Here is a 42,682-nt window from a genome sequence, read left to right on the forward strand (position 1 = left end):
GTACCAGACGCTCCGCTGCAACTTCCCGAACGGCGACATGGTGGGCCACACCGGTTCCTTCCGCGCTGCTACGATGGCTATCGAAGCTGTGGACATCGGCCTCGCACGACTCCTCCCGGTGATTGACGCTCTCGGTGGTGTCGCTATCATCACGGCTGACCACGGTAACGCCGACGAAATGTATGAAATCGACAAGAAGACCGGCATGCCGAAGGTCAACAAGGACGGTTCCTTCAAGGCCAAGACGAGCCACACCCTCAACAAGGTGCCCTGCATCCTTTACGATAACGTAACGGGCGGCAAGCTCGGCCTCAAGGAAGGCGACTGGGGTCTGTCGAACATCGCTGCAACGACCGCGAACCTCCTCGGCCTCGAGAAACATGAGGCTTGGGACGACTCGATGTTGATCATCAAGTAATAGATTCTCGCCTTCGCGAGAAGGACGAAGTGTTAGTGTCATCCTGAGTGTGGTTTGCTTCGACAGTGCTCAGCACAGGCTTAAGCTCACGCTTCGCAAGCTCGCTAACCGAGTAAGGTCCCTGAGCCTGCCGAAGGGCGGAATCTAAGGATCTAGATTAGAATTATAGAAAGGAACCCTTCGGGGTTCCTTTTTTTCGTCGCGCCATTCTGTAAAAATTCATTTACATTGCATTTTTATCATCCACTTTCACTTTTTTTTGTTTACATTTCTTTTCATAACAAAAAACATCTTTTTGTAAGGAGAAAATTATGAAGAAAATGCAATGGATGCTCGCAACGTCCCTGGTATGTGGGGGAGCACTCTTTACCGCCTGTTCCGATGACAGTTCGTCGAGCAGCACACCGGATGAACCGAAGGCAAGCGCAGAACAGACCGCCTTTGTCGAAAACACTCGTGCCAACCTCAAGGATCTTGCAGAGAACCTCAACTTCAGTTCTTGGCAGCTCGCCAACCACATGAATATGGAATTCAACGAAAGGGTTCTCAACAATGATGAAATTGATAACGCCATTACGAGAACGATAAGCGCAGATATCTACAATAGTATCACCGCGGTGGAAAAGAAGAGTGAACTCGGCAAGCTGGGCTACGAAAACGTGGCTACAGTTGACCTTTCCAGGCTCAAGGCCTCCTTTACCCTGACCAAGGACGGAACGTTCGATGTCAAGGAAGCAAAGAACTTCGAAATCGTACTTCCGATTCGAAATCCGGAAACCAAGAAGGTTTCCGAAGAATCTCTTAAGCTGACCTTGAAGATGGGCGGAGATTCGTACAAGTTCATCAACAAGAAATTATCCTCCGACGAACTTGCAGTCGTGATGAAGGTTCCGGAGGAAATTTCCTTCGCTATCTCGGCCAAGCCCGATGGCAAGTGGGCAGACCTCTTTACGGGTTCATTCAAGAACGACATCAGATCTAACAGCAAGTCCGAATACGTGGACATAAGGAACACGTCCTTCAATATTACCGGTGAAGTAAACTCGACCCTCAAGGCGATCGAATTGGCAAACGGCGACAAGACCAAGGCCGATGCCACAACCATCAAGTTCGCCATCGGCAAGGATGTCTCCAAGAAAAAGAACGGAGCAATGTTCGACTTCAAGCATAACAAGAAGAACATGCTGTCCTTCTATGTCGAAAACCACATGGGTGACAGAGACGACGTAGACCTTTCTGAACTCACCAACAGCAGCAGCATCGTGGATGTTATCACAGCGCTCGCAGCCGGCACAGGCATCGACAGTCTGACCCTGACCTTGCTTGACGACATCACCATTTCGCTGAAGGTTTCCGACAACCAGAAGCTGATGAAGGCTCAGCAGGCCTTGGCAGACGCCCGTCGTAACTATGCCGACGAAAAGACCATCGAAAGCTACACCAAGCAGGTGAACAAGCTGGTGACAGCCTCCCTCACCGCAAAGGATGTGGACCAGACGATTCCGGTGACCTTCGAAACGGTGCAGTTCGGTGTTGACTTCTGGACGATGCCCGCCCTGCAGTTCAACAAGGACGAAGGCTACGTTCCGCTGGTTGAAGTCCTTGACCAGAAGTCCATCGAATACGGTATCAACATCATCGACCACGCTGCCGAACCGATGCAGGATGCCATTGTGGTTGTCCGTCAGCTGATGCAGTACTTCCAGAAACTCGCCGGCCTGTATGACGACTATCAGGGCGATAACGACGCTGAATAATAAGCTATAAACTCTTAAGACCGCCCCAAAATGGGGCGGCTTTTGTTATTTTTTTGCTACAAGGAGAAAATATGAAAAGGCTAATTACGACATTGGCGGTCGCAACCACCGTATTTACAGGTTGCTCGGACGACAGCAGCAGTAGCAGCGCCCCTACCGTTTCGGACCTCGACGAGAAAATTGTCGGTAAGTGGATCAATACGGAAATCGGCGGTAAAAAGGCTCTCACAAACAAGAAGGCCGTTGTCACATTCGAATCGAACAAGAAAGGGACCGCAAGTATAGCCCTTGGGGACTCGGTATGGCAAGGGCAAACCGAATTTTCGTACAGCACCAAGGACAACGAAATTTCCTATACGTTCTGGGACAATTCCATAACGAAGACAGACTTCAAATGGATTGTCGAATCCGTCGATGAAAACAACCTAAAGACAACCTTCCAAAGAAGTACTGTAATAGACGACGTTGTACAGGAAAGTTCCAATGAAATTTCCTACGTCCGCGTGACCGAAGACTACTCCCAGTCGATCATTGGCCTCTGGGAAGGTTCAAGTACCAGCAAGGAAGGTTCCACATTTGATGACGGCCAGAAACACCGCTGGGAATACCTGGACAACGGCACCTTCCGTTACTACGTTCAAGACGAAGACGGCAACTGGATTCCCAACCCCAATCAGACCAAGTCCGAATACTTTGTGGACGGACCGCTCCTCTGCACCCGCTGGGTGATTGACGGCAAAGAAAACCGCGAATGGTGGGAAGTGGAATCCATCAAGGACAACGTCATGAAATGGACCGCGCTCCGCGCGAAAGGCGACGGTTCCACCTACACGGCAAGCTTCAAAATGAAAAAGGTCAAGCCTCTCACCAAGGCAGACATCGAAAAGAAGATGATCGGCAAGTGGATTCTTGCGGAAACCGACGGCAAGCAGGCCCTTACGAACAGGAAAGTGGTCACAGACATCGTATCGACCAAGAAACTGCGTCAAAGCTTATCCTACACGGACAGAAACGAATGGCTGGACGGCGAGGAATTCAACCTTACCCTCAAGGACAATCTTCTGTCCTGGACCGTAAAGAATGACTTCTCCGAAAGAGTCTTCACGCACGAAGTGGTTGCGATTACCGATAATGACATGTACACCTACCTTTCTTCGAACATGATCGAAGACGGGAAAAAGCAGCCGAGCGTATTCTCTCCGAAGGCGGTTCATTTTACCCGAGTTACCGAGGACTACTCCGAAGACATTTTGGGCATCTGGGAAGGCAAGATTACCAGCGAAAAGTCTGACTACGATGACCGCGAGGAACACCGCTGGGAATTCAAGAAAGACGGCACCTTCCTTTTCTACTTTAAGGAGAAAGGCAAGTGGAAAGTGAGCGATGACGCCTACGCCGACTACTTTGTTGAAGGCCCCCTGCTTTGCACCCGCTGGAAAAACAACGGCAAGAATCAGCAGGAATACCGCGAATGGTGGGAAATCGAAACCCTCAAGAAGGGAGGCATGAAATGGACCGGCCTCCGCGCAGATGAAGACGGATCCACCTACACCGCCACCTTCGAAATGAAGAAGGTCGAAGAGTAAATCCCCGCTTTTCAACCTTGTTCAACGTTTACTTTCAAGTTTCAGCCAAAAAGCAACATTTTCAAGGAGAAAATCATGAAAAAAATGCAATGGATGCTCGCGACGTCCCTGGTATGTGGGGGCGCCCTCTTTAACGCCTGTTCCGATGACAGTTCGTCGAGCAGCACACTGGAAGAACCGAAGCCCAGCGTAGAACGCACCGCCTTCGTGGAAAACACTCGCGCAAACCTCAAGGAACTTGCAGAGAACCTCAACTTCAATTCATGGGAACTCGCCAACCATATAAATATGGATTTTAACGAAAATGTTCTCAACAATCCTGAAGTCGAAAACGCCATTACGCTTACCCTCAGCCGGGACATTTTTGAAAGCATCACCGACGTGGACAAGAAGAGCGAACTCGGCAAGATGGGCTACAAAAAAATGGCTACGGTCGACCTGAACAAGCTCAATTACAGCTTCACCCTGCAAAAGGATGGGACGTTCGATGTCAAGGAAGCCAAGAACTTCGAAATGATCCTTCCGCTGAAGAATCCGGAAACCCAAAAGATTCTCGAGAAATCTCTTAAGCTGACCATGAAGATGGGCAAGGATTCGTTCAAGCACATTCTCAAGAAGTTGTCCACCGACGAACTTGCAGTCGTGATGAAGGTTCCGGAGGAAATTTCCTTCGCACTCTCTATCAAGCCCGAAGGCAAGTGGATTGACCTCTACACTGGTTCGTTCAAGAACGAAGTCAAGATGAGCGGCAAGTCCGAATACCTCGACAGGATGACTTCCGCCTTCAACGCCACTGGCGAAATCAAGTCCTCTCTCGAAGCCGCCGAACTTGCTAGTGGCAAAAAGGTGGAAGCCGATGCAGCATCGATCGCATTTGCTATCGGACAGGATCCGGCAAAGCACATGGCAGGCGCAAAGATCGCTTTTGTGCATAACAAGAAGAACATGCTGGCCTACCGTATCGTGCAGACCCGTACAAATAAAAACCCCATCGACTTCTCGAACATGGCCAACAGTGACGGCATCGTGGACGTATTCTCGGTTATGACGGGATTGATCTCCGACTTGAGCATCGACAGCTCTTCGCTGACCTTGCTTGACGATGTCACCATTGCGATGAAGGTGTCCGATACAGGCAAGTTGCTCAAGGCTCAGCAGGAACTGGCCGCCGCCCGTCGCAGCTACGCCGACGAAAAGACCATCGAAAACTACACCAAGCAGGTGAACAAACTGGTGACCGCATCTATCACCGCAAAAGAAGTGGACCAGGAAATTCCAGTCACTTTCGAAACGGTGCAGTTCGGTGTTGACTTCTGGACGATGCCCGCCCTGCAGTTCAACAAGGACGAAGGCAATGTTCCGCTGACTCAGGTTCTTGACCAACAGTCCATCGCCTACTGCCTCAACATCATCGACCATGCTGCAGAGCCCATGCAGGACGCTCTCGTAGTTGCCCGTCAGCTTATACAGTACTTCCAGAAGATTGCTGGCCTGTATGACGACTATCAGCTCGATAAAGCCAACGACTAATCAATAGGCGTTATACTCTAAAGGCCGCCCCATGAAATGGGGCGGCCTTTTCATTACTTTCCCAGCGTGCCGCGGGAGTATTCGTTGATGCAGGTGACGGCCTTGCGCTTGCAGGGGGTGCTTTCGTCGTAGAACACGACGCGGTCGTTGCGGAACACCTCGCCGAAGATTTCCTTGCCGGCGGCGTTGCTCGCCTTGTTGTACTTAACGTCGTAGAAGATGTCGGAATCGCGAGTGACGACGCGGATTTCGGCGTCGATCTTGTAGGCGCCATGCGAGCCCTTGAGCTTGAAGCCGTAGGGCATTTCGGTTATCGTAGTAAACTTGAGGTCGGGAGCCTCGAAATCGAGCTGCATCCAGGAGCGGGCGCCACCCTTGTCGCGGAGACTGAACCAGCCTTCTTGCGTACCTTCGGTACTTTCGTTCGCCGATTCCATCGCCATGTTGAGAGACGCGACGTAGCCGTCGCGGGCAAGCGAAAGGTCTTCCTTGAATTCATGGTAGGTGTCCATGTCGCCATCGTAGGCGAAAAGGGGGGCTGTAAGGAACAAAGCCCCGAAAAAGGCAAAGTATTTCATAAAATGCAATTTAGTAAAGACTTTTTTCTATATTTATGTCACGCCCGAGCCCGGGTGGTGGAATGGTAGACACTGGGGACTTAAAATCCCTTGAGGGCAACCTCGTGCGGGTTCAAGTCCCGCCCCGGGCATTAACGGCAACCAATGGAGCAGCCCATGATCGAATTCTACCCGAACAGCATCTACTACCCGCGCGAAGCCGTCGAAGAAAAACTCGCGAAGGGTGAACTCGCCAGGACCGAAAAGCACCTGATGGGCTGGACGGAACGCCACCGTGGCGAAATCTGGGACTGCGCCCGTGAAGACGCGGAAGAACCGACCGACGAAATTCTCCTGGACAACCTGCGCGCCCTTTTGCTCTGCAAGGGTTCTCTGCAGCCCGCCGCCGAAATGGGCGACATGATCCGGGAAATCAAGAAAGAAGAATGGTACCGTAACGAATCGCACCACGAAGACCCCAAAGAAGTGGCCGAGGAATGGCGCGCCAAGTACCTGATCAAGTGGCGCGAAGCCCGCATGTTCGAAGCGTTCATCCTGATCGAAAAGCGTACCGAACAGTTGCTCTCTATCCTCAAGAGCAAATAGTTAGTAGTTAGCCTTCCACACAATAGGCACCCAAACGACAAAACGTCCGCCAACGCTCCGTGGATAACGCCAATAGGTCTGGATTTGCGAAAGCACCAGGCCTTTCAAATTTTCGTCGTCGGTATTGCTGAATAGAATTTCCGGCGTAAACATTCCCAGGGAATCCAGCGTGAGCTTTAGCCCAATGACAACATCCTTTTTTTCGGAAGGGGCCGCATTTTTCAATTTCTTGAAATGCTCTGCGGACGCCCAATGAAGCCCTGCCGCGCGGCCCTGTAGAAATTTTTCGAACTGAAACAGGTCGCGGTCCGCGGAATTTTCCAGCACATAGAAATCGTCTACCGAAGGCATCACCATACGTCCCGTAAACGCATTCCACTGTTTCTCGTTTACGACGGGTACAATCGACACCGGCGCCTGGTACGGCTTAATATGGTATATTGCGAACAAAAGCCCCGCAAAGACAAGTATCAAAAAGAAGATGGGCAGATCGCTTTTCATAGGCCCCCTCAATCATCCGTTTCGATAGCCTTGATACAAAGCTGCATGGATTTACGGTCGTTGAAGTAATTCCAGGTCGGTTCAAAGATGATCGAGACAGGCTTGTTCTTGTTGAGCAGAGTCTTGCACTTGCGAAGTCCAAAGGCTATCGCCGGGAATACGCGGCTGCCGGCCTGAGAAACATCCATCTGCAGATGCCCGCCACGAATTTCACGCAGGCGATGAATCTTGATGTTGTCCGCACGGAACGTCGGATAGGGGAAACTGCCACTGAAGGGTTCCAGCCGTTCCAGGAAATCGAGCACCGAGATCAACGCGTTATTCGGCCGTATCGAATCGCCAACACGCATGTACTGCGACGATTCCACCACCAGTTCGTTCAGCGAGATTCGGATGTCGAACGGACAGGACTCCGCCTGCGGTTCCTCGACTTCGCCCTTATAATCCTGACATTCCGCCGAAGCTTCAAGGCGCCTGCGGAGTTCATCGATCTTGTCGGCAGGAAGCGAGAACCCCGCCGCATTGGCGTGGCCACCCCAGCGGTCAAAAAGATCCCTGGAATCAAAAAGCGCCTTGTGCCAGTTGAAACCGGGTACCGCTCGGGCACTCGCATGCGCCATGCCGTCGCTTATCGAAAGCACCGCCGTCGGACGGTGATATTCCTGGGCAAGCTTTGCCGCAACGATACCGATGACCCCTACGTGCCAATCGTTACCCGCCACCACAAGGACTGTCGGAAGCTTGTCGCCATAGGTCGCCTTGACCTGTTCGAGCGCCATGTCGGTTATTTCGGCTTCCTTCTGCTTGCGCTTGCTGTTCCATTCGCGAAGTTCCGCCATGAGGGCGTTCGCCGCCGCCATGTTCGGACTCAACAAAAGCTTGAGAGCTGGATCGGGGCGTTCCATGCGGCCAGGTGCATTCAGGAGCGGAGCAAACTTGTACATGACATCGATGCCACCCACGCTTCCGTGCGACTTCATGAGGTCGCCATACATTTCCTGCAAGCCGGGCCAGCAACTGCCTTCTATCGACTTGAGTCCAGCCTTGGTGAACGCCCTGTTTTCAGGCGTCATCTGGACCAGGTCGGCAAGAGTTCCAAGGGCAACAAGGTCCAGGAATTTACGTGGTTCGGGCATCGACAACCGCGAATAAAGGGCGCATACAAATTTGTACGAAACACCGACGCCGCAAAGCTCCGGATTCGGATACAGGTCACCTTCCTGGTGAGGATCCAGAAGGACGTCACATTCGGGAAGGCCCTCGCCCGACGGCTGGTGGTGATCGATTACAAGAATCGACATTCCGAGTTTTTTCGCCTGCGCAATTTCAACATTTGCAGTAATGCCGGTATCGACCGTAATCACGTAGCGTGCCCCCGCCTGGTACATTTCCTCGACGGCAGACGAAGAGAGCCCGTACCCGTCGCCAAAGCGGTTCGGAAGGCGCCAATCCGACTCGATTCCCAGTTCGGCAAGTGCACGCGTCATGAGCGTCACGGCCGTCATCCCGTCCAGGTCGTAGTCACCGAAAACAAAAATCTTTTCGCCCTTTTCACGGACGTCCAGCAACCATGCGACCGCCTCTTCCATTCCCTTCATCAGGAACGGGTCGTTCACATCATCGGAATTGCCGCACAACATGCGGTGCGCCTCGGTCAAGGTTCGAATTCCCCTCGACACGAGAAAACGGGCAACGACATGGGGAATGCGCAAGCTTTGCGCCATCGAAGACGCAAGGCGTTCATCGCCATTCTCGAGCATTCCACTTTCCAAGGTCATTACTTGTACCCTTCAAAAATCTTGAGCGAGAGCGTCTGCAGGCACATCATCGGAGTAATTCGACGCGACTCGATTCGGGACATGGTTTCCTGCACCGTCACTAGCGAAAGTTCCAGTGCCGTCGCATCGATACGGGGGAACTGCGCCATATCAACCTTGTGGGCAGTCTCTGGCATGCGAAGCGTTGCCCCCGCCTGTTCGCGAAGCAAGTCAGCAAGCAAGAAGGAGAGCACTTCCAAAAAGCGATTCGCCATGTACGGATCTTCCAGCGTGGTTTCCTTGAGCTGCAAGAAAAGTCCCGTATAATCGCCCTTCAGGGACTTCTGCAAAAAGTCGACCGAAAGGTCTAGCCACCCCTTTCCGTTTTCGGCATAGTAAAGCGCCTTTCCCGGCGAGCCTTCCGCAAGTCCTACAATATCGTCGGTCAAAGCAGATTCGTCAAAGTCCTCGCCCGCAAACTTCAATACCTCGCCACGGACCTCGTTGTCGGAAAGCGGCAACAGGTGAAGCGCAAGGCAACGGGAACGGATCGTCTGCAGAATCTTTTCGCGCGAAGACGTCGTCAAAATGAAATAGGTATCCGCAGGAACATCTTCCAGAGTCTTGAGGAAAGCATTTGCGGCAGACTCGTTCATACGGTCGGCATCGGAAACAATCACCGTACGTACTCGATCGCCCTTCATGGCAAAGGCAGACGTCATCGCACGAATCAGGTCCACCGAAATAAACGCCCCCGCCGAGAATATATCTACGCGGTAAGGGTTCTTCTGGATTTCCTCGATATAGGCCTTCTTGAAATCCTCGATGGTTTTCGCCTTGCTTCCCGGAGCAACGTCGTCGGAACTGCGGGCATGCGCCTCGTCGGATTCCATCGGCACGACCCACTTCTCGGTAGAACCGCTATCCTCTGCCATACGGCAGCCGAAACAATGTCCGCACGGACGCATATTCGGATCGGTACACTGCAGCGCCTTCGCAATTTCCATGGCGAGCGCCTTCTTGCCGATTCCGGCAGGGCCATCAATCAGCACCGCCTGCGGAAAGCGATTTTCACGGAGGGCCGACATCACGCGGATGCGGGAGCGTTCCTGAGACACGGGGCCATGTAAAGTATATTCGATCATTTCTGCTTTAACCACAGCAAGGGATCCACGGTCTGCGTACCCTCGCTTACTTGGAAATACAATTTAATTCCATTTAGCGACGCCACATCGCCGACTTCGCCAATTTCTTCGCAATTTCGCACCTCTTTGCCCTCCTGCACGCGGATAGACTTGAGATGCCCGTACACGGAGTAGGTTCCCCCCGCATGTTCAATAATGACAGAAGGGCCACGGCCATCGATTTCGGCGACCATCACCACCGTTCCAGCAGCGGCGGCACGAACCGCATCGCCCCGTTTTCCCCGGATTTCCACACCCAGGTTTCGCGTCATGATATGCAGCACCGGATGTTCCTGCAAACCGTAATTACTGATGACATCACCCTTCATCGGCATGCACTTCGGACCCTTGAGCGCTTCCGCCACCGTCACCTTCGGCTTTTCCACCGTCTTTGCCGGGGCCTTTTCCTTCTTCTTATCCTTCTTCGCCTTCTCGGCCTTTTCGCGGGCCTTGCGGGCGGCCTCTTCCTTTTTCGCCTGTTCGATTTCTTTCTTGCGGCGTTCTTCCAGTTTCTTGATAAGCGCAAGCATCGTCTTCTGGTTCTGCTCGAATTCCTTCAAGGCCCGGCGCTGCATGCTCTGGTCCTGCTTCAGGCTCAGGAGCATCTTTTCCTGGCCGCTCATCTGCGAAACAAGCCCCTTCTCTTCGGCGGCTTTCTTGGAACGCAGCTGCTTGAGGTCGGACAGGTGTGCAGACTCCATCTGCTTCTTTTCGTCACGTTCCTGAATCAGCAGCGAAAGCGTCTCGATTTCTTCGCGATCCTGGTTCAGAATGTGGTGAACCCAGTAGACCTGACGGTCGGGGTTTCCTTCCTGGGTAAGCAAGCTATAAAGTACGCGCGCTTCCCCTTTGCGGCCGTTCACGTACAAGCTACGAATCCGCTTTTTCATGGCTTCCTTGCGCACCACGATTTTACGGTCCAGCGAATCGATATCGGCAGAGAGGTTCACGATCGCCCGTTCAAGCATCAGTTCGCTCTTGGAAAGCTCGGTGATGTAGGTACGCGTCTGGTTCAGGTTCTGGTCAAGAATCGAAATCGTGTTGAGAACGCCCTTTTCCTCGGTTTCCAAAAGGGCCAGCTCCTGCCTCTTTTTCGCCAAGTCCGACTCGAGTTTCTTGAGGGCGTTTTTCTGTTCGTCAATCTGGGCGTCCGTCTTTTTAGTGACAGAATTCTGCTTGGACTTGGAAACGACAGACGTCTTCGAGGCCTTGGTCGAAGTAGCCTTTGGCTTTGCGGATGCGGCGGAAAAAGTAAGACCGACTAGCAGACAGAACAACAGAACGGAAAGGCGCATGCATCAATCCTGTTCGCCACGCTTGATCGAAAGGAAACCGCGAACCGTGCGAAAACTGAAATACCCCGCAAGGAGCGTCACCAGCAATACGACCGAGAAAAGCACCAACCCAAGTCCGCCCAGGTTCGCCTCGACAATCGGGAAAACTCCAGCCACAGAGCGCACCACCGCCGCAAGTAGGATTACGGCAAGACCGGAACCCACCAGGCCCTGAATGACGCCCTGCATCACGAACGGGAACTCGATAAAGAAATGGCTTCCGCCGGCATACTTCATGTTCTCTACCAGAAGCCTGCGCGACAAGAGAGAAAGCCGCACCGAATTGCAGATAATGAGCGAAAGCGTAAAGAGCAAGAGCACGCTTATGCAAATGGGCCAGAACACCATCCGAAATTTCCAGGCGGCAATCTTTTCGACCCATTCGACCGGAGCCTGCACCTCTTCGAAATAATCCTCGCGCGAAAGCGCGTTCTTGAGTTCAATCAGTGCCGCAGGGTCCCTACTGTCGTCGGCGAGCGTCACCCTGAAAAACGGAGGAATCGGGTTTCCTTCCACAAGGTCAAGCATCTCGCCCGAAAAATGCCTGCGGAAATCGGCCAGGGCGGAATCGGCGCTCACAAACGTAACCGACCCGATATGCTTGGTATGCTCCAGGTGCGTACGAATCACCTTCAGTGAATCTTCGGGAAGGGACTCGGGCAAGAATGCCTCGACCGCATAGAGATTCTTTTCCATGGAAAGGATGCGCATCACAGTGCCAAACGCCACAAAAGACGCCGAGAGCAACAGAGAACAAAGGAAAATTGTCACCAGCGACGGCAATATTACCGTGCGGTGCTGTTTCATTCCGCGGAAAGATTCCGATATTAAATAACCCAGTTGTCCGAACACGAGGTGAATTATAACTAAATTTTAGGGGGTTCTTTACAGGGCAACTATGGGAAACATCGTATTAAAGATAACGGCACTAATTTTTGGTATCGCCCTCTGGTTCTTGGTGATTTCGCAGAAGGATTTCCAGCTTTCCGTGGAGGTCCCGCTCAACTTTGTAAAGATGCCCGAGACCATGGCAATCGCCTCGAAGCCACCCCATACGCTCCACATCACGGTCGAAGGCAGGTCCTGGGATCTGATCCGCTTGCAGCAAACCATACGCGATCCGAAACAGAATTCCATCGCAATGGTCGTCGACATGCAACAGGCCGAACTGGGAGCCACGCGCATCCACTTGGACGGCAAGAACTTTGTCGCGGCGGGTTTCCCGGACATCCATTTCGTTGAACCCGAAAACCAGCTTCTGTTCGTAGACCTCGATATCGACACCCGCATCACGCGAAATGTACCCATCAAGTCGGTGGCGACGTTCAATGCGGCCCAGGGTTACCTGATTGCCGACAACCCGCAGGTGTCCCCCGAAGAAATCGTCGTATCCGGTGCAAGGAACGCCCTTACGCGCATTATCGACATTCCCACGGATTCCGCCTATTTCGACACCCTGCGCGAAAGCCAGGCGTTCACCGTTCCGCTTGACTTTTCGACTCTTCCCGCCTTTGTCCGCCCGAGCGATTCCCTAGTCACCATTTCTATCGATATTCAGAAAATGGCAAGCAAGACCTACAGCGACATTCCCGTCAACCTGATCGGATTTTTCGACAGGAACGTCTACTCGCTCCAACCGACTAAGCTTTCCGTGGAAATCACGGGCGGAAATATCGCACTCGATTCCATTACGGCAAGCAACATTGAAATCCTGATGGAATTCAACCGCTTTGCCATCGAAGACGCCGACAGCCTAGCCCCCACCGTGAAGCTTTCGCTCCCGGCACACATTAACCGCGAAATGTCTATCAAGGCGATTCAGCTCAAGCCCGAAAAAGTGACTCTCCTGAAAAAAGAGGAAAAGCCCGTCACAAAAGCCGACTCGCTAGAAGAGGTTGTCCCATGATCTGGCTTGGAATAGAATCAAGCTGCGACGAAACCGCCTGCGCCGTATTGCAGGACGATCCTGTAAAAGTCCTCTCGAACCCGCTCTACAGCCAGATCGACGAGCACGCGCTATACGGCGGCGTCGTTCCCGAAATCGCGGCACGCGCCCACCTGCAGAAAATTTCACCCATCGCAGAAGCCGCCGTCAAGGAAGCCGGCATCGAACTCAAGGACATCGACGCCATCGCCTACACCACAGGCCCGGGCCTTATGGGACCGCTCCTTGTCGGAGCAAGCTTTGCAAAGGGACTTGCCCGCGACTTGCAGATTCCGGCATACGGCATGAACCACCTGGAAGGACACCTCGCCGCAGCCTGGCTCACGCACCCCGAAATCGAGCCGCCGTTTTTGACACTCACCGTTTCGGGCGGGCACACGGAACTTGTACTTGAAGAGCCCGGTTTCAAGTACACCAGCATCGGGCGCACCCGCGATGACGCAGCAGGCGAAGCTTTCGACAAGTGCGGCAAGTTGCTCGGCCTCAAGTACCCCGCAGGTGCTACCATCAGCCGCCTCGGTAAAGACGGCAACCGCAAATTCGTCGACTTTCCGCGAGCACTCCACGTTCACGACAACTGCGAATTTTCTTTCAGCGGCCTAAAGACCGCCGTGCTCCGCTACACGGAAACGCACGATCCCGAATTCATTCAGAAAAACATCGGTGACATCTGCGCCTCGCTCGAAGATGCCATTGTCGATAGCCTTGTGACAAAGACCATTACCGCCCTCAAGAAGACCCGCATGAAAACCCTCGTGGTCGGAGGCGGCGTGAGCGCAAACGCCTGGTTGCGCACAAGGTTGCAGGACTACTGCGAAAAGCACGGGATCATGTTCTGCATTCCGGAACGCAGCCTGAGTACCGACAACGGAGCCATGATTGCAGCAGCAGCCATCCGTCGCAAGTTGCAGGGAAAACTCACCTCGGTGAACGAAGTCAAGCCCTGGATGCCTCTCGCCCTGTAACATTTCAGGGAAAGCACATAAAACGGGGCCCCGAGCCCCTATTTCGTCACGCTTTTTTGACGCCCCCTTTTCTTTTCTGTTTTTTCATTGTATATTATGGGTATGCTAGACAGAATTATCTTCACGCTGATGCACAAAACGGCCAAAACGCTTGCCGTGTGTTTGGCATTCTGTCTTATACCCCTTGCAGGCGCTTGGGCACAAGATCTGGACAAGCCCGTAAGCGACGTCGAAGTTTTCCGCCCCGAAAAGCGCGACACCAAGGTGGAACTAGTCGATTCGACCAAGAACAATTCAGTCACGCTGAACGTAGACATTTTCGCCGACGGAATCATCGGTTCCTACTACATTCTGTGGGACGACGTCGACCTCTCCGAAGATATCAAGCAGCTGATGACCACGCGCGACTTTGCCCGCGACGAATTCTTTATGCAGAACATCGACCGCGAACAGTTCGAGCAGGAACGACTGTTGCAACTTTTCGAAGACAAGAAAAAGGAATACTTCGCCATTTTCCCCGAAGAAGCGCTGAAGATGATCGAAGACCAGCAGAAAGATAAGTGATTAGGAGAGTGGTATGAGGTCGCGGCGTTGCCGCTTTGAGGAGTGAGGGGTCAGGTATCAGGAGAGTGTCATCCTGAGCGTGGTTTGCTTCGACAAAGCTCAGCACAGGCTTAAGCTCACGCTTCGCGGGCTCGCTAACCGAAATAAGGTCCCTGAGCTTGCCGAAGGGCCGGAGCAACGGTCCGAAGTGAAAGACGTCGAAGGATCTCTTGTTGAAAACATCTAGTGATTAGTTCATGTTTAGCAGCGAAAAAAATTTCAGCGAATGGAGTCTCTCGGGATTCAGCGGCGCCCCCGCATTCCTTTTCGAAACGCTCGAAAGCACCCACAGCTTAATGAAGGCCCGCGCCGCATCCGGAAAAATTGTTCCCGGCACCTTGATGGTCGCCGACACGCAGACGGCAGGACGTGGCCGTCACGAACGCACCTGGGACTCCCCCGCCGGTCTCAACCTCTACTTCAACATCCTGATTCCGCTAGATGGAATCCCGCTCGCCTCGGCACCGCAGATTACGCAAGTGGCGGCGCTTACCTTCGCTGAAATTTTCAAGAGCCTCCAGGATGACGCCAACGCGAAAGGCCTCGGCAACCAGGACATTGGGAAAGTCACCGTCAAGTGGCCAAACGACATCCTCTGCGGAAAGCACAAGTTCTGCGGGATTTTAGCAGAGTTAGTATTTATAAAGGAGATTCCCGCCTTCGCGGGGATGACAAGCACACAAGGTTCTCCGAAGCCCGCCATCAGCATGGGCGTGGGAATCAACGTGAACAGTTCCCCCGCCGACTACGCCCACCTGGGCCGCAGCGTCACAACACTGAAAGATATTTGCGGACAAAAGATTAATCGCGAAAAATTATTGCAAATGCTCATCGGCAATCTGGAACGCGCCATCGGGCAGTTCCGCGCCTTCGGCATCCGCCCGTGGATTGCTGCGTGGAAACGCATGGACCAGTTCATCGGCGCCCGCGGAACTATAGTCGTGAACAACCGATGCACCGACCAGAACCGTAACAGCGGCGAAGGCTCCATCAAAAAAACAGGCTCCATTCTCGACATGCAAGACGATGGAAGCCTGCTATTCAAATGCGACGACGGAACCATAGAAACCGTCTATTCCGCCGACTTAGAAGTGTAGGGAAAGTTATAATCTTTCTTGATTACTCCATTCATCATATACTTGTTTAATAGCATAATATGTAGAAGAAAAATCAAATTGCGCCCTATAATTTTCATCTCTCACAATATTTCTAATTTCCTCAAAATACGTCTTTTTAAACCTTGTCTTATCAATTTTGCCGTCGATATACTTCATGCATGCTTCCTCATATACATTCAAGTAATCCTGCTGAGCATCCCTAAGAAGATTGTCCACTAGTTCCACCAAGCCCGGATTCTTTGCGATATCCGGATTAATTCTTGACATCAGCGTATTTTGTATTGCCGATGCCAAAAAGCGTCTTGCTTCACTAATCATTTCTCTAACCTGTATTTCCATATTCCCATTAGACAATCGCGTATTCTCAGCAGCCAAAGCTACATTCTGCGAAGAGATCCTATTCGCCTCCAAGCTCGCCTTATTTGCTTTCGCACTTGCTTTGCAGGAAAAAACAACAGCCACTATTGAAATGATGATTGGTACAATAATTCCAATTATTTGAAGCGCAAACATTTAAACCTCCAGGTATTTTTTTGCTTTCTCAAGCGCCTTTAAAATTTCAGAATTGTTCGTACATCTTAAAACGAACATTCTTTCATTACACTTTCCATAATCTGGAAGCGACCTTGACAATTGTCGTTCAAAATCTTCTCTAAAGAAAATATTTTCTAAGTCATTAACAACCTCAAGCTTTCGCGAATTCTCAAATTCGTTCAAAATCTTATTCAATTCATCTTCTTTATCAGCGGCTTTTTTCAGCCTATATACATAAGAAGCTTTTCTTTCTTCATATAGAGACATATTCTATCTACTCCATTTTTTCATATAAATTTACCTTATTTTACAAACAAAATATCAATCAAATTCTTTTTTTTCTCGCACAAATTTCTTATTCAACACAAACAAACATCGGCCCAACCTATTTGGCACACAAACAAACTGAAATAAGGACCGAGCATCCACCAAGCCTCAAAAGAACCATAATCGCACATATTTCAAGAGACAAACCGGAGGTTGCCGTCTAGAAACAATAGCCTACACCATTCACCGCATCCAAATGATATATATTTATAGGCAGCAAGATCCCTTTTACAAAAAGAGGCATATATGGGCTTAAAAGTTCGTAAACAAGATTCCACCTCTCAGGCGAGCCGTATTTTTACAGACCGTGAGGAGCCCCGTAAATCATTTTGGAAAAAATATGACGAATTCAAAACCATCATGCATGATGACGACGTAAGAGTTCTCGCGTACTACGGCATCGGCGGAATAGGAAAAAGTTCCCTGCTAAAAAAACTGATATCCGAAATGGATGAAAAAAAAGAAGAAGGTTCAATCAGCAAATCATCACATGTTTATTTCGATTTCAATATCAGTCAAGAATGCCGGTCTATACTAGAAAGTATTCGCAAAAAACTCGTTTGCGATTACAACTTTGATTTTCCGCTTTTTGATATAGGCTGTTATGCATACGCACAGAAGATTGGGGTTGATACAAACAAGCCTACAACAAAAACTTTTATTGAGCGTAGTCGAACACTCGATTTCTTGTTTGATCTAGCAAAAGAGCTCCCTCTCGTAGGGTTTGCCGCAAAAATCATAAAATTGGCAGACAAGGGATTCGCCGCATGCAAAGACCTCATTCAAGAAAACAAGGATGTCGTAGAAAAAATCGAGAACAAGTCCTCCGAAGAACTGTACGATTATCTACCCTGTTTATTTGCAAAGGACCTGGCATACAACGTAAAAAACAACAAAGAACCATTAGTGATATTTCTTGACACATACGAACAACTTGTAAATGAAATGGCCCCTATCGGCGAACCCTTAAACAAAGATCTTTGGCTAAGAGATGAGAAAAATGGCTTAATTGTAAATACTCCAAACGTTCTATGGGTCATCGCGGGCAGAGAAAAACTAAAATGGCAACAATTTACCGATTGGGGAGAATCTTTGGAACAGCACATCCTTGGGAGTTTGTCAAAGCAGGATGCAGCAACCTTCTTGAAAAGTTCAGGGATTAACGATGAAATGTTTATTGAAGGAATTTATAATTTAACTCAAGGAACACCCGTATATCTGGACTTGTGTGTAGATCGGTATAATTCAATTCTTGAGAAAGGCGAAAAACCAAAAATTGAACATTTCGGACAAAACATATACACCTTGATAGAACGATTCGCCCGATACATGGACGATTCCAAAAAAGACATTGTCTACATTCTGGCTTGCTTAAAAAATTGGACCGACGAAATGGTCCTAGAAATCGGGCCAAGGATTATCCCCAACTTCAGTTCAACCACTTATGAAAAAGTTAAGGGATTCTCGTTCGTCATTCAATCAGATAAATCAAGTTACAACTTACACCAAACCGTTGGCGATTCGCTCTATAAAAATTGCACCGAAATTATCCAGCAAAGAACATGCCTTGAGGCCATTGAGTATTGCACAAACAAACTCAACAACACAAACGTTTTTTCCAACGATTTTGATTACTATACCGGCTGGCTTTTAAAATATGCAATCAGCTATTACAAAGAGGATGACGCACTCCGTATTTTTTACATCGACAACATACGTGTTTATCTAAAGAAATTAAGCGATGTCTATCGTTTCAATTCCATTGATGACTTGTTTACGCCATTTTGGGACAGAGCTTCCCAAAATCCAGAAAGTAGACTATTTGCTCTTGCGCAAAAAGACTATTCCATTTGGCTTCAGAGCAAAGGCAAATACCAACAAGCTTTAGATTTAGCAAAGAGATCATACGATTCATACCTAAAATTACTTGGTCCAAATGATGCGGCAACTCTAAGAGCACAACGAGAATATGCTGCAGGATTGCATAATACTGGTGCTTACAAAGAAGCCTTAGAGATTAGGGCGGAAATTCTAAAGAGAAGAATTGTCATATTGGGTGAAAATAATTTAGAAACCATTGAATCGTATGTAGACATGAGTAAATCGTATGGGGAATTCGGTTTATACGAACAAAAAATGGAGTGTGCAAAAAAAATTTTCAACCTACGAAAGCAATTACTCGCCCCCAATGATCCCAAATTTTTACTAGCCAAAAACAATTTTTCCAAATGCTACAGATTGTTAGGACAAAATGATAAAGCCCACGAAATAAGTCTTCCTTTAATAAAAGAAGCTGAAGAAATACTAGGGAAAGAACACGAAATAACATTAGACATTATTGCAGAACACACATCAATCCTTGCAACCCTAGGTCGATATGAAGAAGTTCTTTCTCTTCGAAAAACAATTCTCGAAAGAAGAATGCATTCTCTTGGAGAAAATCATCCGAAAACTATCGCAGCATTAAAAAGTCTAGCCAGCGCATATGACAACATGGGGCACTATGCAGACGCCTTGCCTCTACGCCAAAGCCGATTAAAAAAATGTCGTACCTTATATGGAGAATTACATCCTAAGACATTGAAGGCTTCTTGGGGTTTAGCATATAATCTTGAGAAACTTGGACGATATCAGGAAGCACTCAACCTACGCAAAGAAATTTACGAAAAATACAAACAAACCCAGGGGGAAGACTTTCCCGACACTATTGACGCCTATGCAAACATAGCTATCAACTACAAAAATCTCGGATTATACGACAAGGCTCTTGAAATAAGGAAAAATGTCTTCGAGAAAAGAAAGGTTCTACTTGGTGATGAGCATCCTGATACAATAACAGCACAAACAAGCCTAGCCAGCGCATACGACGACATGGGTCATTATGCAGACGCGTTGCCCTTACGTCAAAGCCGGTTAGAAAAATGTCGTTCTCTGTATGGCGAACTACATCCTAAAACTCTAAAGGCCCTTTGGGGGATAGCATCTAATCTCGAGGATCTTGGACAATATCCAGAAGCTCTTACTCTACGCAAAGAAATCTACGAAAAATACAAACAAACCCAAGGGGAAGACTTTCCCGACACTATTGACGCCTATGCAAACATAGCCAGAAACTACAAGAATCTCGGACTATTCGACAAGGCTCTTGAAATAAGGAAAGCAGTCTTCGAAAAAAACTACTTGGAGATAAGCACCCCGACACTATTGACGCAATGAAATGTTTAGCTATTCTATACGAGAACTTCAATCATTTTGACGAAGCCATTTTCTGGAAAAAGAACCGTTTAGAATTGTATAGACAAAGCCCAAATAAAAACGATTTAAAAACTGTCATTGCACTAAATTCCATTGCCTGGTCTTACTTTCTAAAAGGTGATTCACAAGAAGGGCTTGTTTACGCCAAAGAAATGAAAGACAAAATTGAGAATAATCCAAACATTGGAAAAAAAGATTCAATCGATTATCTAGACACTCTAGCCTTGCTATACGCAACAACAAACCAACTAGACAAAGCCTATGAACTGGCAAAGAATTTGCTTAACGATACAGAGTTACTTTATGGAACTAATCAAAAGTTCCTAGCAAGCAGATATTATGCATTAGCATTTGTGTTAAACAAAATGAATAGAAAAAGCGAGGCGCTTCCCCTCGCCCAAAAGGCATATGACACAAGGATGCAATATCTAGGCGCATTTAATGAAGCTACAAAACGAGCAGAGACCCTTTTGAAGGAACTTCAATCCTAGTTTTCTAGATTAAAAGTTCCCAAGAATCTTCACTGCAACTTTGTGGAGCACGCAAGCCCCACGGTCCCTTGCCGTATTTTTGGAATAGTTTAAACTCTAATTCCTTACACTTACTTACTGGGCAGCATTGCCATGAAACCATTATAGAATCACGATTACTCGGAGAAACGGACCAATAATCCTTGTCTCTCGCCCTGTCATCGTAATTCAGAGAGTAATACTGCTGAAAGCGCCAATGTATTCCCTGCCCATAAGCGGCACGGCCACATTTCATGACCTTTCCATTAAGGAACAGAATATAAACTCCCGGAGTACTTTCGGCAATTTCCAGGGCTTCAGACAAACGGACACGCTCACGATACTGAAATTCCCGAGCCCGTTGGTTTAGGCCAGATCTATCCCGTTCCAATTCTGCATCGGAACGGCGCTTCTTGGTTTGGCCGGCACTTTGTTTTGCCTTACGCTCATATTCAGCTCTAAGTTTTTCGCTTCTTTCTGCGGCACGCTCCATTTGATTGCGGAAGGAGCTTCCGTCAGAATGCTCATATTCCTTAGCTTCCTTGCCCCACATTTTTCGCGTGGCATTGAAGCTCGCCGATTTTGCACCATGAGCCAAATTAGCCAACGGCTCACAACCAGAAGCAGCCCCCACTTCTTCAACCACTGTCGCAGCTAAGCCAGTAGCGGTCGTCACAACAGAAGCAGTCGCTTTAAGCGCAAATTTTCCTAAAGACTTGAAGATGCCCATAAACAACTCCTTGTTTTAATTGTCGTTTATAAAAATAAACAAAAAAAAATGCAAGAAGCATTTATTTACAGAAATAAATATATAATAGGCTAAAAAAGGGGGTTATTCAATTCCGTTCTGCAAGAATAAATTCCACAATCTATTTTTTTTTGGTTTTGTAAAACAAGCTTCCCACAAGCGATACGGCAAGCACCACGATCATCGCGGTTAGCCCCATATCGGCAAGGTTCTTGTATTCGCCAACGTGTCCCGATTCAATCAGCATGATGATGATCAGCGCAATCGCAGCGGCGGTCGCTCCCATGCGTTCGAACATGCGGATTTTTTCTTCGATCGTGAAAGGTTTCTTGAACGGTCCATTAGTAAAGGGCATTGACGTCACCTCCCAAGCATATCCACACGATAAGTCCCGCCATCACAAGAACGCTGATGGCGACATTCGCCAAGAAAAAGTCGCGGTTCATGGCATCGAGGTCGTCGGATTTACGGAATAGATGGATATAGAGGATAGCGGCAGTCATGAGCCCCGTCACGCCCCACCAAGGGATTCCCATTCCCCAAAACATGCCGAAAGCCACGCATAGCGCAAGCATCGCGACATGGCTCCAAAACGCAATCTGCAAGGCGCGCTTACGACCAAAGCGGGCTGGCACCGAATGTAGCCCCATCGCGCGGTCGATTTCTTCATCCTGCGTTGCGTAAATAATGTCAAATCCGCCCATCCAGAGCATTAGAATCACAAGCAGAAAAATCGGGAAAACGGCAAACTCGCCGCGAATGGCAATCCAGGCCCCGAGCGGACTCATGCCGATGGAAAAGCCCAGGAACCAGTGGCAGAGCCAGCTGAACCGTTTCCAGTACGAATAGGAAAGCAGCAAGAGCCACACCGGCAACGCGAGCAGGCCCGCAAGCGGTTGCAAAAGGGCCGCGAACAAAACGAACAGCACCCCGTTTACGGCAAGGAAAGCCACCACGGATTTCTTGCTCAGGCGCCCTGCCGGCAAGTGGCGTTTCGCCGTACGCGGATTCTTGGCATCGATATCGGCATCGGCAATGCGGTTGAAACTCATCGCGCTGTTGCGGGCCGTCACCATGCACCCCACAATCAACAAGACAATCCGCAAAGTCTCCGCGACACTCATTCCGCGAAAACCGTTTGCCGCCACCCACATGGAACCCACCGCAAAGGGCATCGCAAAAAGCGAATGGCTAAAACGCACCATGTGCCCGAATTCTAGAATCTTTTTCAACATATCTGAATCATCTGTCATTCTCGACCGAAGGGGAGAATCCAGCGCTGGATCCCGTCGCTACGCTCCAGGATGACTTTTTTTCATTTCTACTTTTTCTTCCCTTTTGCCTTCGTCTTCTTGACAGAACTCTCTATCTTGATTCCCTTCCAGGGTTTCACAATTTCGGCCCCCCCCGCAAGCGCCCCCAGATGCATCAGGATTTTTGCAACCACGGTATCCACCGCATCCTCAATCGTCTTCGGGCGATCGTAAAAATGCGGCGAGGCAGGAATCACGATTCCCCCCTGGCGAGTCAGGCGAGTCATGTTGTCCAGGTGAATCAGGTTGTAGGGCATCTCGCGCGGCACCACAATCAGCGGACGACGTTCCTTGAGGCAGACATCCGCCGCACGGATCAGCAGGTTGTCGGCCGTTCCAGCCGTAATGCGCCCGATTGTTCCCATGGAACACGGCACCACGGCCATTCCCGCATAGTCGGCACTACCGCTTGCACACTCCGCAAAAAAATTCTTCACGTCGGGCAATTCGTCTACATAGTCAAACAGGGCGTCCTGTTCCTCGTAAGCAACCACGCCCCTGCCCGGAGGCGTCACCAGGGCGGTCACATGATGCCCCAAACGTTTTAAATGCATTGCTGTCCGAGTCGCATAAATGGCGCCACTCGCACCCGTCACCCCCAAAATGAACCTCATGTTCGTCTCCTCAGTAAAACGCGGTACGCAACCCCGAAAAAGCAAGGCTTCACATGCACCAGTTCAAAGCCGTTCGATTCCGCCAACTTGACAAAATCGGCAACCGGCAAGAAACGGAGCACCGAATTCACCAGGTATTCGTACGCCTCCCGCTTGCTAAAAAAAGCCCCCAGCACCGGAATAAAGAGCGGAGCCAGCCTCTTGTAGAAAAACTTGTTGAATGCGTTCCGGGGCGAAAAGAATTCGAGCACCTGCAGGTAACCTCCACCGCAAAGCACTCGCGCCGATTCTCGCAGGCCGCCCTCGGCATCGGGCAGATTGCGCATTCCAAATCCATTCAGCACCACATCAAACGACGCATCGCCAAAGGGCATCTTCATTGCATCCAGCTGCACCGGGATAGCCGTCATGGTCTTACCCGCGGCTCCCTTCAGCATTCCAAAAGAGAAATCGCCCAAGACAGCGACATCGGGCTTCCCGTTGAACTTTTCGAAAGTCACCGCAAAGTCGCCCGTGCCTCCGCAAAGGTCCAGCAGGCGTTTCCCCGGCTGCACACGTTTCAACTCACGGCAGCAACTGCGGCGCCACAAGATATCCTGAAAGCAACTCAACGTATGATTCAGAAAGTCATAGCGGTTGGCAATCTCGTCGAACATCTTGCGCACGGGGCTTTTCATGGCGCCAAATATAGAAAAAAGGCGCCCGGGCTCCAATGCCACAAGCACCTTTCCAAAAACTTATGGAGCTCTATTAGTTGAACGTTGCCGTTACAGAAACACCTTCAGCAACCGTTACAATGCACTTTTCCGGAGCACCAGACACAGGTTCGCAACCCGCCCAGCCACCAAATACGGCACCGGCATCCTGCACAGCCATCAATTCCACCGTATTTCCAGCAAAGAGCTTGCCCTTATAACTTCCGTTCGGAAGGCTTGCGCCATCCATAAGGATAGAACCCTTGCCATTTGCAGAAATGTTGACAGAAACAAGGTTGCTCACGCCAAATTCGCTCTGGATTTCAGTAAGGAACTCGGAATCACGGCTTTTTGCCCAAGAGGTAAGCCTTTCACCATACGGATCAAACTCGCCATACGACATTCTCCGATCCTTATAAGCCTCCACCTTCATATCCCTTGCAACATCATCCGCATTGAGCATGCCAGCAAGGAACGCTCTTTGCTTCTCAATATTCGAGGCATTCAGGTAAGAGTCAAGCATCACGGCGGCATTGTTGAGGAACAGGCTCTTGAACTTGGGACTCTTGATCAAGCGAGTAAAAAGGACATGGAAGCAATGTTCCTTACCATCCTTAAACGCCTTTTCATTACTCGTGTAGCAATTACCGGAAGTACGCCCACCTTGCTTAACCCAATCAAACATATTCATAGACGAGCTAAATCCGGCCACAGCCCAATCCGACTTCCAGTTAAAACCATGGTCAAGGTCATAGATCATGAACTTCCAAAGCGGCGATTCCGGAGCCTTCCAGACACGCACGTTGTTGTTCGGCCAGTCGCCGTTATGAGCATACATTTCGGCAAGCATGTAGCGAGCAAAGTTACCCATATCCATCTGCGATGCCATATAGGCGTACGCTTCGTCATTTGTACTAAAATCATTTGCTGCGGCAAATTCCAGCATGGCAACATATTCGTCAATAGAACCGTTGCTCGCCTCAATTTCTTTACCCAGGTGCTTAATGAACGTAACCGAAGAGGCATCGATTCCGTAATTCGTTTCTACAAAGTTCTTGTTGAAACGTTCGCGCATATCGTGAATACCGTAGTAGGTTCCGTTGTAGAACACCACCACCTGACGGCTACGCTGGTAATCCACACCGCTTCCTTCAAGAATGGCGCCACCCACGGCATCAGTAAAATAGTCGCTCACAAAGCGGTTACCATTGTTGCGAAGGTTAAAGCCCTTGTACTTGTCATTCACACCCTTGCGGGTTTCGAACAAAGGATAATGCAACCAGGTTCCGCCATACTCCTCGCGCATCACGACGGCAAGAGACTTCTTGCGTTCCATACGGCTCCAGCCACCCATCAAGGAAATACCAGCCTCGGCTTCCCAGGCCTTGTCCGTACTCTTGGAACCGTTTTCAAAATATTCCACATGGGCAGCCATTTCGCCCGAGTCGTTCGGATAAGATTCATTCGGAGCGTACATCTGGTCATGATCCATATCAGGTACACCACCATTCGTCTTCTTATAATACTTCACAAAGAAGCTCGGGTCCACGGTCACTGCCACCACAGGCATATTCACCGTCTCGCCGATAAAGTACGTATTCGTCACCACATCCTTGGTCAAGAGGCCCTGCTTGAACGCGGCACAACGCAAAACCATCGTATGGTCAATAACCAGTTCGCTATTGAACTCGGGAGAGCTTTCGGTCGGAGCGGATCCATCCTGGGTGCAGCGCACCTTCATTCCTTCCGGAAGGTCAGTCGGGGCATTCAAGACTACCTTGTCATTGTAGAAACCGCCCTGGTTTCCGCTAAAGTTAAACTTGGGGGCAACGCCTTCGTATGCCGTACTTGCCGTATTCGGCTGCTCCGGAGTCGGCTTTTCAAAGTACTTCCACTCGCCGCCATCCACAATGCCCCAGCTCATTCCCGAACCGATTTCCGGGTAATGAATCGAATCACGGATTCCATAAGACCTGTCGATCAAGTAAACGGAGCCACCGTCCTTATTCAGTTTCCAATTGGTGTGCGGGCGATTATGCAGCGAGGCATCACCAGAATTACCTTCAATGACCGCCACATTGTTCTTATCGCAGAACACGACTACAAACGCTTTAGCGGCTATTGGGATATCGCCAAAGACCCACTTGCGCGGTTTTTCCAGATTTTCGACAAGAGAATAGCCCTTCAAGTTCGCGGACGAGTCACCGGCATTGTAAATTTCAATCCAACCCGGATCGTCACCATTTTCATCAAGCCAGTCGAGATTCACCGGCGAAATTTCGGTAATGACCAAGGCGGAATTTCCAACCCAGGTAAGCGTCGTATCGGCAGGAACATAAACCGTATCGACCTTGTACACCGTATCGCCAGTCTCGGGGTCAATGTGTCTGACCGTGTCAAGCGTCGGTTCGAGGGTATCCACCCTTACGACCGTGTTGCCAGCCGAATCGGTTTCATATATGGTGTCGACCCTGACATCAGGCAAATCCGGCTCATCGGAACCCTTGGAAGAAGAATCGTCGGAGCAGGCAATTAAACCGGCGAAAACCAAACTCAGGCATGCCATCAGGGCAAAGCCGTTTTTCATGTTGAATATGTACACACTGCCACCTATAAAAACGTTTCCCAGAAATTCCCGATTTCCAGGGTCATATTCTTTAACACCCGATAGGTAAATTTAGAAGATTATTAAAAAAAAAGGGAAAAAAAACAGTAATATTCTATTTACCCTTGACAAGCGTCACACGATGTGCTATATTTGGCCTACCAAGTCGGCGCTGTAGCTCAGTTGGTAGAGCAGCGGACTGAAAATCCGCGTGTCGTCAGTTCAATTCTGACCGGTGCCACGAAAAGAGACCTTGATTTTCAAGGTCTTTTTTTATTTTCCCTCCTAAAAAAGGAAAAGACCCCGATTCAATCGGGGTCCAACCATTTTAAGCATTATCGGCGGTAGAGACCGTAAATTTCGTCCCAGTGGTCTATGAGGACATCCACGAGTTCCGGCTGGAACTGTCCACCGCGCTGTTTCAGGAATTCTTCCTTGACTTTTTCTTCGGGCCAGGGTTCCTTGTAGCAACGGGGACTCGACAGGGCGTCCAGAACGTCCGCAACCGAACAGATGCGCCCTGCCAGGGGAATCGCCTCGCCTGCAAGCCCGAACGGATAGCCCTTACCATCCCAGCGTTCATGGTGCGAACGGGCGATGGAGGCCGCAAAGCGAAGCAGCTTGCGCTTGGAATTGCAAAGCATGTTGTAGCCGATTTCGGAATGCGACTTCATGACGGCGTACTCTTCGTCGGTAAAGCGACCCGGCTTGTTCAGAATCGCATCGGGAATGCCCACCTTGCCAAGGTCATGCATCGGAGCCGCAAGACGGATACGGTCCACTTCCTCGTCGGGCATCTTGAGGAACTTCGCCAGCATGTAGGAAATTTCGGCAACGCGCTGGATATGGTCGCCCGTTTCCTGGCTACGGTACTCGGAAACTTCACCCAAGATATGAATGATTTCACGCTGGGTCGCTTCCAGTTCCGAGTTCAGCATCGCCGATTCCACAGTCTTTGCAGAATACACAGCCGTAAGAGCCAGGCGTTCCAGGTCCTGCGTCGAAAATACGGCAGACTCGCCCTTCTTGTTGATTGCCTGGAACACACCCATCACGCGGCCCATGGAATTCAGCAGGGGCACCGTCATCACGGATGTCGTGCGGTAAAGCGTCTTTTCGTCGCTACGGCGATCGAACCTCGGGTCCTTGTAGGCATCCTCGATCAACAGGGGCTCGGCAGTCTTTACGGAATAACCGACAAAGCCGGCATCTCGCGGAATGCGAAGCTCGCTCACCCCGTGGGCAACCTTGGTCCACAGTTCGCCGCTATCTTCGTCAATCAGCCAAAGGGAGCAACGGTCCGCAGAAACAATGGCACGCCCCAAGTCAGCCATCAGGACCAGCAAGTTGTCCATCTTACGTTCTGCCGCAATTTTCGGCATGTAAGAGAACAACAAATCCAGAATTTTTTGCGATTCAACCGCTTGTCTTTGCTCTATCTCCGTCATACAATGTAAAATTTAGCTAAACTTAGCCGTTTTTCCAACTCCGCTTGGCCGAATCCCCCTAAATTTTTCTATCCTTGGGAAACCCTGGAGGAATAGGCTAATTGGTAAGTCAGCGGTCTTGAAAACCGCCGCCGTAAGGCTTGGGGGTTCGAGTCCCTCTTCCTCCGCTAAAAAAGACCCCGCAGGGGTCTTTTTTAATTATCATAAGTTCCACTCCATCCGGCAATCGGCCACATAATCCGCAGTCACCGAGGCCGGTTCGTCATAAATCAGCGTACAGACCTTGATCGGCAACGGGAAATCATGCCCAAAGGCCGCAATACACGCCGACGTCGTCGCACCCGTCGTAAAGACATCGTCCACCACGACAACCGTTCCCCGGACAGGCAACTCTTTGGGCAAAGCGCATTCGAAAGCATCCGACACGTTCCGCTCACGAGCCTCCTTCGAAAGTTTAGTCTGCGATACAACGAACGTCTTTCGCCTAAGCCAACGACACACCCGGCCGCCAACCACCACCGCAAGCGCAGATGCAATCTTTTCCGCCTGATTGTAGCCGCGTTCCCGAAGCCTCGCCCTATGAAGCGGAACAGGAACAAAATACAGTGGCTTGGGAAACATCGAAAGTTCCTCGCCAATAAAGCCCCCACGCACCGCCGATGAATGACGCACCAGGTAAGTCGCCATTCCGGGAATGCCCCCGTACTTGAGCGCATGCACCAGGCGTCGCGTCAGCGGACGCATCGGAAAGAGGCTGTAGGCATCTCCACCCGGCGACACCCCCGCCTTCGATTCACGTTCCAGTTCCTTTATGCAATCCGGACAAAGCCACGGATCAAGGCGTTCTGCGACACCCCCGCACCCCAGACACTCCGTCCCAAATACAAAACGCCCGACATTTTCGAACCAACGCATATAGACTCCTCGGGACACACCAACACGGCGAAGCGTCCCTCTTCTATATACGCTCTTTTCTGAAAAATTAGGAAAAATGTTTCTAGTAGCTGCACCGACAGTGCACTATCTTCTTCTCGCCTGATACCTTAGGCAAAGCAAAAATCCCACCAGAACCATGCACGTCAGCGCAAAGGAGCCACCGTACGAAAGGAACGGCAGGGGAAGTCCCGTCACGGGCATAAGCCCAATCGTCATCGCGATATTCACCACAATGTGGAACAGGAAAATCGTCGACGCCCCCATCACCATCAGGGTCACAAACGGATCGGACGACTGCTTGCAAATGGATGTCGCACGCCAAAGGAACAGCGCATACAGCACAAGCACAATGGCGCACCCCATAAAGCCGAACTGTTCACCAAGCACGCTAAAGATAAAGTCCGTATGTTCCTCGGGCAAAAACGCCAAATTCGTCTGCGTTCCGTTTCCAAAGCCCTTTCCCGTAAGGCCACCCGAGCCGATAGCCGTAAGCGACTGCAACACCTGGTAACCGTCGCCCAGCGGATCGCTCATCGGATCGAGGAATGTGTTCACGCGTTTCTGCTGATGCGGTTCCAACATATTCCACGCCATGCTGCTCGCGTACCCCGCAAGGATATTCGCCATCAAGAAAATGCCGGTAAGGATTTTCGGGAGCCTGCGACGGACCAAGGCAAACACGACCGCACAAATCAAAAGCCCCCAAAGAATCTCGAAGAACATTTCCTGGGAATGCGAGAACAGCACCGAAAGCAGCGGGCTTACCAAAAGGAACATATCCGTAAGCGTAAGCCCCGCGAAAAAGAAACCGACCATCGTCACCGCAATGAACACGAGCGCCGTACTCAGGTCGGGCTGCTTGAGCACCAGGCCAAAAGGGACAATGAACAGGAAAAACGGCACCACGAAAGTCTTCACCTTATAGAGACTCACGGGATGCCTCGAAAGCCAGTAAGAAATGGTCAGCAGGTACGCAATCTTTGCAAATTCCGAAGGCTGCAACTTGAACACGCCAAGGTCTATCCAGCGTCCAGCACCCTTCACCACGTCGCCGGCAAAGAACAGAACGACGCAAAGCAATATGAGCGCAACCACATACAAAGGAACAGCGGCACGTTTCAGCCAGTCAATGCGCACAAAGACAAGCAGCCCGGCAAGGACCATGCCAAATAGGAAATAGAAAATCTGCTTGAACCAGAAAGTATCGATCAACGAGACATCTTCGTTCACCGTCGCCGAATACACGAGCGAAACGCCACAGCTCATCAGGGCGAGCGCAAGCACAATGAACAGCCAGTCGAATTTCAGGGACTGGTCCAGGAATCTTCCGGACTTCACTTTTCGCCCTCCTCATCCATCGCCTTATTTTCGAAGTAGGCCGTCATCACCTTTTTCGCAATCGGTCCGGACACGGCGCCACCGCCACCGGCCGCTTCCATAATCACGGCAACGGCAATTTCAGGATCGTACAGCGGAGCGACCGCGGCATACCACGCATGGGTCTTTTCGCCCTTTTTCCATTCACCGGAGCCCGTCTTTGCACCGACGCGAATTCCGGGAATGGCGCCACGCTTACCGGTTCCACCCGGATGGTTCACCACGGAATCCATCGCCGCAAGGAGAATGCGGTGCGTATATTCCTTCATGTTGCCCGGTCGCACAATTTCGGGTTCATAGCGGCGCACCACGTTTCCCTGGCTGTCACGCAGCTCCTTCATGAAATGCGGCCTGTAAACGCCTTTTCCCGTCGCAAGGGAACCAATCAGGGTCGCCTGCTGTAACGGCGTCACGATCTGTCCCTGTCCAATCGAGAGGTTCAGAATCAGGCCACGCGCCCAGCGCCACCCCAGGCGCTTGTTTCTCTGGTTAAACGAAGCCGAATCAGGGAGCCACCCCGCCTTTTCGCCAGGGATATCGATTCCAAGAGGCTTTTCGCCCAGACCGAAACGGCGTCCGAACTCGTTGATGCGGGCCATGTCGATATCGAGCCCCGCCTGGTAAAAGAACACGTCGCAAGAAAGTCGAATCGCGTTCACCACGTTCAGGTTTCCATGCGTTCCCCAGCATTTCTGGTAACGCGCACCGTACTGGTAGCCGCCCGTACAAGGCTTCGGATAGAACTTGTTCTCGGTAAGGATTCCGTTTTCCAACCCCGCACCCGCCGTCACAAGCTTAAAGACCGAAGCCGGAGGGTACGTCCCCGAAATCGCTCGGTTCGTAAGCGGTCTCATCGAATCGAGCGCCACGTGCGCCCAGCCCTTGTTGCGTTCACGCTTTTTCAGCGAGAATATGTTCGGGTCCAGTCGCGGCGAAGAAACCATCGCAAGAATTTCACCGTTTCTCGGGTCAATCGCCACCAGCGCCCCCCTCGCCGAATCAGGAATAGCCTCTTCGGCCACCTTCTGCAAGCGAAGATCTATGGTCGAAACAAGCCGAAGCCCCGGAACGGAAGCCGTTCCCTCGACACCCTCGACCGTCCCCAGTTCGCGTCCGGAGGCGTTCACTTCCACAAGCTTCATCCCGTTCTTTCCACGGAATTCCTTGTCGTAGAACTGTTCCAGCCCCTTCTGGCCAATACGGTCGCCTTGCGAGTAATCCTTATATTCAGGCAGCTTCAGCTGTTCTTCCGAAATTTCACTCGTATAACCCAGCGCATGCGAGGCGAGCGTTCCATACGGGTAATCGCGCCTCGATTCAATGACCGTCACCACGCCCGGCAATTCTTCGGAATGTTCCTCGATCACCGCCACCTGTTCCGCCGAGGCATCTTCCAGCAAGCGGATAGGACGGTTCTTTATCCAGCGCGAACGCTGAAACGCCGTATCCAGGGAAAGGGAATCAAAGAGCCTTTCTCCCGAGGTATCGCGAATTCCAAGCAACCTGTTGAACAGCGTGTCGCGCTCCGCCTTTTTCCGCGGCATATTCATCGACATCAGCGCAATCTGGTAAGAGGGCCTATTGCGAACCAGCACCTCGCCGTTGCGGTCGTAAATGTAGCCGCGTTCGGCCACCAGCACCACCTTGCGGATGCGGTTATTTTCGGAACGCTGCAGGTTCTCGTCGTAATGAGTATACTGGAGCGAAAACAGGCGCATCAAAAGGATTGCAAACAAGATAACAATCCCCGCCATGTAGATCAGGATATTCCAGTTCCTGTTCTGCAGAGCCTCGTTTTCGTTCATCGACTTATGCATGCTTCTTCTTTTTCTTTCCCAGATCCAGATAGAAGAAAATACCGCCGACAAGCATCGTGTAGATGCATTCGGGCAGGGACTTCGTCAAGAAAAGGTTCGTCACGACATCCTTGGAAAGCCCGGTAATGAGATAATAAATCATATCGCACACAAAAAAGCCGACACCAAGAACACCCACCTTCGCAGGCAAATTCAAGGTCAAGAATCGTTCTTCCAGTTGTCCCACCGCGAATCCAAGCACCGTCATCGAAATGGTGTTTGCACCGATCCATTCCACAGGAGCATACACATCCTGCGTAAAGCCCGCCCAGAATCCCCAGAAACAGCCCGCCGCAGGGCCGAGTCGAATCGCCACCGCCACAATGAAAACAACGACCAGATCAGGCCCCACATCCATGAACCGGAGCCAGTCCACCACCGTCGCCTGCAAGGCGAACACGATCACAAATAAAACAAATACCTTGAGCCACCGCAAGTTATTCATCGAGCAGCTCCTTTACTATCCAGTCTGGATCCTTTTCCATGACGAACACTTCTTCCAGGCTCGAAAATTCCTGGAACGGATCAACATCCATCTGGCGCATGACATCGAGGTCGGACTTGCGGACCTCCATTACCGTCCCCAGGGGAATGCCCTTCGGGAAAATGCCGCCCAGGCCAGAAGTCACCAGAGTATCGCCCACCCGGATTCCCGCATGCGCAGGAATCATCGCCGTAAGGCTATGACCATCCTTAGATTCCAGGAATCCCACCACACGCGTCCTGCGATCCATTACAGACAACTTAAGGTTTGGATCCACCAGCAGCTGTACGCGCGAATGATTCACCGAGGCCTTCGAAATCTTTCCGACCAGACCGTTCATCGAAAACACGGGCATGTTTTCCTTCACGCCATGTTCCGTACCGCGGTTAATCACCATCGTCGTAAGGAAACGCCCCGGATTGTGGCCCACCACACGGGCTGTCACAATCGGGTAATCCCACTTGTCATCAAACCGAACTAGCGTATGCAGTCGGGCGAGTTCCAAGAGCCCTTCGCGGGCATGATAGGTTTCAAGCCTCAAGCGGGCATTCTCTTCTTTCAGCTGTTCGTTTTCCTGAACAATAGACTTGTAATGCCCTACCGCAGAAACAATCCGCTGCGCCGGGAAATACAGAGTCGAAAGCGCCGTCGAGACAACGCTTTCCCGCACGGGAACCGGAGCCTGCCGCATCAAAAGCCCAAGCACCAAGAAAAAGACAAAGGCAACGATTCCGTGCCTTTGCGAAAACAATTCGACTATAAAGCGAAACGCCCTAAGCATCGATTTCTGTCAAACTAGGTAGAAGATGCCACCAGGACCGGACGGTACTTGTCCAGGTCTTCCAGAACGCGGGCAGCACCCTTGCACACGCAAGTCAGGGCGTCGTCGATCACGTTGACAGACAGTCCCGTTTCCTTACGGATGCGTTCGTCAAAGCCGCGCAGCTGAGAACCACCACCCGTCATGATAATGCCCTTGTCGTAAATATCGGCAGAAAGTTCAGGAGGCGTAATGCTCAGGGCCTGCTTCACCGCTTCGATAATGGCCGTCACCGGTTCGTTCAGGGCTTCGCGGATTTCGGAGCTATTGATCGTCATGGTGCGGGGCATACCGGCAATAAAGTCGTGACCCTTGACTTCCATCGTCAGTTCTTCTTCAAGGGGGCTAGCAGAGCCGATCTGGATCTTGATCTGTTCGGCAGTGCCCTCACCAACGCAGAGGTTGTACATGGTGCGCAGGTAACGGACAATGGCTTCGTCCATTTCGTCACCGCCCACGCGCACGGACGCGTTACACACGGTTCCGTTCAAGGCAATCACGGCAATGTCGGAGGTACCACCGCCAATGTCCACGATCATGTTGCCCACGGGGTCTTCTACGGGGATGCCCATACCGATAGCAGCAGCCATCGGTTCGTGCACCAGGTGAACTTCCTTTGCACCCGCCTGCTTTGCAGCATCAATCACGGCACGCTTTTCCACTTCGGTAATTCCCGAGGGAACACCCACCACCACACGGGGCTTCACCATCCACAGCGGGTACTTCTGCACACGCTTGATGAATGTCTGCAGCAACGTTTCCACCAGTTCGAAATCGGCAATCACGCCATCGCGCATCGGGCGCACCGCGCGGCTTTCGCCGGGAGTACGTCCAAGCATCTTCTTCGCTTCGAAACCGATAGCGGAAACACGGTTATTCTTGCTGTCCACCGCAATAACCGTAGGCTCGTTAATGACAATTCCCTGACCCGCCACATGAACAAGCGTATTCGCCGTGCCAAGGTCGATACCGATATCGCAAGAAAAGAGGCCGAACAAAATCCAATCCTTTTTTAAGATTTAACTTACGCTAGAAATATAGATTATTTCATTTCAGCGTGTCCGCGCCGAACTTCCATTCCTTCTTGTAACGGTCCCAACCGCGCGTACTCACGTCATAGCGGTACTTGCGTTTCTCGTGCATGGCGATGTCCTTATAGATAAAGAAATCCACCTCGGCATACGCAGCATAAATGCGGGCCTCGGCACCGTCGAACAACCTAAAGTCCTTCACGCGGTAATAAGGCGTATCGAGCAACACGTCCTTATCCTTGGAAGCCTTCATCGTCTCGGCGACCATAAACTTCAAATCGTCCTGCAAGTAGGAAGTTAATTTGTTTTCAATCCGTTCCGTCGGTTCGGAACAGCCAAGCAAGAATGCAGCAAAGAAAAGAGCAGTCAGCAGAAACTTCATATTGATAAAGTAGAAAGAAAAATAATGTTTCAGGTAACAGGTTTACTTCAACTAGAGATTGCTTCGTCCTTCCAGTCCTCGCAATGACATTTTCATTCCTCACCTCTCATTCTTGCCCCCTGTCCCCTGACGCCAGACTCCTGTCCCCTAATTAAAAAACGCCCCTCTTTCGAGAAGCGTCTTCACATTCAAGTTCAAGGTTCCAATTAGAACGAGTAGGTAGCATCGAGGCGAGAGAAGATGCGGCCTTCACCCTGGAACGGGTTACGGAACAGCAGGTCTTCAGCAACGGTCACGTCGATCTTCAGGCGTTCTTCGATGTTGATGCCGAAACCGAAACCGACGTGGTCTTCGTTGGAGCCGTCAGCCAGCGGATTGGTAGAGAAGAACGTACCGTCTTCCTTGCAGATGCCGTAGCGGCTATCCGTGTACTTGTTGTTGGAATTCACGTTGCAATCGGTGTAGAGGATCTTCTTCTGACCACCCACGCGGATCACGAACCAGTCCCACCAGATGTTACGTTCGATACCGAAGCTGATCTTTCCGCCCATATCGGTACGCTTGTCCCAATGCGGATCGTCTTCGTAACGGGAATCATAGACCCAAGCACCGCCATCCACGGACTTGTCGTAGAACCAGTCGTGAGCCTTCATCTGGTTCCAGATGAAGTCGAGACCGAGCCAGAAGAAACCGCGGTCCATGGCCACGTTGATACCCATACCGGCCTGGGCATGCTTGTCATCGACACCGGGAGCCTGAGCGAGCTTCATGCTGACCGCGGGTACCAGTTCGCCGTCAATGGCTTCCATGGTGAAGAATGCACGGGCCTTGGCGAGGAAGGTGAAATCACCGTCGTCAAAGAAGTTGTGGCGTTCCGGACCATACTGGATACGGGCAAGGCCGAAGGATGCTTCGTAAGAAGTACCGCTGCTCGTCTGGATGTTCAAGCCACCGTCAGCCTGCACGATAGATGCAAAGGCATCGTCGTTCGTCTGATAGGTACCGCTTTCATCGAGGTCGCCACCGTCCTGGTGAGCAATGTAGATATGCAAGCCCCAAGCGTCGCCGCTAGAGAACGTGCCGCCCAAGAAACCGTCGAAGTTCGTCACGGTCTCAGGAACCTTCGCATAGGAGTTGTTGCTCGTCTGCACATAGTCGGGCAAATACATGGCGAGGTCGTAATTGATTCGACCGAAGAGGCCACCAATCGTGAACTTCGGGTCGGGGTTGTTGTCATCGCCAAAGGAAATCGAAAAGATTCCACCGAAAGACGGATGCTGCGGGTCCTTGTTGCCACCGGCAGTCATATCGTTATCGGTATACGCACCGAAACCACCGATCAAGTAGTTGGAGTAAAGGTTCGCATTGGCCGGGTTGTCGAAAATGCTCACATCGTCCATGATGTAAGTCGTGTTCTTGCCCATGGATTCCACACGTGCAAAAGTTGCGAATGCGGAACCGACACCCAGGATACCGAAAGCGGTACCGACCGCAGCTGCAGTTCTTAAATTCATCAGATAAACTCCTCTTGGAAATTCTGTCTTAAAGTTAGCTTTATTAAATCAAAATCGCAACAAAAATTTAAATAAATTCGTCTTTTTTTGTACAAAAAGCGGCATACAAAAAAACCGGACTTGATAGTCCGGTCTTTTTTCAAGTTTTCCGAAAGATTATTCGGAGAAGGTGAACGGGATCGTAACAGTGGTGTTACCAGACTTCACCTTGCTGAACTTCCAGCGGCTCACAGCGGTCTTGACTTCACCGTCAAATTCGCCGTAACCGGTCGTAGAAGAAGCAATGGAGATGCTGATGATTTCGCCACCCGGAGCGATCGTGAACTTCAAGGTAACCTTACCCTGGAAGCCCGGTTTCTTCTTCAGGAACTTGTTGTAGATGTGGCGGAGACCCGGAGTACGCTGACGCACAACCTTCATGATGTCTGCAGCGGAACGAGATCCACCACCGGCACCCATGTCGATATCGCGTTCAGACGGAGTCCTGATGGAGCCCTTAGCCTTGGTAGCGATACCACCGCCACCGCCGCCGAGAAGACCAGCCAGGCCGTCACCGATACCACCGGAACCACCTTCGGCATAACCTTCGTTAAAGCCACCGTCAGCCTTACCGCGACGACCACCGAGAACGGTCTTACCCGTCGTCTGGAGGCCAGCCACGTCCTTCAGCACCTTGTCGATGTCCTTGGAGAACTTCTGGTTCTTCATGAGGTCGTAGGCACCTGCAGAGGCATTCTTGGTCTGAGCCGTCAAGAGCTTAAGCACACCACGAGTCTGGGGAGCGTTGGGCTGACCCTTACCACGCGGCTTGCCACCACCACCAGCCTTCTTACGAGGCTTCTTGGGTTCTTCCTTCTTCTTCTCTTCCTTCTTCTCTTCCTTCTTTTCATCGATGGTCATAGAAGCGGTCAAGTCGGCAGCGGCAGAGTCGTCGAACACGACTTCGTCCACCACCTGTTCGTACATGGAAGCCCAAAGGCAGATAGCCAAAGCAACGACTAAAGAGATACCGGCGATAGCACCCATCTTCTTGTCGGATTCCGGCATCAGGGACGCTACTAACGGATCTACTGCGGGAGTATTCTTTTTAGCCATAGTTATTCCTCCCCGCCGTTCTTCTGCATCACGGCGAATGCAATGTGCGTATAGCCAGAGAAGCCACAGGTGGCCATGACCTTATACATTGCATCGTAAGGGATGTTCTTGTCGATCTGCACAATGATGTTACCGGCTTCGTCAGCAGGAAGGCCCATCTTCAGGGCGTGTTCCTGTTCCGTTGCGCGGCGTTCCTTAAGAACGGAGTCCACCTTGGTCACAAGAAGATCTTCTTGCTTCAAGACGTCTTCGGTAGGAACGATCTTTGCATTATCGACCACAACGTAGTTGTTATCGACCACGACCGTAAGAGCCACTTCCTTCGGCTGCACCTTGGAGGTAGACACCGGAAGGATAAGGTTTTCGGCCTGGGTCAAAAGCTGACCTTCAGCGTCCAAGTTCTTGATCATGAACACCAGAATGATGGTCATCATGTCCATCATGGACGTCAAAGAGAAAGGTACGTCTTCGCTAAATTTACGAGTCTTTCTAGCCATGATTAACCTCCCAGCTTAGCAAGGTTGATCTTGCTGAAACCGGCTTCTTTAGCGCGGTCCATAAGTTGAATGATCTTGTCGAACTGGGTATCATCGTTAGCAACGATGATAATGTTATCCACGTCTTCGAGGTCAATGAACTGCGTATGGATCTGGATCAGGTCCTTAGCAATCAGATCGTAAGCAGACAGCGGGTAGATGACGTTCTTTGCAGCCACATCCGGTTTCAGCGTACGAGCCGAGTTCGGAGTGAGAGTTGCAAGCACAGCGCCTGCGCTCGGCTTCTTCAGCATCGGCGGCGGGGTAAGACCCATGGCGCCTTCGCCAGGAGCAGCGAGGAATGCGTTGTTGCCGTCCACGTATGCGCTATCCGGCACATTTTCGGACTGAGAAGAATACACGGCCCAAATCACGCGGCCCGGGTCTTCTTCGGATTCCTTGTTGATGGCCCAGAGTTCGATGGTCTCGATTTCATAAAGATACTTGTCTTTATCCATCTCGGATCCATCCTTGCACTTAGGACCATGACCGCTTTCCACGGCCGACTTCACATCTTCGGGCGCATGCGTAATGAGCTGCGCATCGGACTTGCAACGGAATGTCCACATTTCCTTGAAGTAGACATTCGGCTGGAAACCACCGCGGGCACCGATCACCAGGTAATCACCAGTGATAGCGAGCGAGAGGTTCAGAGCCTGCTGGTCCGGTTCCGGAGGCGTATCGTTGTCCATGTTCATCATGCTGCGTTCCGGCATGTTGATTTCAACGATAGCAAGCTTGGAGAAGGCGGTCATAGACAACAGCATAGGAATCAGGATAGTGAACAAGCCCATCGCCGGCAACAGGTCCGGTTCTTCAGGCTTGGCTGGTTTCTTAAGTTGTCTTGCCATGTTTTTATAACTCCGTTAAAATTATCTCTCTATCTTCGATTAAGCGAGGGAGTTGATAATCTTGAGGCCCTTTTCTTCCATTTCCTGGATGAGGCGTTCGGAGTTCATGTTGAGGAGACCCACGATGACCAGAAGAGGCACAGCGGAGAGAAGGCCGAGGAGCGTGGTACCCATAGCGATAGCGATACCGTCGGAAAGAGCCTTGGCACGTTCTGCAGCCGGTTTGTTAGCCACGGCGTCGAAGGTGAAGATCAGACCGTAAATCGTACCCATAAGTCCGAGCAACGTAGAGATGGAAGCCATCACCTGGATAATGCTGATATAACGAGTAAGACGGGGAGCTTCGGTCAGGAACACTGCGTCGCAAGCAGCAGACATGTTTTCGCGACCACCGTTACGGGCAGCAACGATTGCAGCCATCACGCGGGCGATCGGGAGCTTGGTTGCGTTGGCATAGCTCAGGGCTTCGTCATAGCGCTGGGCGGAAATGTGGGTGCCGAACTTAGCCAAGAAATCCTTACGGCCCTTAGCGCTCTTTACCATGATGTAAATAATGCGTTCGATAGAGAAACCGAGGCCAATCAGGAACACCACGAGGATGATCCACATGAACTGCCAACCATCGGATTCGGGGCTGAAGGATTGAAGCATTTTAGACATTAGAGTACTCCTTTATTGAGTGTTTTGGTTTATTTTGAAAATTCTTTGTTCATATTTAATCTTTTTTAGGGCAAAATTGGAGATTCAAATGCGTAAAATCTTATTTACTGCACATAAAAAGCCGTTTTTGCCCTAATAGAATAGGGGAACCCTATGAACTAGGTTCCCCGTAAAATTGTTTTTACCGCTACTTTTTCTTCTTCTTGGCCTTTTTCTTGGCCTTCGGAGCAGGAGCCGGAGCAGCTTCCGGTTCTTCGGCGGCTTCAGCAGGTTCGTCCATGGAAGCGTCTGCGCCACCCACAGAAGAGGTTGTCGAAGCGGAGCCAGCGTAGAGCTGCTTCTGGAGTTCGGCGAGTTCAGCCTTCAACTTTTCGTTTTCGGCCTTCGCATCCTTGATAATGTCGCGGTAGGTATTGATCTGTTCTTCCGGAGTCATGACTTCGGACTTAGCAATCTGTTCGAGACGAGCCTTCGTCTTGAAGTAGGCCGGATCGGAGAACAGGGTGGACGGGTCGAACTTTTCAATCTTGGTGTTCAAGGTCTCATTGTTCTCGTCAAGGCTCTTCAAGAGTTCGAAGAGCTTTTCAGTCCACTGGTTTTCGATGCCGTAGTGGGCCGCGGCCTTGATACCGGTTGCGCACTGCGGGACAGCGAGTTCCTTAGCACCGTTAGAACGGTTAGTCAATTCTTCACGGTAGGCTTCCAAGTCTTCGTGAACGGCTTCCATAGCGTCTTCCTTGACCATGCCTTCGTATTCCACGTATTCCTTCACAATGGAAGCGGAGTCCGGCAACGGAGAGTTGGCGAACGCGTCAGCCACTTCGACGAACACGGCGCAGCCCTGGTAGTACATTTCGATGTAGCCTTCTTCAGCTTCGATCACATCCTGGTTGTAGAAACCCTGGTCACGAGCGAGGTCGATGTTCTTCTGGAAGATCGGACGTGCCTGTTCGTAGTAGCTCGGGAGCTGCTGCACGATACCGATACGTTCGGCAAAGATTTCTTCTTCCTTCTTGCCGTTGAGTTCCTGTTCACGGATCTTGGCGGCCATGGTCACAAAGAGCATACCCATCTTGTTCGTGGCCTTGAAGGTCCAGCGTTCAGATGCGTAGGTAGCGGACTTCGAGTACTGGCTCATTGCCTTCTGGAGGATGTCCACCAACTGCTTGATGATCTTTGCCTTTTCCTTTTCCTTGCCCTTCAGGACAATCGGGTCCATCTTGTGGTATTCATATTCACCGAGGTAGAAGGCTGCTTCAGCCGGAACACCCGGATCGGCGTTCTTGATCTGCAGACCGTACTTGTCGTAGGCTTCGAGAGTCTTGCGGTAGTCTTCGACGGCCTTGTCTTCTTCCTTAAGTTCCATGTAGGCACGAGCGGCACCGATATAGGCAGCAATCAGCTTTTCCTTGTCGTCGTTGCCGTAGTTCTTGATGAAGAAGTGGTATTCCTGAGCAGCGAGATCCCACTTCTTTGCGTTGCCGTAAGCCATCGGGATAGAGAACGCAGCGTCAAGTGCGTAGGAGCTCTTCGGGTAATCGCGGACGAGGTCCTTGTTACAACGAATAGCTTCGTCAGTCATCTTGGCTTCGTCATAGCTCAAGCAGGCGCTGTACAAGTAACCCGGAGTACGTTCATCCTTCGGATAGCGCTTGTAGGCGATTTCGTAGGTCAGAGCGGCAGACTTCTTGTCGGCAATGGAGTCGTAAGTCTGGGCGGCAGAACCGATAGCCATGAATGCCATGGAATCCTGCGGGAAGTTGTTCGTGATGAACAAGTAGGTCTGGGCAGCTTCACGGTATTCAGCTTCGAAGTACTTCTGGTCGCTCTTCTTCAGGTTGGCGGCCTTCTTATGAGCGTCACCCGCACGCACGATACCCTTGATAGTCAAAGGAGACTTGGAGTACTGCTTGGGGAGAATCATGAAGGTTTCGGCGGCCTTGGTGTAGTTCTGGTTCTTTTCGTAGGCGGCACCGGCTTCGAACACGGCCTTGTCGGCAATGTCGATGAGCGGGTAACGCTTCACGAGAGCGAGGTAGGCTTCTGCACCCTTTTCGTACTGGCCGGCCTTAACGGACTGTTCAGCCATCTGGAAGAGCACGTAGGCGATAGCCTTTTCGATTTCCTTGGCCATGGAGTCGTTGCGAGTTTCCTTGACCTGGGTGTACTGCTTGTACAACCATTCGAATTCCGCGAGGGATTCGTCATAGGAACCAGATTCCAAAAGGGACTGGGCAAGCATACGGCTGATGAGCAAGATGTACTGATGCTTCGGGAAGTCCTGCTTCAGCTTGCGGAGCACGCCCACGGCCACCTTGAACTGCTTGGCGTCGTAGTGGACAATAGCTGCGTTGTAAGCAAGTTCTGCAGCTTCCTTGTTCTGGCCATACTTGGCCATGTACTTGTTCACCTGGTCGAAGTAAGCCTTCGTTTCCGGGAGGCTGTAAGCCTTCTGGGCATCGTCACCGGCCTTGTTCTTCTTGGCGACTTCACGAGCCTGATCCATCATGAGCACGGCGTTATACGCAGCTTCTTCCTTCTTCAGGAGAGCTTCGGAGCCCATCGGGCGGCGGCCGTAGCGGGTGGTATCGGTATCGACGATCCAGTTGAACATCTTGGCGGCGTTAGCATACTGTGCCATTTCCTGGTACACAAGGGCCAAGTTGATGTGAACCTTGTATTCGTCCCAGGTCGGTTCCTTGGCGTAGCGCTTCAGGAACGCTTCGTAAGCCTTGATAGCTTCTGCATACTGCTTCTTACCGGCTTCCAAGTCACCTTCCTTGGTGAGCTTAGCAGCGCGAGCGTGGTGGTACTGCGGAATGTCGAGCATAGCGCCACGGATAGCGGTTTCGGCGTTCTTCACCGATTCCGGATACTTCTGGTTCTTCTTGTACCAAGAAGAGTTGCGGTCATAGCGCTTCACCACGGTGTAGCGGTGCTGCTGGGCTTCTTCGAACTTCTGCTGGATGATGAGGATTTCGATCATCGCAATGTCAGCCAAAGGAGCGTCGATGTAGTCCGGGTTGATGGACATCAAGCGCTTGAAGGACTGCACGGCTTCTTCGTTACGGTCGTGGTCCTTGTTCTTCATACCGATACGGTAGTACACGGAATCCTTGAACGGAACCTTCTTGTCCTTCAAGAATGCTTCAGCTTCCTGCACACCACCACCTTCGAGGTCAGAGAAGGAGGCCGCCATGAAGTCCATAGCTTCTGCGCGCAAGTCTGCAG

General features: G+C 50.9%; 39 protein-coding genes, 3 tRNA genes and 1 pseudogene. 15 read left to right on the forward strand and 28 right to left on the reverse strand.

What is annotated here, in order from left to right; genetic code table 11:
• From Q0W37_RS11430 to Q0W37_RS11445, 4 genes and pseudogenes are all read left to right on the forward strand, one after another.
• Positions 1–418: pseudogene (locus Q0W37_RS11430) on the forward strand (2,3-bisphosphoglycerate-independent phosphoglycerate mutase); the annotation flags it as partial.
• Positions 419–729: 311 nt separating this feature from the next.
• Positions 730–2,175, forward strand: coding sequence for a hypothetical protein (locus tag Q0W37_RS11435; protein ID WP_297701696.1), 1,446 nt, complete (start codon positions 730–732; stop codon positions 2,173–2,175).
• Between the two features lie 71 nt (positions 2,176–2,246).
• Positions 2,247–3,761: a hypothetical protein gene (locus tag Q0W37_RS11440; RefSeq protein WP_297701697.1), complete on the forward strand. Its 1,515-nt coding sequence runs from the start codon at positions 2,247–2,249 to the stop codon at positions 3,759–3,761.
• A 75-nt stretch (positions 3,762–3,836) separates the two neighbouring features.
• A complete protein-coding gene (locus tag Q0W37_RS11445; protein ID WP_297701698.1) occupies positions 3,837–5,291 on the forward strand; it encodes a hypothetical protein in 1,455 nt (484 codons plus the stop codon).
• 53 nt (positions 5,292–5,344) lie between these two features.
• Here Q0W37_RS11445 and Q0W37_RS11450 read toward each other — a convergent pair whose 3' ends face one another.
• Positions 5,345–5,869 carry a hypothetical protein gene (locus Q0W37_RS11450; RefSeq protein ID WP_297701699.1) on the reverse strand — a complete coding sequence of 175 codons (525 nt, stop codon included), beginning with the start codon at positions 5,867–5,869 and terminating at the stop codon, positions 5,345–5,347.
• Between the two features lie 48 nt (positions 5,870–5,917).
• On the opposite strand from Q0W37_RS11450, the gene Q0W37_RS11455 reads away from it, so the two are divergent.
• Positions 5,918–6,000, forward strand: a tRNA-Leu gene (locus tag Q0W37_RS11455).
• A gap of 25 nt (positions 6,001–6,025) precedes the next feature.
• Positions 6,026–6,454: a hypothetical protein gene (locus Q0W37_RS11460; protein ID WP_297701700.1), complete on the forward strand. Its 429-nt coding sequence runs from the start codon at positions 6,026–6,028 to the stop codon at positions 6,452–6,454.
• Here the strand turns inward: Q0W37_RS11460 and Q0W37_RS11465 are convergent, their stop codons facing one another.
• From Q0W37_RS11465 to Q0W37_RS11485, 5 genes are read right to left on the reverse strand one after another with little or no spacing between them, the layout of a single operon-like run.
• Entirely contained in the window at positions 6,455–6,955 is a 501-nt protein-coding gene (locus Q0W37_RS11465) for a hypothetical protein (protein WP_297701701.1), read from the reverse strand.
• An 8-nt stretch (positions 6,956–6,963) separates the two neighbouring features.
• On the reverse strand, positions 6,964–8,733 hold the full coding sequence (recJ, locus tag Q0W37_RS11470; RefSeq protein WP_297701702.1) for a single-stranded-DNA-specific exonuclease RecJ: 1,770 nt from the start codon (positions 8,731–8,733) through the stop codon (positions 6,964–6,966).
• Complete coding sequence (locus Q0W37_RS11475) at positions 8,733–9,857, reverse strand: AAA family ATPase (RefSeq protein WP_297701703.1); 1,125 nt, start codon at positions 9,855–9,857, stop codon at positions 8,733–8,735. Before Q0W37_RS11475 ends, recJ begins: the two co-directional genes overlap by 1 nt.
• The gene (locus Q0W37_RS11480) at positions 9,854–11,191 is read right to left on the reverse strand and encodes a peptidoglycan DD-metalloendopeptidase family protein (RefSeq protein ID WP_297701704.1); all 1,338 of its coding nucleotides are present in this window, start codon (positions 11,189–11,191) and stop codon (positions 9,854–9,856) included. The genes Q0W37_RS11475 and Q0W37_RS11480 overlap by 4 nt, the downstream gene beginning before the upstream one ends.
• Positions 11,192–11,194: 3 nt before the next feature.
• Positions 11,195–12,037, reverse strand: coding sequence for a permease-like cell division protein FtsX (locus tag Q0W37_RS11485; protein ID WP_297701705.1), 843 nt, complete (start codon positions 12,035–12,037; stop codon positions 11,195–11,197).
• 91 nt (positions 12,038–12,128) lie between these two features.
• Between Q0W37_RS11485 and Q0W37_RS11490 the strand changes: the two genes are divergently transcribed.
• The 5 genes from Q0W37_RS11490 (at position 12,129) to Q0W37_RS11510 (ending at position 15,840) form a co-directional block, all read left to right on the forward strand.
• On the forward strand, positions 12,129–13,136 hold the full coding sequence (locus Q0W37_RS11490) for a hypothetical protein (RefSeq protein WP_297701706.1): 1,008 nt from the start codon (positions 12,129–12,131) through the stop codon (positions 13,134–13,136).
• Positions 13,133–14,140 (forward strand): tRNA (adenosine(37)-N6)-threonylcarbamoyltransferase complex transferase subunit TsaD, encoded by a 1,008-nt coding sequence (tsaD, locus tag Q0W37_RS11495; RefSeq protein WP_297701707.1) that lies wholly within the window; start codon positions 13,133–13,135, stop codon positions 14,138–14,140. The genes Q0W37_RS11490 and tsaD overlap by 4 nt, the downstream gene beginning before the upstream one ends.
• 102 nt (positions 14,141–14,242) lie before the next feature.
• Complete coding sequence (locus Q0W37_RS11500; RefSeq protein WP_297701708.1) at positions 14,243–14,704, forward strand: hypothetical protein; 462 nt, start codon at positions 14,243–14,245, stop codon at positions 14,702–14,704.
• Positions 14,705–14,783: 79 nt separating this feature from the next.
• Positions 14,784–14,930: a hypothetical protein gene (locus tag Q0W37_RS11505; protein ID WP_297701709.1), complete on the forward strand. Its 147-nt coding sequence runs from the start codon at positions 14,784–14,786 to the stop codon at positions 14,928–14,930.
• A gap of 10 nt (positions 14,931–14,940) precedes the next feature.
• Positions 14,941–15,840, forward strand: a complete 900-nt coding sequence (locus tag Q0W37_RS11510; RefSeq protein WP_297701710.1) for a biotin--[acetyl-CoA-carboxylase] ligase — start codon at positions 14,941–14,943, stop codon at positions 15,838–15,840.
• A 6-nt stretch (positions 15,841–15,846) separates the two neighbouring features.
• On the opposite strand, the gene Q0W37_RS11515 is transcribed toward Q0W37_RS11510, so the two are convergent.
• A complete protein-coding gene (locus Q0W37_RS11515; RefSeq protein WP_297701711.1) occupies positions 15,847–16,374 on the reverse strand; it encodes a hypothetical protein in 528 nt (175 codons plus the stop codon).
• Positions 16,375–16,662 (reverse strand): hypothetical protein, encoded by a 288-nt coding sequence (locus Q0W37_RS11520; RefSeq protein WP_297701712.1) that lies wholly within the window; start codon positions 16,660–16,662, stop codon positions 16,375–16,377.
• 306 nt (positions 16,663–16,968) lie between these two features.
• On the opposite strand from Q0W37_RS11520, the gene Q0W37_RS11525 reads away from it, so the two are divergent.
• Complete coding sequence (locus tag Q0W37_RS11525; RefSeq protein ID WP_297701713.1) at positions 16,969–19,938, forward strand: tetratricopeptide repeat protein; 2,970 nt, start codon at positions 16,969–16,971, stop codon at positions 19,936–19,938.
• Complete coding sequence (locus Q0W37_RS11530; RefSeq protein WP_297701714.1) at positions 19,935–20,468, forward strand: tetratricopeptide repeat protein; 534 nt, start codon at positions 19,935–19,937, stop codon at positions 20,466–20,468. Before Q0W37_RS11525 ends, Q0W37_RS11530 begins: the two co-directional genes overlap by 4 nt.
• A gap of 4 nt (positions 20,469–20,472) precedes the next feature.
• Here Q0W37_RS11530 and Q0W37_RS11535 read toward each other — a convergent pair whose 3' ends face one another.
• The 6 genes from Q0W37_RS11535 to Q0W37_RS11560 form a co-directional block, all read right to left on the reverse strand.
• Positions 20,473–21,216: a hypothetical protein gene (locus Q0W37_RS11535; RefSeq protein ID WP_297701715.1), complete on the reverse strand. Its 744-nt coding sequence runs from the start codon at positions 21,214–21,216 to the stop codon at positions 20,473–20,475.
• A gap of 139 nt (positions 21,217–21,355) precedes the next feature.
• Positions 21,356–21,589 carry a hypothetical protein gene (locus Q0W37_RS11540; RefSeq protein ID WP_297701716.1) on the reverse strand — a complete coding sequence of 78 codons (234 nt, stop codon included), beginning with the start codon at positions 21,587–21,589 and terminating at the stop codon, positions 21,356–21,358.
• Complete coding sequence (locus Q0W37_RS11545; protein WP_297701717.1) at positions 21,576–22,487, reverse strand: 4-hydroxybenzoate octaprenyltransferase; 912 nt, start codon at positions 22,485–22,487, stop codon at positions 21,576–21,578. The genes Q0W37_RS11540 and Q0W37_RS11545 overlap by 14 nt, the downstream gene beginning before the upstream one ends.
• Positions 22,488–22,555: 68 nt before the next feature.
• Positions 22,556–23,161, reverse strand: coding sequence for a UbiX family flavin prenyltransferase (locus Q0W37_RS11550; protein WP_297701718.1), 606 nt, complete (start codon positions 23,159–23,161; stop codon positions 22,556–22,558).
• Positions 23,158–23,838, reverse strand: a complete 681-nt coding sequence (locus tag Q0W37_RS11555) for a ubiquinone/menaquinone biosynthesis methyltransferase (RefSeq protein WP_297701719.1) — start codon at positions 23,836–23,838, stop codon at positions 23,158–23,160. Before Q0W37_RS11555 ends, Q0W37_RS11550 begins: the two co-directional genes overlap by 4 nt.
• Positions 23,839–23,911: 73 nt before the next feature.
• Positions 23,912–26,458: a CotH kinase family protein gene (locus Q0W37_RS11560; RefSeq protein WP_297701720.1), complete on the reverse strand. Its 2,547-nt coding sequence runs from the start codon at positions 26,456–26,458 to the stop codon at positions 23,912–23,914.
• Positions 26,459–26,629: 171 nt separating this feature from the next.
• Here Q0W37_RS11560 and Q0W37_RS11565 point away from each other — a divergent pair.
• Positions 26,630–26,702: transfer RNA gene (locus Q0W37_RS11565), tRNA-Phe, on the forward strand.
• Positions 26,703–26,796: 94 nt separating this feature from the next.
• On the opposite strand, the gene Q0W37_RS11570 is transcribed toward Q0W37_RS11565, so the two are convergent.
• A complete protein-coding gene (locus Q0W37_RS11570) occupies positions 26,797–27,843 on the reverse strand; it encodes an HD domain-containing phosphohydrolase (protein ID WP_297701721.1) in 1,047 nt (348 codons plus the stop codon).
• Between the two features lie 152 nt (positions 27,844–27,995).
• On the opposite strand from Q0W37_RS11570, the gene Q0W37_RS11575 reads away from it, so the two are divergent.
• A tRNA-Ser gene (locus tag Q0W37_RS11575) sits at positions 27,996–28,076 on the forward strand.
• 34 nt (positions 28,077–28,110) lie between these two features.
• Here the strand turns inward: Q0W37_RS11575 and Q0W37_RS11580 are convergent.
• The 13 genes from Q0W37_RS11580 to Q0W37_RS11640 all read right to left on the reverse strand — a co-directional run.
• Entirely contained in the window at positions 28,111–28,824 is a 714-nt protein-coding gene (locus Q0W37_RS11580; RefSeq protein ID WP_297701722.1) for a ComF family protein, read from the reverse strand.
• A gap of 105 nt (positions 28,825–28,929) precedes the next feature.
• The gene (gene rodA, locus Q0W37_RS11585; RefSeq protein WP_297701723.1) at positions 28,930–30,183 is read right to left on the reverse strand and encodes a rod shape-determining protein RodA; all 1,254 of its coding nucleotides are present in this window, start codon (positions 30,181–30,183) and stop codon (positions 28,930–28,932) included.
• Complete coding sequence (mrdA, locus tag Q0W37_RS11590; protein ID WP_297701724.1) at positions 30,180–32,039, reverse strand: penicillin-binding protein 2; 1,860 nt, start codon at positions 32,037–32,039, stop codon at positions 30,180–30,182. The genes rodA and mrdA overlap by 4 nt, the downstream gene beginning before the upstream one ends.
• Positions 32,032–32,523, reverse strand: a complete 492-nt coding sequence (gene mreD, locus Q0W37_RS11595; RefSeq protein ID WP_297701725.1) for a rod shape-determining protein MreD — start codon at positions 32,521–32,523, stop codon at positions 32,032–32,034. The genes mrdA and mreD overlap by 8 nt, the downstream gene beginning before the upstream one ends.
• A complete protein-coding gene (gene mreC / locus Q0W37_RS11600) occupies positions 32,516–33,343 on the reverse strand; it encodes a rod shape-determining protein MreC (protein WP_297701726.1) in 828 nt (275 codons plus the stop codon). The genes mreD and mreC overlap by 8 nt, the downstream gene beginning before the upstream one ends.
• 14 nt (positions 33,344–33,357) lie before the next feature.
• A complete protein-coding gene (locus Q0W37_RS11605; RefSeq protein ID WP_297701727.1) occupies positions 33,358–34,380 on the reverse strand; it encodes a rod shape-determining protein in 1,023 nt (340 codons plus the stop codon).
• Between the two features lie 49 nt (positions 34,381–34,429).
• Positions 34,430–34,795, reverse strand: a complete 366-nt coding sequence (locus Q0W37_RS11610) for a hypothetical protein (protein ID WP_297701728.1) — start codon at positions 34,793–34,795, stop codon at positions 34,430–34,432.
• A gap of 206 nt (positions 34,796–35,001) precedes the next feature.
• Positions 35,002–36,309 (reverse strand): hypothetical protein, encoded by a 1,308-nt coding sequence (locus Q0W37_RS11615; protein ID WP_297701729.1) that lies wholly within the window; start codon positions 36,307–36,309, stop codon positions 35,002–35,004.
• Between the two features lie 156 nt (positions 36,310–36,465).
• Positions 36,466–37,404 (reverse strand): AgmX/PglI C-terminal domain-containing protein, encoded by a 939-nt coding sequence (locus Q0W37_RS11620; protein ID WP_297701730.1) that lies wholly within the window; start codon positions 37,402–37,404, stop codon positions 36,466–36,468.
• 2 nt (positions 37,405–37,406) lie between these two features.
• On the reverse strand, positions 37,407–37,901 hold the full coding sequence (locus Q0W37_RS11625; RefSeq protein ID WP_072801023.1) for a biopolymer transporter ExbD: 495 nt from the start codon (positions 37,899–37,901) through the stop codon (positions 37,407–37,409).
• A gap of 2 nt (positions 37,902–37,903) precedes the next feature.
• Positions 37,904–38,791, reverse strand: coding sequence for a biopolymer transporter ExbD (locus Q0W37_RS11630; RefSeq protein ID WP_297701731.1), 888 nt, complete (start codon positions 38,789–38,791; stop codon positions 37,904–37,906).
• A 39-nt stretch (positions 38,792–38,830) separates the two neighbouring features.
• Positions 38,831–39,451: a MotA/TolQ/ExbB proton channel family protein gene (locus Q0W37_RS11635; RefSeq protein WP_290991871.1), complete on the reverse strand. Its 621-nt coding sequence runs from the start codon at positions 39,449–39,451 to the stop codon at positions 38,831–38,833.
• A gap of 187 nt (positions 39,452–39,638) precedes the next feature.
• Positions 39,639–42,682: tetratricopeptide repeat protein (locus tag Q0W37_RS11640; protein ID WP_297701732.1), on the reverse strand; the 3,044-nt coding region annotated here is incomplete at its 5' end.

This window comes from uncultured Fibrobacter sp. (assembly GCF_947166265.1).
Lineage (GTDB): Bacteria > Fibrobacterota > Fibrobacteria > Fibrobacterales > Fibrobacteraceae > Fibrobacter.

Coding starts and splice junctions, on each gene's coding strand:
- Q0W37_RS11540 (WP_297701716.1), bottom strand. CDS start 21,589: ATGCCCTTTACTAATGGACCGTTCAAGAAACCTTTCACGATCGAAGAA.
- Q0W37_RS11615 (WP_297701729.1), bottom strand. CDS start 36,309: ATGAATTTAAGAACTGCAGCTGCGGTCGGTACCGCTTTCGGTATCCTG.
- Q0W37_RS11550 (WP_297701718.1), bottom strand. CDS start 23,161: ATGAGGTTCATTTTGGGGGTGACGGGTGCGAGTGGCGCCATTTATGCG.
- Q0W37_RS11475 (WP_297701703.1), bottom strand. CDS start 9,857: ATGATCGAATATACTTTACATGGCCCCGTGTCTCAGGAACGCTCCCGC.
- mreD (WP_297701725.1), bottom strand. CDS start 32,523: ATGAATAACTTGCGGTGGCTCAAGGTATTTGTTTTATTTGTGATCGTG.
- Q0W37_RS11520 (WP_297701712.1), bottom strand. CDS start 16,662: ATGTCTCTATATGAAGAAAGAAAAGCTTCTTATGTATATAGGCTGAAA.
- recJ (WP_297701702.1), bottom strand. CDS start 8,733: ATGACCTTGGAAAGTGGAATGCTCGAGAATGGCGATGAACGCCTTGCG.
- Q0W37_RS11460 (WP_297701700.1), top strand. CDS start 6,026: ATGATCGAATTCTACCCGAACAGCATCTACTACCCGCGCGAAGCCGTC.
- Q0W37_RS11485 (WP_297701705.1), bottom strand. CDS start 12,037: ATGAAACAGCACCGCACGGTAATATTGCCGTCGCTGGTGACAATTTTC.
- Q0W37_RS11500 (WP_297701708.1), top strand. CDS start 14,243: ATGCTAGACAGAATTATCTTCACGCTGATGCACAAAACGGCCAAAACG.
- Q0W37_RS11535 (WP_297701715.1), bottom strand. CDS start 21,216: ATGGGCATCTTCAAGTCTTTAGGAAAATTTGCGCTTAAAGCGACTGCT.
- Q0W37_RS11545 (WP_297701717.1), bottom strand. CDS start 22,487: ATGACAGATGATTCAGATATGTTGAAAAAGATTCTAGAATTCGGGCAC.
- Q0W37_RS11450 (WP_297701699.1), bottom strand. CDS start 5,869: ATGAAATACTTTGCCTTTTTCGGGGCTTTGTTCCTTACAGCCCCCCTT.
- mreC (WP_297701726.1), bottom strand. CDS start 33,343: ATGCTTAGGGCGTTTCGCTTTATAGTCGAATTGTTTTCGCAAAGGCAC.
- Q0W37_RS11570 (WP_297701721.1), bottom strand. CDS start 27,843: ATGCCGAAAATTGCGGCAGAACGTAAGATGGACAACTTGCTGGTCCTG.
- Q0W37_RS11490 (WP_297701706.1), top strand. CDS start 12,129: ATGGGAAACATCGTATTAAAGATAACGGCACTAATTTTTGGTATCGCC.
- Q0W37_RS11445 (WP_297701698.1), top strand. CDS start 3,837: ATGAAAAAAATGCAATGGATGCTCGCGACGTCCCTGGTATGTGGGGGC.
- Q0W37_RS11530 (WP_297701714.1), top strand. CDS start 19,935: ATGAAATGTTTAGCTATTCTATACGAGAACTTCAATCATTTTGACGAA.
- Q0W37_RS11555 (WP_297701719.1), bottom strand. CDS start 23,838: ATGAAAAGCCCCGTGCGCAAGATGTTCGACGAGATTGCCAACCGCTAT.
- Q0W37_RS11625 (WP_072801023.1), bottom strand. CDS start 37,901: ATGGCTAGAAAGACTCGTAAATTTAGCGAAGACGTACCTTTCTCTTTG.
- Q0W37_RS11620 (WP_297701730.1), bottom strand. CDS start 37,404: ATGGCTAAAAAGAATACTCCCGCAGTAGATCCGTTAGTAGCGTCCCTG.
- Q0W37_RS11580 (WP_297701722.1), bottom strand. CDS start 28,824: ATGCGTTGGTTCGAAAATGTCGGGCGTTTTGTATTTGGGACGGAGTGT.
- Q0W37_RS11510 (WP_297701710.1), top strand. CDS start 14,941: ATGTTTAGCAGCGAAAAAAATTTCAGCGAATGGAGTCTCTCGGGATTC.
- Q0W37_RS11630 (WP_297701731.1), bottom strand. CDS start 38,791: ATGGCAAGACAACTTAAGAAACCAGCCAAGCCTGAAGAACCGGACCTG.
- Q0W37_RS11440 (WP_297701697.1), top strand. CDS start 2,247: ATGAAAAGGCTAATTACGACATTGGCGGTCGCAACCACCGTATTTACA.
- Q0W37_RS11525 (WP_297701713.1), top strand. CDS start 16,969: ATGGGCTTAAAAGTTCGTAAACAAGATTCCACCTCTCAGGCGAGCCGT.
- tsaD (WP_297701707.1), top strand. CDS start 13,133: ATGATCTGGCTTGGAATAGAATCAAGCTGCGACGAAACCGCCTGCGCC.
- Q0W37_RS11610 (WP_297701728.1), bottom strand. CDS start 34,795: ATGAAGTTTCTGCTGACTGCTCTTTTCTTTGCTGCATTCTTGCTTGGC.
- Q0W37_RS11635 (WP_290991871.1), bottom strand. CDS start 39,451: ATGTCTAAAATGCTTCAATCCTTCAGCCCCGAATCCGATGGTTGGCAG.
- Q0W37_RS11435 (WP_297701696.1), top strand. CDS start 730: ATGAAGAAAATGCAATGGATGCTCGCAACGTCCCTGGTATGTGGGGGA.
- Q0W37_RS11465 (WP_297701701.1), bottom strand. CDS start 6,955: ATGAAAAGCGATCTGCCCATCTTCTTTTTGATACTTGTCTTTGCGGGG.
- Q0W37_RS11480 (WP_297701704.1), bottom strand. CDS start 11,191: ATGCGCCTTTCCGTTCTGTTGTTCTGTCTGCTAGTCGGTCTTACTTTT.
- Q0W37_RS11515 (WP_297701711.1), bottom strand. CDS start 16,374: ATGTTTGCGCTTCAAATAATTGGAATTATTGTACCAATCATCATTTCA.
- mrdA (WP_297701724.1), bottom strand. CDS start 32,039: ATGCATAAGTCGATGAACGAAAACGAGGCTCTGCAGAACAGGAACTGG.